Origin of the sequence: Streptomyces sp. NPDC048521 (assembly GCF_043199855.1) — a bacterium.
Lineage (GTDB): Bacteria > Actinomycetota > Actinomycetes > Streptomycetales > Streptomycetaceae > Streptomyces.
On record NZ_JBICWR010000005.1, the window covers coordinates 1 to 50294 of the forward strand.

At 71.8% G+C, this 50294-nt stretch carries 40 protein-coding genes, 1 tRNA gene, 1 pseudogene and 1 riboswitch; of the genes and pseudogenes, 13 read left to right on the forward strand and 29 right to left on the reverse strand.

The window, feature by feature from the left end:
* Positions 1 to 91: 91 nt before the first annotated feature.
* Positions 92 to 1648, reverse strand: a complete 1557-nt coding sequence (gene dacB, locus ACGFRF_RS13650; protein WP_393740128.1) for a D-alanyl-D-alanine carboxypeptidase/D-alanyl-D-alanine-endopeptidase — start codon at positions 1646 to 1648, stop codon at positions 92 to 94.
* Between the two features lie 124 nt (positions 1649 to 1772).
* On the opposite strand from dacB, the gene ACGFRF_RS13655 reads away from it, so the two are divergent.
* Together ACGFRF_RS13655 and ACGFRF_RS13660 are read left to right on the forward strand one after the other, a co-directional pair.
* Positions 1773 to 2264 carry an inorganic diphosphatase gene (locus ACGFRF_RS13655; RefSeq protein ID WP_029381130.1) on the forward strand — a complete coding sequence of 164 codons (492 nt, stop codon included), beginning with the start codon at positions 1773 to 1775 and terminating at the stop codon, positions 2262 to 2264.
* A 114-nt stretch (positions 2265 to 2378) separates the two neighbouring features.
* Positions 2379 to 4034, forward strand: a complete 1656-nt coding sequence (locus ACGFRF_RS13660) for a threonine/serine exporter ThrE family protein (RefSeq protein ID WP_393739388.1) — start codon at positions 2379 to 2381, stop codon at positions 4032 to 4034.
* A gap of 103 nt (positions 4035 to 4137) precedes the next feature.
* Here ACGFRF_RS13660 and ACGFRF_RS13665 read toward each other — a convergent pair whose 3' ends face one another.
* The gene (locus ACGFRF_RS13665) at positions 4138 to 5076 is read right to left on the reverse strand and encodes a DedA family protein (protein ID WP_393739390.1); all 939 of its coding nucleotides are present in this window, start codon (positions 5074 to 5076) and stop codon (positions 4138 to 4140) included.
* Between the two features lie 297 nt (positions 5077 to 5373).
* Positions 5374 to 6135 (reverse strand): MerR family transcriptional regulator, encoded by a 762-nt coding sequence (locus tag ACGFRF_RS13670; RefSeq protein WP_393739392.1) that lies wholly within the window; start codon positions 6133 to 6135, stop codon positions 5374 to 5376.
* Between the two features lie 112 nt (positions 6136 to 6247).
* Here ACGFRF_RS13670 and ACGFRF_RS13675 point away from each other — a divergent pair, with 112 nt between their 5' ends.
* Positions 6248 to 7534, forward strand: a complete 1287-nt coding sequence (locus ACGFRF_RS13675; RefSeq protein WP_393739394.1) for an ion channel protein — start codon at positions 6248 to 6250, stop codon at positions 7532 to 7534.
* 42 nt (positions 7535 to 7576) lie between these two features.
* Positions 7577 to 8983, forward strand: a complete 1407-nt coding sequence (locus ACGFRF_RS13680) for a glutamate decarboxylase (RefSeq protein ID WP_393739396.1) — start codon at positions 7577 to 7579, stop codon at positions 8981 to 8983.
* A 62-nt stretch (positions 8984 to 9045) separates the two neighbouring features.
* Here ACGFRF_RS13680 and ACGFRF_RS13685 read toward each other — a convergent pair whose 3' ends face one another.
* The 6 genes from ACGFRF_RS13685 to ACGFRF_RS13710 form a co-directional block, all read right to left on the reverse strand.
* Positions 9046 to 9807: an ABC transporter permease gene (locus ACGFRF_RS13685; protein WP_393739398.1), complete on the reverse strand. Its 762-nt coding sequence runs from the start codon at positions 9805 to 9807 to the stop codon at positions 9046 to 9048.
* Positions 9804 to 10754 (reverse strand): ATP-binding cassette domain-containing protein, encoded by a 951-nt coding sequence (locus tag ACGFRF_RS13690; RefSeq protein ID WP_393739400.1) that lies wholly within the window; start codon positions 10752 to 10754, stop codon positions 9804 to 9806. The genes ACGFRF_RS13685 and ACGFRF_RS13690 overlap by 4 nt, the downstream gene beginning before the upstream one ends.
* Positions 10755 to 10825: 71 nt before the next feature.
* Positions 10826 to 11467, reverse strand: a complete 642-nt coding sequence (locus ACGFRF_RS13695) for a PadR family transcriptional regulator (protein WP_393739402.1) — start codon at positions 11465 to 11467, stop codon at positions 10826 to 10828.
* Between the two features lie 50 nt (positions 11468 to 11517).
* On the reverse strand, positions 11518 to 12057 hold the full coding sequence (locus ACGFRF_RS13700) for a DinB family protein (protein ID WP_393739403.1): 540 nt from the start codon (positions 12055 to 12057) through the stop codon (positions 11518 to 11520).
* Positions 12058 to 12158: 101 nt separating this feature from the next.
* A complete protein-coding gene (locus tag ACGFRF_RS13705; protein WP_393739405.1) occupies positions 12159 to 13619 on the reverse strand; it encodes an aldehyde dehydrogenase family protein in 1461 nt (486 codons plus the stop codon).
* A 92-nt stretch (positions 13620 to 13711) separates the two neighbouring features.
* A complete protein-coding gene (locus tag ACGFRF_RS13710) occupies positions 13712 to 14536 on the reverse strand; it encodes a helix-turn-helix domain-containing protein (protein WP_393740130.1) in 825 nt (274 codons plus the stop codon).
* 344 nt (positions 14537 to 14880) lie between these two features.
* Between ACGFRF_RS13710 and ACGFRF_RS13715 the strand changes: the two genes are divergently transcribed.
* Positions 14881 to 15378: an ATP-binding protein gene (locus tag ACGFRF_RS13715; RefSeq protein ID WP_393739407.1), complete on the forward strand. Its 498-nt coding sequence runs from the start codon at positions 14881 to 14883 to the stop codon at positions 15376 to 15378.
* Positions 15379 to 15481: 103 nt separating this feature from the next.
* Here the strand turns inward: ACGFRF_RS13715 and ACGFRF_RS13720 are convergent, their stop codons facing one another.
* The 5 genes and pseudogenes from ACGFRF_RS13720 to rpsR form a co-directional block, all read right to left on the reverse strand.
* Complete coding sequence (locus tag ACGFRF_RS13720; RefSeq protein ID WP_014674096.1) at positions 15482 to 15751, reverse strand: DUF397 domain-containing protein; 270 nt, start codon at positions 15749 to 15751, stop codon at positions 15482 to 15484.
* Between the two features lie 146 nt (positions 15752 to 15897).
* Entirely contained in the window at positions 15898 to 16374 is a 477-nt protein-coding gene (locus tag ACGFRF_RS13725) for an SRPBCC domain-containing protein (protein WP_393739409.1), read from the reverse strand.
* Positions 16371 to 16727, reverse strand: coding sequence for an ArsR/SmtB family transcription factor (locus ACGFRF_RS13730; protein WP_393740132.1), 357 nt, complete (start codon positions 16725 to 16727; stop codon positions 16371 to 16373). The genes ACGFRF_RS13725 and ACGFRF_RS13730 overlap by 4 nt, the downstream gene beginning before the upstream one ends.
* Positions 16728 to 16738: 11 nt before the next feature.
* Entirely contained in the window at positions 16739 to 17110 is a 372-nt protein-coding gene (locus tag ACGFRF_RS13735) for a VOC family protein (protein WP_393739411.1), read from the reverse strand.
* A gap of 79 nt (positions 17111 to 17189) precedes the next feature.
* A pseudogene (rpsR, locus tag ACGFRF_RS13740) lies at positions 17190 to 17420 on the reverse strand (30S ribosomal protein S18); the annotation flags it as partial.
* A gap of 15 nt (positions 17421 to 17435) precedes the next feature.
* Between rpsR and rpsN the strand changes: the two are divergent.
* The 3 genes from rpsN (at position 17436) to ACGFRF_RS13755 (ending at position 19030) form a co-directional block, all read left to right on the forward strand.
* Positions 17436 to 17720 carry a 30S ribosomal protein S14 gene (gene rpsN / locus ACGFRF_RS13745; RefSeq protein WP_393739413.1) on the forward strand — a complete coding sequence of 95 codons (285 nt, stop codon included), beginning with the start codon at positions 17436 to 17438 and terminating at the stop codon, positions 17718 to 17720.
* 67 nt (positions 17721 to 17787) lie between these two features.
* On the forward strand, positions 17788 to 18273 hold the full coding sequence (locus ACGFRF_RS13750) for a hypothetical protein (RefSeq protein ID WP_393739415.1): 486 nt from the start codon (positions 17788 to 17790) through the stop codon (positions 18271 to 18273).
* Positions 18274 to 18514: 241 nt separating this feature from the next.
* The gene (locus ACGFRF_RS13755) at positions 18515 to 19030 is read left to right on the forward strand and encodes a DUF4232 domain-containing protein (RefSeq protein ID WP_393739417.1); all 516 of its coding nucleotides are present in this window, start codon (positions 18515 to 18517) and stop codon (positions 19028 to 19030) included.
* A gap of 13 nt (positions 19031 to 19043) precedes the next feature.
* On the opposite strand, the gene ACGFRF_RS13760 is transcribed toward ACGFRF_RS13755, so the two are convergent.
* On the reverse strand, positions 19044 to 20153 hold the full coding sequence (locus ACGFRF_RS13760) for a DUF2786 domain-containing protein (RefSeq protein WP_393739419.1): 1110 nt from the start codon (positions 20151 to 20153) through the stop codon (positions 19044 to 19046).
* Positions 20154 to 20540: 387 nt separating this feature from the next.
* Between ACGFRF_RS13760 and ACGFRF_RS13765 the strand changes: the two genes are divergently transcribed.
* Together ACGFRF_RS13765 and ACGFRF_RS13770 are read left to right on the forward strand one after the other, a co-directional pair.
* Positions 20541 to 21320: a Clp protease N-terminal domain-containing protein gene (locus tag ACGFRF_RS13765; protein WP_393739421.1), complete on the forward strand. Its 780-nt coding sequence runs from the start codon at positions 20541 to 20543 to the stop codon at positions 21318 to 21320.
* Positions 21321 to 21405: 85 nt separating this feature from the next.
* Entirely contained in the window at positions 21406 to 23103 is a 1698-nt protein-coding gene (locus ACGFRF_RS13770; protein ID WP_393739423.1) for a bifunctional 3'-5' exonuclease/DNA polymerase, read from the forward strand.
* Positions 23104 to 23122: 19 nt separating this feature from the next.
* Here the strand turns inward: ACGFRF_RS13770 and ACGFRF_RS13775 are convergent, their stop codons facing one another.
* The 3 genes from ACGFRF_RS13775 to ACGFRF_RS13785 all read right to left on the reverse strand — a co-directional run bounded on the left by ACGFRF_RS13775 (position 23123) and on the right by ACGFRF_RS13785 (position 29202).
* Positions 23123 to 26518 (reverse strand): BTAD domain-containing putative transcriptional regulator, encoded by a 3396-nt coding sequence (locus ACGFRF_RS13775; RefSeq protein ID WP_393739425.1) that lies wholly within the window; start codon positions 26516 to 26518, stop codon positions 23123 to 23125.
* Positions 26519 to 26973: 455 nt separating this feature from the next.
* Positions 26974 to 27867, reverse strand: coding sequence for a glycosyltransferase family 2 protein (locus ACGFRF_RS13780; protein WP_393739427.1), 894 nt, complete (start codon positions 27865 to 27867; stop codon positions 26974 to 26976).
* 225 nt (positions 27868 to 28092) lie between these two features.
* On the reverse strand, positions 28093 to 29202 hold the full coding sequence (locus tag ACGFRF_RS13785; protein ID WP_393739429.1) for a HoxN/HupN/NixA family nickel/cobalt transporter: 1110 nt from the start codon (positions 29200 to 29202) through the stop codon (positions 28093 to 28095).
* A 26-nt stretch (positions 29203 to 29228) separates the two neighbouring features.
* A riboswitch (cobalamin riboswitch) is annotated at positions 29229 to 29417 on the reverse strand.
* Between the two features lie 79 nt (positions 29418 to 29496).
* On the opposite strand from ACGFRF_RS13785, the gene ACGFRF_RS13790 reads away from it, so the two are divergent.
* Complete coding sequence (locus ACGFRF_RS13790; RefSeq protein WP_393739431.1) at positions 29497 to 29853, forward strand: ArsR/SmtB family transcription factor; 357 nt, start codon at positions 29497 to 29499, stop codon at positions 29851 to 29853.
* Between the two features lie 198 nt (positions 29854 to 30051).
* Positions 30052 to 30189, forward strand: coding sequence for a hypothetical protein (locus ACGFRF_RS13795; RefSeq protein WP_393739433.1), 138 nt, complete (start codon positions 30052 to 30054; stop codon positions 30187 to 30189).
* A 545-nt stretch (positions 30190 to 30734) separates the two neighbouring features.
* Here the strand turns inward: ACGFRF_RS13795 and ACGFRF_RS13800 are convergent.
* From ACGFRF_RS13800 to bldG, 11 genes are all read right to left on the reverse strand, one after another.
* Positions 30735 to 30811 (reverse strand) — tRNA-Thr (locus ACGFRF_RS13800).
* A gap of 108 nt (positions 30812 to 30919) precedes the next feature.
* A complete protein-coding gene (locus ACGFRF_RS13805; RefSeq protein WP_393739435.1) occupies positions 30920 to 32521 on the reverse strand; it encodes an alpha/beta fold hydrolase in 1602 nt (533 codons plus the stop codon).
* 182 nt (positions 32522 to 32703) lie between these two features.
* The gene (locus tag ACGFRF_RS13810; RefSeq protein ID WP_393739437.1) at positions 32704 to 33909 is read right to left on the reverse strand and encodes a DNA polymerase III subunit delta'; all 1206 of its coding nucleotides are present in this window, start codon (positions 33907 to 33909) and stop codon (positions 32704 to 32706) included.
* Between the two features lie 253 nt (positions 33910 to 34162).
* Positions 34163 to 37525 (reverse strand): dTMP kinase, encoded by a 3363-nt coding sequence (gene tmk, locus ACGFRF_RS13815; protein WP_393739439.1) that lies wholly within the window; start codon positions 37523 to 37525, stop codon positions 34163 to 34165.
* A 129-nt stretch (positions 37526 to 37654) separates the two neighbouring features.
* The gene (topA, locus tag ACGFRF_RS13820) at positions 37655 to 40486 is read right to left on the reverse strand and encodes a type I DNA topoisomerase (protein ID WP_393739441.1); all 2832 of its coding nucleotides are present in this window, start codon (positions 40484 to 40486) and stop codon (positions 37655 to 37657) included.
* 269 nt (positions 40487 to 40755) lie between these two features.
* A complete protein-coding gene (locus tag ACGFRF_RS13825) occupies positions 40756 to 40953 on the reverse strand; it encodes a hypothetical protein (RefSeq protein WP_393739443.1) in 198 nt (65 codons plus the stop codon).
* Positions 40954 to 41270: 317 nt separating this feature from the next.
* Complete coding sequence (locus ACGFRF_RS13830) at positions 41271 to 42791, reverse strand: methyltransferase (RefSeq protein WP_393739445.1); 1521 nt, start codon at positions 42789 to 42791, stop codon at positions 41271 to 41273.
* A 61-nt stretch (positions 42792 to 42852) separates the two neighbouring features.
* A complete protein-coding gene (locus ACGFRF_RS13835) occupies positions 42853 to 43458 on the reverse strand; it encodes a small secreted protein (RefSeq protein ID WP_393739447.1) in 606 nt (201 codons plus the stop codon).
* A 390-nt stretch (positions 43459 to 43848) separates the two neighbouring features.
* Positions 43849 to 46254 (reverse strand): sodium-translocating pyrophosphatase, encoded by a 2406-nt coding sequence (locus ACGFRF_RS13840; protein WP_393739449.1) that lies wholly within the window; start codon positions 46252 to 46254, stop codon positions 43849 to 43851.
* 304 nt (positions 46255 to 46558) lie between these two features.
* On the reverse strand, positions 46559 to 46990 hold the full coding sequence (locus ACGFRF_RS13845) for an ATP-binding protein (RefSeq protein ID WP_393739451.1): 432 nt from the start codon (positions 46988 to 46990) through the stop codon (positions 46559 to 46561).
* Between the two features lie 166 nt (positions 46991 to 47156).
* Positions 47157 to 47498, reverse strand: coding sequence for an anti-sigma factor antagonist BldG (gene bldG, locus ACGFRF_RS13850; protein ID WP_010986038.1), 342 nt, complete (start codon positions 47496 to 47498; stop codon positions 47157 to 47159).
* Between the two features lie 81 nt (positions 47499 to 47579).
* Here bldG and ACGFRF_RS13855 point away from each other — a divergent pair, with 81 nt between their 5' ends.
* On the forward strand, positions 47580 to 50066 hold the full coding sequence (locus ACGFRF_RS13855; RefSeq protein WP_393739453.1) for a DEAD/DEAH box helicase: 2487 nt from the start codon (positions 47580 to 47582) through the stop codon (positions 50064 to 50066).
* Positions 50067 to 50294 lie beyond the last annotated feature (228 nt).

A 50294-nucleotide genomic window follows, 5' to 3' on the forward strand; every position in this document is an offset into this window, starting at 1 on the left:
ACGAACCGACAAACTCGCCATCGCCTACCAGGCCGCACTCCACCTCGCCGGCATCCTCATCTGGACCCGACGCTGACCTAAGAGACAGAACCTAGTGGCAGCCGCAGGCGGCCAGTGCCGTGGCTGTCCTGTCGAGGGCCGTCTGGGCCTGCTGGGGGTCGGTCGTGTCGGACGCGAGGAAGGCGAAGGCGAGCAGGTGGCCGTCCGTGTCGACCACCGTGCCCGCCAGGGTGTTCACGCCGGTGAGCGTGCCCGTCTTCGCCCGGACGAGTCCGGCCGCGCCGTCGGTGTAGCGGTCGGCCAGGGTGCCGGTGAAGCCCGCGACGGGGAGGCCGGTGAGGACGGGGCGCAGGCCGGGGCGGGCGGGGTCGCCGGCCTTGGCGAGGAGGGCGGTGAGGAGGTTCGCCGTCAGCTTGTCCTCGCGGTCCAGGCCGCTGCCGTCGTGGAAGGAGGCGCCGGCCAGCGGCAGGCCGAGCTTGCGCAGCTGCGTGGCGATCGCCCTGGCGCCGCCCTCGAAGCTCGCGGGTTCGCCGCTCGCGAGAGCGGTCTGCCGGGCCAGGGCCTCGGCGATGTCGTTGTCGCTGTTGGTCAGCATGCGCTCGACGAGGACGGACAGCGGGGGCGAGGAGACACTGGCGAGGGTCTCGGCGCGGGCGGTCGCCTTGGAGGGACCGGGGGACGTCGTCCTGACGCCGGCGTCCGCCAGGTAGGCCGCGAACTTGGCGGCCGCGTCCGCCGCCGGGTCGGCCACCCGGGGCACCGGGCCGCTGGTGGAGCCGTCGGTGCGGCCCTCGTCGGCGGTCAGGGCGCTGACGGCGGCGAGGTTGTCGTTGACGCCGATGGGGTGCAGGGCGGGGCCGGTGAACAGTGTCGTGTCGTACGAGAGCGTGACCTTGTCGATGCCGCGCTCGCGGAGTGCCTGCGCGGTGCCGTCGGCGAGGGCGCGCAGGCCGGCCCAGCCGTCGGTCTTCTCGCGGGCGGTGAGGGTGGGGTCGCCGCCGCCGACGAGGACGAGTTCGCCGGTGTCGGGTTCGAGGGCGGCGCGGGTGGTGAGGCGGTGGTCGGCGCCGAGGGCGGACAGGGCGGCGACGGCGGTGGCGATCTTGGTGGTGGATGCGGGGGTGAGGGGGGTGTCGGCCTCAGTGCCGTAGAGGCGTTCGCCGGTCGTCACGTCGACGACGGCGGCGGCGTGGCTGCCGCCCGGCGCGAAGGCGTCCAGGAGGGGCCCCAGGACGTCCGAGAGGTCCTTTCCGCCGGGGGCGGCCTTCTTGGTGCCGACGGCGGCCTTGACGCCGCCGAGGCCCGTGAGGACCGGTGGGGCGCTCGGCGCGGGCCGCGGCGCCCCCGCCGTCGTGCCCGAGCGGCCGTGATCTGCGCCACCTGACCGCTCCAGGGCGGCGGCGCGGACCCGCTCGGCCGTACGCTGACCGTTGGCGTCCCAGGGGCCTGCCACGGTCACCGCACCGGCGGCCAGTGCCAGGCCCGCGGTGACGGCGCCCGCGGTGTACCGCCAGGTCCTGACGGTCTGCGGACGGGGGAGGTGCGCAGGCCCGAGCCGCACGGCGTTCGCCAACCGCGCGATCCGCGGTCGCGCGGCCGTCGTGGCCCGTGCCAGACGCGGTCGTACGGCGTTCGCGATCCGCACCACCTGCGGTCTCGCGGCTCGCCAAGGCCTCAGCTCTGGCACGACCACCAGCCCCTTTCGCGATCACACACCTGCGTGAGGGACACTTAACCACCAGAACTATGTGTTGATCATGGAGGAGCCACCGGTGGAGTTCGACGTCACGATCGAGATCCCGAAGGGTTCGCGCAACAAGTACGAGGTGGACCACGAGACCGGTCGGATCCGCCTGGACCGTCGCCTCTTCACCTCGACCGCCTACCCGACCGACTACGGCTTCGTCGAGAACACCCTCGGCGAGGACGGCGACCCGCTGGACGCGCTGGTCATCCTGGACGAGCCGACCTTCCCGGGCTGCCTGATCCGCTGCCGCGCCATCGGCATGTTCCGTATGACGGACGAGGCGGGCGGCGACGACAAGCTGCTGTGCGTTCCGGCCACCGACCCGCGGGTGGAGCACCTGCGCGACATCCACCACGTGTCGGAGTTCGACCGCCTGGAGATCCAGCACTTCTTCGAGGTGTACAAGGACCTGGAGCCCGGCAAGTCGGTCGAGGGCGCCAACTGGGTGGGCCGCACGGACGCCGAGGCGGAGATCGAGCGGTCGTACAAGCGCTTCAAGGAGCAGGGCGGCCACTGACCGGCCGGTTTGTCGTCCGCGGGCCGCGGCACCCTGCAGGGGTGGCGCGGCCCGTTTGCGTACCCATGCGCATACTGAGGCCTACGGAAGGTGTCGTTCAGGAAGCGGTGCGAGGTGACGGAGGCGGAGGACCGCAAGCCCCGGTCGGACGAGGCGCGGTACGACCCGGAGATCACGTCCGAGTTCGCCATTCCCGAGGGCCTCGACGTCCCCAGGGTGGGTGGCGAGTCGGAGACGACCTCCGAGTTCGCCGTTCCGAAGGGGCTGGAGGCGCCGCAGCCGCCGAGTCCGGAGCAGGAGGGCTCGGCGTTCAGCACGCCGCACACCTACGGCGCCAGGACCGCGCCGGGCGCGTTCACGCCGGCCACCGGGGTGCCGCTGGTCAGCCTGGTCAAGGACGCGCCGTGGCAGGACCGGATGCGCACGATGCTGCGGATGCCGGTGACCGAGCGGCCCGCGCCGGAGCCGGTGCAGCGCGTGGAGGAGGGCGGTCCGGCCGTCCCGCGGGTGCTCGACCTGACCCTGCGTATCGGGGAGCTGCTGCTGGCGGGCGGTGAGGGCGCCGAGGACGTGGAGGCCGCGATGTTCGCGGTGTGCCGGTCCTACGGCCTGGACCGCTGCGAGCCGAACGTCACCTTCACCCTGCTGTCGATCTCGCACCAGCCGTCGCTGGTGGAGGACCCGGTGACGGCGTCCCGGACGGTACGGCGGCGGGGCACCGACTACACGCGGCTCGCGGCAGTGTTCCGGCTGGTGGACGACCTGACCGACCCGGAGACCCATGTCTCCCTGGAGGAGGCCTACCGGCGCCTCGCGGAGATCCGCCGCAACCGGCACCCCTACCCCGGCTGGGCGCTGACCCTGGCGAGCGGGCTGCTGGCCGGCGCGGCCTCCGTGCTGGTCGGCGGTGACCTGATCGTGTTCGTCGCCGCCGCGGTGGGCGCGATGCTCGGCGACCGGCTGGCGTGGTTGTGCGCGGGGCGCGGGCTGCCGGAGTTCTACCAGTTCACGGTGGCGGCGATGCCGCCCGCGGCGATCGGTGTGGCGTTCGCGCTGGCGCACGTCGACGTGAAGGCGTCCGCCGTGGTCACCGGTGGGCTGTTCGCGCTGCTGCCCGGGCGGGCGCTGGTCGCGGGCGTGCAGGACGGACTGACGGGCTTTTACATCACCGCCTCGGCACGCCTGTTGGAGGTCATGTACTTCTTCGTCGGCATCGTGGCCGGGGTGCTGGTCGTCCTGTACTTCGGCGTGAAGGTCGGCGGCAAGCTGAACCCGGACGCGGCGCTGGCCGGCTCCGAACGGCCGCTGCTGCAGATCGCGGCCTCCATGGTGCTGTCGCTGACCTTCGCGGTGCTGCTCCAGCAGGAACGGTCCACCGTGCTGTGGGTGACCCTCAACGGAGGCGTCGCGTGGTCGGTGTACGGCGCGATGCACTACGCCGGCGACATCTCTCCGGTCGCTTCCACGGCCGTGGCGGCGGGGCTCGTGGGCCTGTTCGGGCAGCTGCTGTCGCGGTACCGGTTCGCGTCCGCGCTGCCGTACACGACGGCGGCGATCGGGCCGCTGCTGCCCGGTTCGGCGACCTACTTCGGGCTGCTGTCCATGGCGCAGAACGAGGTGGACAAGGGGCTGGTGTCCCTGGCCAAGGCCGCGTCGCTGGCCATGGCTATCGCCATCGGGGTCAACCTGGGGTCGGAGATCTCCCGGCTGTTCCTGCGGGTCGGCTCGGCCGGTAAGCGCAGGGCCGCGAAGCGGACGAGGGGGTTCTAGGCGCCTGCCGGCTCCGGGCGCCTCGGCCGTCGGCGACTACGGGTCCGTTGCGGCTCTCGCGCCCACGCGGCGCAGCCGCACCGCGCTTCAGCCCCGCGCCCCTTCAGTGGTTGCGGTGGTCGTACGGGTACTGGTTCCGGTCGTACTCGCTCTGGTCGTAATGCTGCTGCCCGTACTGCTGCTGGGGGTACTGCCGCTGGTCGTAGTACTGGTGGTCGTAGCCGCCCTGGTCCCAGTACTGCTGCTCCTGCTGCTGGTACGGCTGCTCGTACTGCTGCTCGTGGGGCTTGTCGTAGGGCTGCTCGTACGGCTGCTCGGGCTCGATGCGGCGCAGGCGGGTCGTGGCGTCGTCCATGACCGGGGGCTGCTGGTACGGGGCCGCCTGGGGCGGCCGCGGGGTCTGAGACCCGGTCTGTGCGGCCTTCTTGTTCTTGCTGCGCGCGCGGAGGAACTCGATCGCGATCGGGATCACCGAGATCAGGACGATCAGGATGAGGATCGCCTCGATGTTGGTCTTGACGAACTCGATGTTGCCGAGCCAGGAGCCGAGCAGGGTGACGCCCGCGCCCCACAGGACGCCGCCGATGACGTTGAAGGTCAAAAACGAGCGGTACTTCATGCCACTGACGCCCGCGATGATCGGCGTGAACGTGCGCACGATCGGCACGAAGCGGGCCAGGACCAGGGACTTCGGGCCGTACTTCTCGAAGAACTCGTGCGCTTTGGTGACGTTCTCCTGCTTGAACAGGCGTGAGTCGGGGCGGTTGAACAGGGACGGGCCGACCTTCTTGCCGAACATGTAGCCCGCCTGGTCGCCGAGGATCGCGGCGAGGCAGATCAGGGCGATCGCGGCCCACAGCGGGAAGTCGAGCTGGCCGGAGGTGATGAGCAGACCGCAGGTGAACAGCAGCGAGTCACCCGGCAGGAAGAAGCCGATGAGCAGGCCGGACTCGGCGAAGACGATGAGCAGCAGGCCCCAGATGCTGTAGGTGCTGAGCAGGTAGTTGGGATCCAGCCAGCTCGGGCCGAGGGCGAGTGTCATAACGGGTCCGGGCTCCTGAGGGGGATGAGGCGGCTTCGGCGGCTGACCGTCGACGGGGGCCGTACAAAGCTACCAACGCAAGGTCACCGCCCCAGGTTCCACCAGGGCCTCCAGGATGCACTGTGGGACGACTGGGCGAAAGCTGTGCCCCATGGGACTCGACGACCACGCCGGCGGCCAGGGGCAGCCGGTTCGGCGCCGGATCCAAGTCGACACCGGGGTGTGCGCGTCCGGCGCGCTGGTGGTCCTGGCCCGGAGTGACCCCCGTGCACAGCCGGGCCAGGACGGGTCGGGACGTCAGCCGGTGTGCCGGTCGGCGTTGGCCGTGATCGCGTCGCGCAGGTGCACGGCCAGGCCCGGCCGCAGGGAGTCGTAGTACGCCTTGAAGCGCTCGTCCGACACGTACATCTCACCGAAGCACCGGTGCATCTCGTACGGGCACTCGAAGAACCACCTGCTGATGTGCCGCCGGTGTTCCTCGGCCAGGTCCATGGCCGCCTCGCCGGTCGGCTGCTCCTGGGCGGCCACCAGGGCGGCGTACCGCTCGCTCCAGTCGTCGACCTCGGCTCGCAGCCGCTTCCAGTCCTCCTTGGAGTAAGTGGCGGCGCGGCGCTGCGACTCGGCGTACGCGTCCGTGTCGCCCCAGCGCTGCTCGGTCTCCTCTCGGTACTGCTCGGGGTCCTTGTCCCCGAAGACCTCGAACCGCTCCTCCGGCGTGAGGTTGATGCCCATCGTGCGTGCCTCCATGGCGTGCTCCACGGCCTCGGCCATCTTCTGCAGCTTCTCGATCCGGGCGGTCAGCAGTGCGTGCTGGCGGCGCAGGTGTTCGCGCGGGTCGGCGTCCGGGTCGTCGAGCAGGGCCGCGACCTCGTCGAGCGGGAAGCCGAGTTCCCGGTAGAACAGGATCTGCTGGAGCCGGTCGAGGTCGGTGTCGGTGTAGCGCCGGTGGCCGGCGTAGGTGCGCTCGCTGGGCACGAGCAGGCCGATCTCGTCGTAGTGGTGCAGGGTGCGCACCGTGACCCCGGCGAACCCCGCGACCTGTCCCACGGAGTAGCTCACTTTCCGCTCCTTGTCGTCGGTACGCGCTCCACGCTGAGGCCTCACGTCACGTGAGGTGCAAGCGGATCTCGTTCGGGATGTTGCGTGAGTTTTGTCCGCTTATGGTGAGCCAGTGGCCCAGGACACCGCGCAGCAGACGCCGCCGAGCGCTCCGACGGCCCCCGCGCGGGCTCTGCTGCCGTTCATCCTGCCCGCCGTCGTGGTGGGGGTGGCCGCGAGCCTGATCTACCTCGGGGTGAGCACCGCGGCGGAGAAGCTCCAGCACGTGCTGTGGGGGGCCCTGCCGGACGCGCTCGGGGTGGGCCGCTACTCGGTGTTGTGGATGTTCGCGGTGCTCGTGGCGTCCGGGATCGCCGTCGGGCTGGTGGTCTGGAAGGTCCCGGGGCATGCCGGGCCGGACCCGGCCACGATCGGCCTGGACGCCCCGGTCCTGCCGCCGGCCGTGCTGCCGGGCCTGGTGCTGGCGACCGCGCTGATGCTGGCGGGCGGCCCGAGCCTGGGCCCGGAGAACCCGATCATCGCCGTGAACGTGGGCCTCGCGGCCTGGCTCGGCGGGCGCCTTCTGCGCCGGGCGCCGGGCGCCCTGTGGCCGGTGCTGGCGGAGGCGGCGACGATCGGCGCGCTGTTCGGGACGCCGGTGGCGGCGGCGCTCGTCATCTCCGAGGCGCTGGCGGGGCGGCAGATGCGGGGCCGGCTGTGGGACAACCTGTTCGCGCCGCTGACCGCCGGCGCGTGCGGGGCCATGACGACCACCCTCGTGGCCCATCCGACCTTCGACCTGGGCCTGCCGCCCATGGGCCACCCGCGGGCGAGGGATCTTCTGGCGGCCCTCGTGATCGCCTCGGTGTCCGCGCTGCTCGGCATGTGCGCCGTCCGCGCCCTCCCGTACGTCCACGCGGCCTTCGGGCGGCTGCGGCACCCGATGCTGATGCTTCCGGCGGGCGGGCTCGTGCTGGGCGCCCTGGCGGCCCTGGGCGGCCATCTGACGCTGTTCAAGGGGCTGTCGGAGACGGCGGAGCTGGCCCGCGACCCGGCGGGCTGGTCGGCGGGGCAGTTCGCCGCGATGGCGGTGATCAAGCTGGCCGCGCTGCTGGTCGCCGCGTCCTGCGGTTTCCGGGGCGGGCGGATCTTCCCCGCGGTCTTCGCCGGCACCGCCCTGGGCCTGTGCGCCCACGCGCTCGTTCCGGCTGTGCATACCTCGCTGGGCGTGGCCACGGGCGTCCTGGGCATGCTCCTGGCGATCACCCGACAGGGCTGGGTGAGCCTGTTCACCGCGGCCGTCCTGGTCTCCTCGCCCAGCATCCTCGCCCTGCTGTGCATCTCCTCGCTGCCGGCCTGGCTGCTGGTGACGGGGCGCCCGCAGATGCAGCTGCGCGAGGACGGCAGCCCGGTCCGCTGACCCTTGCCCCCGTGTCTGCCTCATCTTCCTGGAGGAATGTCCATGGCTCTGCACAAAGGTCCCGAGAAGCAGGAGCGGCGGACGATGTCGGTCAACCCGTTCTTCGGGGAGGCCAACCCCGTCGGCGGCATGACCGAGGCCCCGCCCACGCACCGGCTGCCGGACGCCCCGCTGCCCCCGTCGACGGCGTACCAGCTGGTGCACGACGAGCTGATGCTCGACGGCAACTCCCGGCTCAACCTGGCCACCTTCGTCACCACCTGGATGGAGCCGCAGGCCGGGGTGCTGATGGGGGAGTGCCGGGACAAGAACATGATCGACAAGGACGAGTACCCGCGCACGGCCGAGCTGGAGCGCCGCTGCGTGGCGATGCTCGCCGATCTCTGGAACGCCCCGGACCCGTCGGCGGCGGTGGGCTGTTCGACGACCGGGTCGAGCGAGGCGTGCATGCTCGCCGGGATGGCGCTCAAGCGGCGCTGGACGAAGCGCAACGCCGACCGGTACCCGGGCGCGCGGCCGAATCTGGTCATGGGGATCAATGTCCAGGTGTGCTGGGACAAGTTCTGCAACTTCTGGGAGGTGGAGCCCCGGCTGGTCCCCATGGAGGGCGACCGCTTCCACCTGGACCCGCAGGCGGCCGTGGAGCTGTGCGACGAGAACACCATCGGGGTGGTCGGCATCCTCGGCTCCACCTTCGACGGGTCCTACGAGCCGATCGCTGAGCTGTGCGCGGCCCTGGACGGCCTTCAGGAGCGCACGGGGCTGGACATCCCGGTCCACGTGGACGGGGCCTCCGGCGGGATGGTGGCGCCCTTCCTGGACGAGGACCTGGTGTGGGACTTCCGCCTGCCGCGCGTGGCCTCGATCAACTGCTCCGGGCACAAGTACGGGCTGGTCTACCCGGGCGTCGGCTGGGCCCTGTGGCGGGACCAGGAGGCGCTCCCCGAGGAGCTGGTCTTCCGGGTCAACTACCTGGGCGGGGACATGCCGACCTTCGCGCTGAACTTCTCCCGGCCCGGCGCCCAGGTGGTGGCGCAGTACTACACGTTCCTGCGGCTGGGCCGCGAGGGCTACCGGGCGGTGCAGCAGTCCACGCGCGACGTCGCGACCTCGCTCGCCGGGCGGATCGAGGCGCTCGGCGACTTCCGGCTCCTCACGCGCGGGGACGAGCTGCCGGTGTTCGCGCTCACCACGACCGACGGCGTCACGGCGTACGACGTCTTCGACGTCTCCCGGCGGCTGCGCGAGGCCGGCTGGCTGGTGCCCGCGTACACCTTCCCGGCGAACCGGGAGGACCTGTCCGTGCTGCGGATCGTGTGCCGCAACGGCTTCTCGCACGATCTGGCCGACCTGTTCATGGACGACCTGGCCCGCCTGCTGCCGGAACTGCGCCGGCAGCCGCACCCGCTGTCCCGGGACAAGGGGGCGGCCACCGGCTTCCACCACTAGGGCCTGTCTGACCATTCCCGTCTGCCGCGCTTCGGGCAACGACGCGAATGGTCAGACAGGCCCTAGCGTCCCAGTCGCGCGAACTTCCGTACCGCCAGCGGGAAGAACACCGCCAGCAGTCCCAGCGGCCAGGCGACGGCCGCCCAGACGTGCCCCGGCTCGCCGCCCTGGCCGCCCAGCAGGTCCCGTACGGCCGTCGCCGTCCGGGACAGCGGGTTCCACCGCACGGCCGTACCCAGCCAGTCCGGCATGGAGTCCGGCACGGCGAAGGCGTTGGAGAGGAAGCCGACCGGCCAGACGAGGATCTGCACGGCCTGCACCATCTCGGGCCGCCCGGCGACCAGGGCGAGGTGGATGCCGACCCACAGCATCGCGAAGCGGAGCAGCAGGAGCAGGCCGACGGCGGCCAGGAACGCCCCGGTGCCGCCGTGCGCCCGCCAGCCCAGCGCGTACGACACCCCGGTCAGCAGGGCCAGGCCGGCCGCCGACTGGAGCATGTCGGCCGCCGAACGGCCCACCAGCACGGCTCCGTCGGCCATGGGCAGGGAACGGAAGCGGTCCATCACCCCCTTGTCGAGGTCCTGGGTGACGTTGAGCATCGTGCCCTCCAGACCGAAGGCCATGGTGAGCGCGAGCATGCCGGGCACCAGATAGTCGACGTAGTCGCCCGCCACGCCCCGGCCGCCGCCCACCAGGTAGCCGAACATCAGCAGCAGCATCACCGGGAAGACCAGCGCGACCAGCGCCTGCCCGGGCTGCCGGGCCCAGTGGGCGAGTTCGCGCCTGGTCATGGTCCAGCAGTCGGTCAGTACATAGGCGGTCACGCGGCCTCCTGCACTCGGTTCCGGTCGCCGGTGAGGTGCAGGAACACCTCGTCCAGGGTGGGGCGGCGCAGGGCGATGTCCGCGGCCTCGATGCCGGCGGCCTCCAGTGCCCGTACGACCCCGGAGAGGGCGGCCATGCGGTCGGTGACCGGGGCGCTGAGCAGCCGGCGGTCGGCGTCCACGGTCGCCCCGGAGACGGGCAGCAGGGCCACCGCGTCGGCGAGCCGGTCCGCGTCGCGCACGACGACGTCGATGCGGTCGCCGCCGGTGAGGGTCTTGAGTTCGTCGGGGGTGCCGTCGGTGACGACCCGGCCCTGGTCCACGAAGGCGACACGGTGGGCGAGCTGGTCGGCCTCCTCCAGGTACTGCGTGGTGAGCAGGATGGTCGTACCGGCGCCGACCAGGGAGCGGACCGAGGTCCAGACTTCGGCCCGGCCGCGCGGGTCGAGGCCGGTGGTGGGCTCGTCCAGGAACAGCACCTCGGGGTCGGTGATCAGGGAGACGGCCAGGTCGAGGCGGCGGCGCATGCCGCCGCTGTAGCGGGCGACGGGGGTGCGGCCGGTGCCGGTGAGGTCGAAGCGTTCCAGGAGTTCGGCGGCCCGTACGCGCGCGTGGCGGGCGCCGAGGTGGTGCAGGCGGGCGAACATCTCCAGGTTCTGCCGGCCGTCGAGCTGCTCGTCCAGGGCCGCGTGCTGGCCCAGCAGGCCGATGCGCCGGCGCACCGCGCGGGCGTCGGTCAGCACGTCGTGCCCGGCGACCACGACGCGGCCGCCGTCGGGCCTGAGCAGCGTGGACAGGATCCGCACCAGGGTGGTCTTTCCCGCGCCGTTCGGGCCGAGCACCGCGTGCACGGTGCCACGGGTGACGTGCAGGTCGAGCCCGTTCAGGGCCTGTCTGGTGCCGTAGGCCTTGCGTGCGCCCTCGACGGTGATCACCGTGTCGGCCATGCCACTCCCCTCGCTAGTCAATTTTGACTACCGGTGAAGGTAACGCCGTGGGCAGCATTCGTCAAACTTGATTAGCGGTCGTCCTCCGGATGCCGCTCCGCCGTGGCGTACGGGTTCTCCTCGTCGTCGGCGAGGACGCCGACGAACGGATCCCCCTCGTCGGCGAAGGTGTAGGCGCCGTCCTCGATCCGCTCGACGAGGCCACGGGTCCACTCGGCCTCGGAATCGGCCGTGTGGACCCACATGTTCATGATCTCGCCGATGTGGCCGTACTGTCCGGGGCCCTCCGCCGGCACGTAGTGCTCGATGACCGAGGCCCGCCACTCCTCGATCCTCCGGGTCCGCTCCTGCAGCAGCGCCACCGCCTCGGCCCTCGGCAGGTCGACCATGAAGCCGATGGCCGCCGTCTTCATGTCGCCCCTCTGGTCGTAGGTGACCAGCGCCTCGCGCAGCAGGGCGAAGTACTCCTCGGCGCCCTTGTCGGTGAGTTCGTACTCGGTGCGCGGCGGCCCGCCGGCCGTGGACGGCGCGATCTCGTGCGCGTGCAGCAGTCCCTGTTTGGCCATCTGCTTCAGGGCGTGGTAGATCGACCCCGGCTTGGCGTTGGACCACTCGTGCGCGCCCCAGTACTCCAGGTCGTTGCGGACCTGGTAGCCGTGGGCCCGCCCGTGCTGGCGGACCGCGCCCAGCACGAGAAGACGGATCGCTGACATGCGGTCCAGGTTATTGCCGTAGGGCTGCCCGCCCGCTCCCGGGCCACCGGCTATCCGGCTTGCTCCAGGGCCACCAGCTCGAACGCGGTCTTCCCGTCCAGGGACTCCCGGACGATGTCGGCGTGGCCGGCGTGCCGGGCCGTCTCCCGGATCAGGTGCAGGCACAGCCAGCGCACCGAGACACGGTCGTCCGGCGGGAACCAGGGGTCGTTCGGCAGCGGGAAGGTGTCGTCGAGGCTGGGCACGGACCGGACGAATTCCTCGGTCTCGGCCGCGACCCGCTCCCAGTACGCCAACTGCCCGGCCAGGGTCTCGCCCTCGGCCAGGGTGAAGCACTCGTGCCAGTTGGACTCGTCGCGCTTGACCGCCGGCGACTCGCCCTTGGCGCGGGCGACCCAGCCCTGCTCGACCTCGGCGACATGCTTGACCAGCCCGGCCAGCGACAGCTCGCTCGCGCTGGGGCGGGCCGAGGCCTGCTCGTCCGTCAGCCCCAGGACCGCCCGGCGGATGCCGCCGCGCTGTTCGGCGAGGAAGGAGAGCAGCGCCCCGCGCTCGTCCCCCTGGGCCTCCGCGCGCACGTGAGTGACCATGACCGGCCGCCTTTCATCGGGTCCGTTTCCCTGACACCGATGACGCTACGGGCCCTTGCGGTCAGCTTCTGTCCGCAAGGGCCCCGGCACTCCGGAGGAGCCTAGAAGGGGAAGCCGCTGCGGCCGTGCTGCACCGAGATCCACTTGATGGTGGTGAAGGCCTCCAGCGTCGTCTCGCCGTTCAGACGGCCGATGCCGGAGTGCTTCTCGCCGCCGAAGGGTACGAGCGGCTCGTCGTGGACGGTGCCGTCGTTCACGTGGAACATGCCGGTGTCGATCCGCTTGGCGAAGGCGACACCCCGCTCGATGTCACCCGTGTGGACGGCACCGCTGAGGCCGTACGGGGTGTCGTTGACGATCCGGACCGCCTCCTCCTCGCCGTCGAACGGGATGAGGAAGACCACCGGGCCGAAGACCTCCTGCCGCAGCAGCGCGGAGTCGGCGGGGACATCGGTGAGCACGCTGGGCTCGACCAGGTTGTTGGTCGTGGTGCCCCGCACGAGGGCCGTGGCGCCCTCGGCGATCGCCTGCTCGACGGTGCCCGAAAGGGCGTTCGCCTGCGCGGAGTTGATCACCGGGCCGATGACGGTCTGCGGGTCGCGCGGGTCGCCGACCTTGAGGGTCCTGACCTTGGCGACGAACTTCTCGGTGAACTCGTCGGCGACGGCCCGGTCCACGAGGACCCGGTTGGCGGCCATGCAGACCTGGCCCTGGTGCACGAACCGGCTGAAGACCGCCGCGTCCACCGCGTAGTCGAGGTCGGCGTCGTCCAGCACCACCAGGGCGCTGTTGCCGCCCAGTTCGAGCACCGAGCGCTTGAAGTGCTTGGCGCAGACGGTGGCCACGTGCCGGCCGACCTTGTCGGAACCCGTGAAGGAGATGACCTTCGGGATCGGGTGCTCGAGGAACGCGTCGCCGATCTCGGCGATGTCGGTGACGACCACGTTGAGCAGGCCGCCGGGCAGCCCGGCGTCCTCGAGGATCTTGGCGATCAGGGTGCCGCCGGCGATCGGGGTGTTCTGGTGCGGCTTGAGGACCACGCCGTTGCCGAGCGCGAGGGCCGGGGCGACCGACTTCAGCGACAGCAGGAAGGGGAAGTTGAAGGGGCTGATCACCCCCACGACCCCGACCGGCACCCGGTAGACGCGGTTCTCCTTGCCGTCGGCCGGGGAGGGCAGGATCTTGCCCTCGGGGCGCAGCGCGAGGTGGATCGACTCGCGCAGGAACTCCTTGGCGAGGTGCAGTTCGAAGCCGGCCTTCACGCGCGTGCCGCCCAGTTCCGCGATGATCAGGTCGGCTATCTCCTGCTCGCGGTCCTCTATCAGCCGCAGCGCCCGCTCGAAGACCGCGCGCCGGGTGTAGGGGCTGGTCTGCGCCCACTGCTTCTGGGCGCGGGCCGCGGCCTGATAGGCCTGGTCCACCTCGTCGACCGTGGCCACCGTGATCGAGGCCAGCTTCTCGTCGTCGTAGGGATTGAAGTCGATAACGTCCCAGGAGCCGGTGCCCGGACGCCACTCGCCGTCGATGTACTGCTGGGCCAAGTCGGTGAAGTAGGACGACATGTGATCCCTCAATCGCTAGCGGACACCAGAGCTACGCCATGCCTGATCGCATGTCATCGTACTTGTGTCGTAAGAGAGTTGAGGGGGAGCTCTCAAGACAGCTGGAGCAGACCTCGCAGCAGATCCCGGCTCTCGTCGGGGCCCGGGCTGTCCTGCTGCAGTTCCTTCAGGGCCTGCTCGTACTGGGCGACGTCCTCGCGCTTGTCCAGATAGAGGGCGCTGGTCAACTGCTCCAGGTAGACCACGTCGGACAGATCGGCGTCGGGGAAGCTGAGGATGGTGAAGGCGCCGCTCTCGCCGGAGTGCCCGCCGAAGCTGAACGGCATGATCTGCAGCCGTACGTTGGGCCGCTGGGAGATGTCGATCAGGTGCTGGAGCTGGCCGCGCATCACCTCGCGGTCGCCGTAGGGGCGGCGCAGGGCGGCCTCGTCCAGGACGATGTGGAACTCGGGGGCGTTGTCGGAGAACAGGTACCGCTGCCGCTCCAGGCGCAGCGCGACCCGCCGTTCGACGTCGGCGGTGCTCGCGCCCTTCATGCCGCGCCGGACCACCGCGCGGGCGTACTCCTCGGTCTGGAGCAGACCGTGCACGAACTGCACCTCGTAGACGCGGATCAGGGCGGCGGCGCCCTCCAGACCCACATAGGTGGGGAACCAGCTGGGCAGGACGTCGGTGTAACTGTGCCACCAGCCGGCCACGTTGGCCTCGCGTGCGAGGGAGAGCAGCGACTCGCGCTCGGCCCCGTCGGTGATGCCGTACAGCGTCAGCAGGTCTTCGACGTCCCTGGTCTTGAAGCTCACCCGGCCCAGCTCCATCCGGCTGATCTTCGATTCGGAGGCGCGGATCGAGTACCCCGCCGCCTCACGCGTGATCCCCCGTGCTTCACGCAGTCGCCTGAGTTGCGAGCCGAGCAGCATCCGCCGCACCACCGATCCGGGCTCTCCCGCGCTCACCTTCGCCAGCCTCCCCAAACCGTCTTCAGGGCCCGCAGTCTGCCACTAAAACACTTCGAGCAGTACTCGCACGGTTACGGAAACGGAAAGAGGTCGGCCGTTTCCGCCCGCTCGCGACCGGGAACAGGTCGCGACCACTGACGAAACCGTGGTGAAGATGGCAGAAAAAATGGCCAAGAAGCGGTACGGGCATGCCCATTTCGGTCACGTGCACGTGCATCTGCCCTTGCATCTGCTCTTCGCTTCCGAAACCATGGTGCCGCGCCACCGCTGCATCGCAACGACCGCGAATCCCGGGAGTGCCTCGCATGGGGACGAATGGATCGACCATGCTCAAGCCGTTACGGCAGGGCCTTCCGCCGCTGGACCCCGCAGCCGTGTCCGATGCCGCCTCCTGTGCCCTGCCCGCCCGCTACGAGGCGGTGCGCGAGGCCCGGCGCTTCACCCGCGACACGCTCGACCAGTGGGACGTCGGCGACCGCTTCGACGACATATGTCTCGTCGTCTCCGAACTGGTCACCAACGCCCTGCGTCATGCGCTGCCGACCGACCAGGGCCGCATGGACGAGCGCGGCACGTCCGTGCGGCTGCACCTGATGCGCTGGACCGAGCGGCTGGTGTGCGCGGTGCGCGACCCGAGCCACGAGACCCCGGTCCCGCGGGACTCGGACGACTTCTCTGCCGAGTCGGGCCGCGGCCTGTTCCTCGTCGACTCCTTCGCCGACAGCTGGGGCTGGCACCCGCTCGCAGGCACCCTCGACGGCAAGGTCGTCTGGGCGATGTTCCGGCTCCGGTCGGCCGGCTGACACTCCACGGCACCGACGGACGCCGCTTTTCTACGCGCGTCACCGCAGGCTCGCCGACGGCATGGACATCGTTGCCACCGGAGGCATGCCGGGGCCAGGGCGGTCAGCCGGCTATCAGGTGGTCGAACTCGCCGTCCTTGACACCGAGGAGCATGGCCTCGATCTCCGCCCGCGTGTAGACGAGCGCGGGCCCGTCCGGGAAACGCGAGTTGCGTACGGCGACCTCGCCCCCCGGCAGCCGCGCGAACTCCACACAGGAGCCCTGCGAGTTGCTGTGCCTGCTCTTCTGCCAGGCCACCCCGTCCAGCTGCGTGGCAGCCATGCCGTTGTACACGTCATACCCCCCGTAAACGCCGTCAACGTCGCGGTCCACAGGTCGCTCCCCGGTGGTGCACTGGCTGATGTGGCCATAGATGCGGTGGTCAACTGATCCGGATCATAACCCCGTTCACGTGCAGATGCTTGAGCAGATGCACGTGCACGGGCGGTGGTCCCGCGGTTACAGCTTTGACGTGCGCTTTACCCGATCTGGTCCAGCGTCTGCCCCAGAGCGGGCAGGACATGCACCTTCCAGCCTCCGCCCATGATCGTCCGCGCCATCATCTGGGCCGGGTCGTCCGGATCGAATCCCTCGTGCACTAGGAAGAGACGCGTACCGCGCCCTTCCTGTTCCAGCATCCAGGTGATGGTCCAGTCCGCGGGGTTGGCCGGATCGGCGTCCGCCCACCGCAGGGACAGCATCCGCTCGGTGTCGTAGGCGAGCACACGCACCTCCACGACTCCGGAGAAGCGGGAGTTGGGACGCGGGACGGAGGTCATCCGGTACCGGTGGCCGACCTGGAGCCGGAAGTCCTCGGCGCCCGGCATCTGCCAGCGTGCGAGCAGCTCGGGGTCGGTCAGGGCGCGCCAGACCTTGGCGGGCGGATGGGGGAAGAACTGGTCGACGCGGATCGTGGTGAGGTCGTCGTCCGCGCCGCTCTCAGGTGCTGTGCTCATGACTGGTCATCGTCGGGCATACGGTCGAGCAGGTCGCCGAGGTCCTTCAGTCGCTCGCGCCAGAACCGCTCGTACGGATGGAGCCAGTCCTGCACCTCGGCGAGCGGGGCCGCCTCGAGGCGGTAGATGCGCTGCCGTCCGGAGCGCTGTTCGCGGACGAGGCCGGCCTCCCGGAGCACCTTGAGGTGTTCCGAGAGGCTCGGGCGGCGCATGTCGAAGTGATCGGCCAGGGCCTGCACGGGCTGCGGTCCGCGCTCGCGCAGCAGGCGCAGCACCTCGCGGCGGGTGGCGTTGGCGAGCGCGGCGAAGACACGGTCCTCGGCGGCGGCCTCTCGGGCCCCGGCTGCGGGCATGGCCGGCCTTTCTACTGGTGAGCCTCCGTGAGCAGCATCAGACCGTTGCCGTCCGGGTCCCGCAAGGAGGCCATCCGCCCCCACGGGTGCTCGTCCGGGCCCTGCACCTCGGTGCCGGCCTCGGCGAGCCGCGCGCAGTCGGCGTCGACATCGGTCGTCACCAACATGATCCCCCGGGCCGAGCCGGGCTCGAAATCCCCCATCCCCGGCCCGGCCAGCGTGAAGACGGTCTGCGCGCCCTGGGGCGCGACCTGGAGCCACCGCCCCGGCGGCATCCGCACGTCGGCGGTGACCTCGAAGCCGAGGACGTCCCGATAGAAGCGCAGGGCACGGTCCTGGTCGGTGACGGGGATGGTGACGAAGGAGGCGTGGGTGATGGTCATGCGCACCACGATAGGTAGGAAATTCCCTACGAGTCAAACGTAGGGAATCTCCTACCTGTATGCCGGCCGACACTCGCCGGCGGGACGCGTAGGGCAGCAGCGCCCTCTCACGCGCGTTCTTGACGGCCCGGGCCGGCAGCCGCTGCTGCTGGACGGTGACCCGGGTGACCCGGCGGCTGCGGATCTTGCCGCGGGCGGAGAGGAACTTCCGCAGCAGGTCGGTGTCCTGGTAGTCGCCGTAGGTCACGCCGGCCCGGTCCAGCGGGTCGGGCCGGCTCCTGGCGGGCTTGCGGTCGCTCGTGCGAGGCATCAGACCTTCAGCAGGGTGTCGAAGGCGGGCGGCAGGTTCTGCCGGGCGTCGCGCCCGGCGGCGTACTCGGCGGTGAAGGAGATCATCCGCCACCCCTCCTCGACCGAGGCCGAACGGCTCGCCGCGCAGCGGGAGTTGCGCAAGCAGCCGCGGGACGCCGGCGCCACGCGCGTGCGCAACCGCGACCAGGTGGACGGCCGTCCGCGCGGCTATGTGCGCGCCTTCGCACTCTCCCGGGTGGACCTGCGCGAGCAGGCTCACAAGGGATTGCTGCCCGGCGTCCGGAAGTCCTCCTGGTAACTGCTGGTAGCTTGCTGCGGGCCGTCCGGCCGAGGGCGGCCGGACGCTACAGCTTGGGAGCTTTCCGGTGACTTCTGCGACGGCGAGAGTGCGGAGCGCGGCCCTGGCCGCGGGAGTGGCAGGCGCCCTGGCGCTGACGGGGTGCAGCGGCGGCGACTCGAAGGACGGCTCCTCGTCCTCGCCCAGCGCCACCACGGCCCCGACGTCCAGCACGGGAACCCCGGGCGTGACCGGCGCCTCGGCCGAGCTCCAGGGCAGCTGGATCACCACCGCCGGCGGCAAGATCGTGGCCCTGGTGATCGACGGGAAGAAGGCCGGGGTCTTCGCGACCGGCGGGACCGTGTGCAGCGGGACCGCCGGCACCGAGGCCGGCATGCGGATGATCCATCTGACCTGCACCGACGGCAGCAAGGACCGGGTCACCGGGATGGTCGACTCGGTGGACGACAAGGCCATGAAGGTGACCTGGTCGGGCAAGCTCGGCCAGGAGACGTACACCAGGGCCGAGGGCGGCAAGCTGCCGTCGGGACTGCCGACCCAGCTGAAGCAGTGACGCGGCGCGGAACAGACCCGGTTCGACGCGGTGATCCGGAAGGTGAGCCAGACGTGGTGATCCGGAAGGTGACCGGACCCGGTGATCCGGAAGGGCGCCCGACGTCGTGATCTGCGAGGTCACCCGATGCGGTGGTTCGGAAAGGCGCCCGAAGCGGTGATTCGAGAGGGGTGCGCGAACGGGGCCGGTACGCAGGCGCCATGATGCAGGGGCACCGACACGACTCGATGGGGATCTGCTCATGCGCGCCTTTCCGCTCACCGTCACCGCCCTCGCCGCCACCCTGCTGCTCACCGCCTGCGACGACGGCGGGGACAAGAGCGGCGACAAGAACAGCTCGGCCTGCAAGATCGGCGGGGTGTCGGTCCAGATCGGATCGGCGAGCGTGGCGCCGGCCGCCGGTGACACCGGCGAGGTGCCGGTCAGCATCACCAACCAGAGCGCTCCCTGCACCCTGGACGGCTTCCCGAGCGCCGTGCTGAACGCCGGCGACGCCGAGCACAAGGTGCCCGTCCTCGAAGGCGCCAAGGCGCAGAAGCTGAAGCTCGCCAAGGGGGATTCGGCGTCCTTCACCATCAGCTATGTGCGTGGCGAGGGGAGCGACAAGAACAGCCTGGCGGCGAAGACGGTGACGGTCGGCCTGCCCGGCTCCACCGCCACCCGGAGCTTCCCGTGGTCGTACGGCCCCGTCGCCGCCAAGGGCACCGCCGCCGCCCCGAACGCCGCCGTCAGCGCCTTCCAGCAGGTCGGGGACTGAGCCGGACCGAGGCTCAGGGCAGCCGGTGCCGGCCCTTGACCTGGGCCCGGTCGGCCGCCGCCGTGCCCTCCGTCCAGCCCGCCGCGTCGCTCACGCCGCGCAGCCGGGTCGTGGTGGTCTCGGGGAACATGCGCTCCAGGCGGCCGGTGACGGCTATCGCGCGCGTGGCCAGCACCGGCAGCAGGTCCTGGCTGACCTGCGTCTCGGCGGCGGCCGCGAGCCGGTCACCGACGCGGTGGGCGTAGGCGGCGAGGAACGACTGCCGGAAGGTCTTGGTCCGTTTCCGCCCGCCGGCTCTCTGGGCCGCTTCCGCCTTGGTCATCGCGTGCGTGGCCTGCACCAGCAGCGAGGTGTAGAGCAGCTCGACCGCCTCCAGGTCCGCCTCGAAGCCGACGACCGTGGAGAAGCCGAGCGGTTCGTTCCACACCGCACGGCAGTGGTTGGCAGTGGCCACGGCGTCCAGCAGGATCGCCTTGGCCTGTTCGTACGGCGGTTCGACCCCGATCCGGCAGGCCCCGGGCGTGTCCGGCGCGGGCGCCTCGGCGGCGAGCAGCGCCTCGTCGACGCTGTACCGGGCCATCAGCTCCTGCGCCTTGGCGCTGAGCGCCTCGGCCTCCTCCGGATAGCCGGTCGCCTCGGCCTTGGCGAGCAGCGCGCGAATGCGGGTGAGCATGCGGGAGGCGGCCGGGCCGGGAGCGGGGCGGGACTCGTCCTCCAGCGGCTCCAGGGCGGGCAGGCGCAGCAGCAGGCGGTACAGCTCCAGGACGGCCGTGGCGTGCGAGAAGCGGTCGGCTCCGGGTGCGGGGCCCTCCGGCAGCGCTTCCAGCTGGGCGGCCCAGCGGTGCCCGCGCGGGCGGTCCCACCCGGCCTGCGCGCGGATCAGCGCGGCGGCCAGGCGTACATGCGCCTCGTCCAGCTCGCGGCGTACGAGCCGTACGACGTCGGCGGGCTGCCAGCCGCGCCGCCAAGCAGCCCCCACGAACTCCTCGCCCCTCCGCGCGAGTTCGCCGTCCGCGCCGGGTTCGGCGGCGAGCACGGAGGCACCCGTGTCGAGGCCGGTGTCGGTGTCGTCGTAGAGGGCGGCCCGGAAGGCCCGCTCGACGGTACTGGCAGTGCTGGTCACGCCGTCGATCGTGCCACGACCCACTGACAGCGGACGGAAGTCGTCCACAGGCTGTGGACAACATTTGGCGACGTCCGACGCGGGCGGCCGGGTCCCAGGGACGTCGAGGGCGGCCGGCCGGGTCCACCAGGGTCCGGAGTGCGGTCGAGGGGCGGAGGAGAGGCGTGGCCAATGGGCCGGGCGAACGGCTCGGTCGGGCTGTTCTCCGGGGAACTCGCCTCGCTGCTGCGCCGCGGCCGCCGGGTGGCCCGTGATCCGGGCTGATTCGGCGGGACGGCGTCCACGGCGCTCCGGGTACGGCTGGCGGTCATCCCGAAGTAGCGGGCAGGAGAACGGGACTGTCAACCATCGGTTGACATACAGCGGGGCGCAACCTACGGTTGACACATGGCGACCAACGGCAACATCACGGCATCCGTGCGCCTCGACGACCTCATCGAGGCCATCAAGAAGGTGCACACCGAACCCCTCGACCAGCTCCAGGACGCGGTGATCGCGGCCGATCACCTCGGAGACGTGGCCGACCATCTGATCGGCCACTTCGTGGACCAGGCCCGCCGCTCGGGCGCGTCCTGGACCGACATCGGCAAGAGCATGGGCGTGACCCGGCAGGCGGCGCAGAAGCGGTTCGTGCCCAAGGAGTCCGCCGACCTCGACCTCAGCCAGGGCTTCAGCCGCTACACCCCCCGCGCGCGGAACGTGGTCATGGCCGCGCACAGCGAGGCGGTGGCCGCCCGCACCCCCGAGGGCCGGCCCGAGCACCTGGTCCTCGGGCTGCTGGCCGAGCCGGAGGGCGTGGCCGCGAAGGCGATCATCGCGCAGGGCTCCACCCTGGACGCCGTACGGCAGGCCGCGACCGCCGCGCTCCCGCCCGCCGCGGACGACATCCCCGACCTGATCCCCTACGGCCCCGAGGCCAAGAAGGTCCTGGAACTGACCTTCCGCGAGGCCCTGAGGCTCGGCCACAACTACATCGGCACCGAGCACATCCTGCTGGCCCTCCTGGAGCACGAGAACGGGCAGGGCGTCCTCAGCGGCCTCGGTATCACCAAGCCGGCGACCGAGGAGTACATCGGCAAGGTGCTGGCGTTGCTGCTGGACCAGAAGAAGGAGGCGGCAGCGGCGGCCGAGTCGGCGACCGGCACCGCGAAGCCCTCCGAGGACTGAACCCCCGACGGGCCGCGCAGTACCCTCTGAGGAATGAATCCGCAGGTCAAGGCCATTGTCAGACCCGCCTGCCACACTCGCTTCCATGACCGACCGGTGGGCACTCGCACCGGCCGAGGACGGTGGCGTGGACGTCGCCCCCCTCGGCCCGGACGGGCTGCCCGCCGGGCCGGTGCGGCGGGAGAGCGATCTCGCCGGGGCGGTGCGGAGCCGCCCGGAGGTGACGCGCTGGGTGTGGCGGTCGACCCCCGATGTCTATCCGCGTCTGCTCGCCACGGGGGTGCGAGTGGAGCGGTGCTACGACATCGAGGACGCCGAGACACTCCTGCTGGGCCATGAAGGACGGTACGGCGAGCCGCGCTCGGCCGCCGCCGCCCTGGCCCGCCTCCGCGGCGGCCCCGTACCACCCGACCCGCCGCAGCGCCCGGCCGAACCGGGCGCCCAGTCCCCCCTGTTCGAGCCGGCCGGCACCCACCTGCCTCTCGAAGACCTGCTCGCGGTCTACGCCGATCAGCAGCGGCGGCACCAGCGGGCGGCCCACCCCGACCGGATGCGGCTGCTGACGGCCGCCGAGTCGGCCGGGATGCTGGTGGCCGCCGAGATGAACCGCGCGGGCCTGCCCTGGAGCGCCGAGGTCCACCGCGAGCTGCTGCACGAGCTGCTCGGCGAGCGGTACGCGGGCGGGGGCGAGCCGCGCCGCCTCGCCGAGCTGGCCGACCAGGTGTCCGCCGCCTTCGGCCGCCGCGTGCGGCCCGATCTGCCCGCCGACGTCATCAAGGCCTTCGCACAGGCCGGCATCAAGGTGAAGTCCACCCGCCGCTGGGAGATCCGGTCCGTAGACCACCCGGCCGTAGAGCCACTGCTGGAGTACAAGAAGCTGTACCGGATCTGGGTGGCGCACGGCTGGTCCTGGCTCCAGGACTGGGTGCGCGAGGGCCGTTTCCGCCCCGAGTTCCTCGCCGGCGGCACGGTCACCGGGCGCTGGGTGACCAACGGCGGAGGTGCCCTGCAGATCCCCAAGGTGATCCGGCGGGCCGTGGTCGCCGACCCCGGCTGGCGGCTGGTGGTGGCCGACGCCGACCAAATGGAACCGCGGGTCCTGGCCGCCATCTCCCGCGACCCCGGCCTGATGGAGGTGGCCGGGCGCGAGAGCGACCTGTACCAGTCCGTCTCCGACCGCGCCTTCTCCGGCGACCGGAACCAGGCCAAGCTCGCCGTGCTCGGCGCGGTCTACGGCCAGACCTCCGGCGACGGCCTGAAGAACCTCGCCGCGCTCCGCCGCCGCTTCCCCAAGGCCGTCGCCTACGTCGACGAGGCGGCACGCGCGGGCGAGGAGGGCCGGCTGGTGCGCACCTGGCTCGGCCGGACCTGCCCACCTGCCGCCGGCTCCGGCGAGGACCCGACGGAGGAGGCCGGCATCCCCGTCGGCGAGGACGACACCGAGGCGCAGACCGACGGCCAGGGCTGGGTGCCCGGCTACGCCTCCACCAACTCCCGCGCGCGGGGCCGCTTCGCACGGAACTTCGTCGTTCAGGGCAGCGCCGCCGACTGGGCGCTGCTGCTGCTCGCCGCACTGCGCCGGGCCTGCGCGGACCTCAAGGCCGAACTGGTCTTCTTCCAGCACGACGAGGTGATCGTGCACTGCCCCGCCGAGGAGGCAGACACCGTCGTCCAGGCCATCCGCGAGTCCGCCGCCCTCGCCGGGCGGCTGACCTTCGGCGAGACACCGGTGCGGTTCCCGTTCAGCACGGCGGTGGTGGAGTGCTATGCCGACGCCAAGTAAGCCGGTCGCCACGGCCCGTTCAGTCCGCGAGCAGCTCCCGCAGCTCCGCCAGCACCGCCTGCTCGTCCGTTCCCTCCAGCGCCACGAGCGCCGCGCGCCAGGCGTCGAACGCCTCCGCCCGCCGTCCCCGCTCGCGCAGCAGCAGCCCGTGCTGGTGCCGGGCCAGGCCGCCCATGTAGCGGTCGGCGCGGGCGTCGGCCCGCTGCAGCAGCTCGGCGCACTCACCGCCCGCCCGCTCGCTCTCCCCCAGCTCCCGCAGTGCGCGGACCAGGCCGAGCCGGGTCTGGGACTCGCCGTGCCAGTCGCCGTGACCGCCGAGGATGCGCAGGCTCTCCTCGAAGTGCCGGGCCGCGGCCGCCGGTTCGCCGAGGGCGAGGTGCGCGTAGCCGATGTTGCAGTGCGCCGAGTGCTGCACGATGACCGCGCCGATCACGTCCCCGATCGCCAGCGAACGCCGGTGCTGCTCGATGGCGGCGCGCGGGTCGGTGTGCTCGTAGAGGTTCCCGAGATGGCTGTGGGTGACGGCCTCGCCGTAGGAGTCGTTCAACTGCCGCGAATACGCGAGGCTCTGCCGCAGCGCCTCCTCTGACTCCTGGAACCGGCCCAGCCCCTCCAGCAGCAGCCCGCGGTTGTTCAGACAACGCCGGATCCTGGACGTCGTGCCGAGGCGTCGCCAGATCTCCAGGGCCCGGTCGGTGAGGGCGAGGGCGTCGTTCTGCCGGCCGGTCAGGAAGTGCAGGCCCGCCAGGTCGCCCAGCGCGTAGGCCTCGGCCGCGGCGTCACCGAGCCGCCGCGCCGCCTGGAGCCCGGCCCGCCCCAGCACCTCCATCTCGGCGACCCGCCCGCTGCGCTGCACGTACGGGAAGAGCAGCCGCACGAGCGTCGAGAGGTGGGCGGCCCGGCGTACGTCGGCCGTGCCCGCGTTGCGTGCCACCAGGGTGACGATGTTCTCCAACTCCACCTCGCCCCAGGCGAACGCCACCTCCGCGGACTCGAAGAACGCCAGCGCGGCGACATCTTCCGCATGCCCGGGCGGCTGCGCGGAGGTCGGCCGACGCCGGTCGTCCTGATCGATCCCCGGCTCCACGATCGCCATCAGCAGCCGCTCGGCGACAGCCGCGTACCAGCGGAGGGCGACCAGATCGGGGGCGGCGGCTTCCGTGTCCGGGGCGGAGGCGCCGGGGTCGGGAGCAGGAGTGGCCGTGTCCGGAGTGGCTGTGCCGGGCCCGGAATTCGTGGTGGAGTCAGGGGCCGGGCCCTGGGCCGGGGCAGAGGCTCGGGCAGGGGGCGTACCGGTCGGCGTACCGGGGGTCGGGGAAGGGGCCGGGAAAGTGTCCAGGGGGTCGGCGGTGCCGGGCGCTGCCGTGTCCGCCAGTTCGCGGGCGAAATCGCGGACCAGGTCGTGCGGTGCGTAACGGCCGTACGCCGTCTCCTCCAGCAGGGCGACGTCGACCAGGCGGTCCAGGGCGGCCTCGGCGCGGCGCGCGTCGGTGCCGGTGAGCTGTGCGATCAGCGGAGCGCTGTAGGCCGGCAGGTCGAGCACGCCGATGTGACGCAGCGCGAGGGCCGCGTCCTGGTCGGCCTCACGTTCGGCGGCGGCGAGCGCGTCATGGGCGACGGCCAGGGAACGCCGGACGCTCAGATCGTCGTACTCGAGGTGGTTCAGCCGTCCACCCGTTGCCGCGAGTTGGCTCGCCAGCACCTCCGCGGTGAGCGCGCGGCGGGCGGCGAGCCGGGCGGCGACGACACGCAGCGCGAGCGGCAGCCGACCGGTCAGCTCGACCAGCGCGTGATCGGCGTCCAGCCCCTCGCGCCCGCTCACCGCGCGCAGCAGGGCCGCACTGTCCTCGCCGGTCAGGGGGCCGAGCGGAAAGCGCCGGGCGCCGTCGAGGGCGGTCAGCGGCGAACGGCTGGTGACGATCACCGCGCATTCGGGCCCGGCCGGCAGCAGGGGTCGCACCTGGGCCGCGGTGGCCGCGTCGTCCAGCACCAGCAGGATGCGGGCGGGTGCCAGCAACGAGCGGAGCAACGCGGCGGCTGCGTCCGGGTGTTCGGGGATGTGGCGGGGCTCGGCTCCGAGGTCGCGCAGCAGGGCCGCGAGCGCCTGCGCGGCGGTGAGCGGGGTCATACCGGGCGTGGCGCCGTGCAGGTTGACGTAGAGCTGACCGTCGGTGAAACGTTCCCGCAGTTCATGTGCCACATGCAGGGCCAACGCGCTCTTGCCGACGCCCGCCATCCCGCTGATCACCGCGACGGCGGGGGCCGGTGCGGGCGGCTCGGTCAGCGCCTGACGCAGCTCCCGGCGTACGTCGGCACGCCCGGTGAAGTGGGCCGGAGGAGCCGGCAACTGGGCCGGGCGCGGGGTCTGCCGCGTGGCCGAGTCGCCTTCGCCCGGGTATGCGGGGGGTGTTGCGGCGCCGGTCGTGCCCAAGCGGCCGGCCGGGTCCTGCTGCCGGGTGTTCTCGGTGACGCGCCGCCGGTCACCGTGGTCCTCGTGCTGCCGCCGGGTCTCGCCGCTTCCCCGCAGCACCTCGACGTGCGCCTCGCGGACCGCCGGGCCGGGCTCGATGCCGAGTTCCTCGACCAGGTGGGCCCGCAGGTCACGGTGGACGGCCAGGGCCTCTGCCTGGCGGCCGGTGCGGTGCAGGGCGAGCATCAGCTGACGGTGGAACGCCTCGCGCAGCGGATACTCGGCGACGAGAGCCGCCAACTCGGGGACCAGCGCGGCCAACCGTGAACCGCCCAGCGCGAGTTCGGCGTCGTAGCGCCACTCGAGCAGGAGCAGCCGTGCCTCCTCCAGGCGCTGCACCAGGGCGTAGCCGCCGAGGTCGGCGGGGAGTCCGCTGAGCGGGGCGCCGCGCCAGAGCGTGAACGCGGCCGCGCAGGCCCGCACGACGCCCGGCCAGTCCCGCCGGGCGTGCGCGGCGCGCGCCTCACTCACCCACACCTCGAACACGTGCACGTCCAATTCGCCGTGGTCGACACGCAGCAGATATCCCGGCGGTACGGCCTTGAGCCGGTCGGGGTCGTCCAGCAGCCGACGCAGCCGGGTGACGTGGTTGTGCAGGGAGGCCTGCGCGGAGACCGGCGGCGCCCCACCCCACAGGGCGTCCTTCAGCGACTCGACCGACACGACCCGGCCGGCCTCCAGCAGCAGGGCGGCGAGCAGGGCGCGCACTTTGGGACTGCCGATGGCACGGACGCCGTCGTCAGAGGCGTCGTCGGCGACGTTGGCGACGTTGGCGGCCTTGGCGGCCCTCGCGGTCTTGGCGGTCTTGGCGGCCCTCGCAGTCTTGGCGGTCTTGGCGGCCTTGGCAGAAGCGCTGCCGGGGGTCTCGTACGAAATCTCGTACGGCGGCCGGTCGTAGAGGACGGGCGGTCCCAGCAGTCCGAACCGCAGCTCGTACCGCCGCATCACGCCGCCCACTGCCTTCCCGCGCGGTCGGGACCGACCATGCTCCGCGACGGGTGCCCACCCGCCGTTCCCTGGCGGATTCCCGCCCTGTCCGCAACGGTTTCCCGCCACCTTCTGTTCGCCGCGCCCGGCTCCGGATCCGCCTGTCCCAGGGGCCTGTTCCGCTGTCGCCGGGCGGGTTCCGGCCACTCGGTCCGCGTCCCGCCGTCGAACCGTTGGCCACATGTTAGCGATCCGTTGGCGCATCCTGATGTGATCATTCCATCGGATCTGGCCCGACGGCGCGCGCGTAAGTCGCGTAACTCGGGGGAGTGTCGCCGCAGGCTGGATCCGGGGACGCAAAGGGGCCCCGGCCGTCGGAGGTGAACGACCGGGGCTCCGTCCCGTTCCCTCTGCGCAGCCGCTGGACTCCCTTTACCCGCCCTTGCGTCCGGAGCCTGGTCCCCGCGCACGGCTCAGATCACCGGCGGACGTCCGAGCCGGGTGAGCCGCCCCACCGTCCGCCAGCGCATCGGCCGCCGCCCGCCGGCCGGCTCCCGAACCCCCTCGAGGAATCCGCCGAACCATGCCTTCAGCCCCGCCGGGGAGCGGGTGCGGGCGAGGGTGAGCAGCGTCCACACCCCCAGGTGCACCGGGACGAGCGGCAGGGGCAGCCGGCGCCGGACGAGCCAGACGCGGTTGCGGGCGTTGACCCGGTAGTAGATGGCGTGCCGGGCCGGTGACGTCTTGGGGTGCTGGAGCAGCAACTCGGGGGCGTACAGGATCTTCCAGCCGGCGTCGGCGGCCCGCCAGGCGAGGTCGGTCTCCTCGTGCGCGAAGAAGAACTCGGCGGGCCAGTCCCCGGTCTCGGCCAGCATCGCCATGCGCAGGGCGTGCCCGCCGCCGAGGAACCCGGTGACGTATCCCCCGCGCATCGGGTCCGACTTCCCCACCCGGGGGACGTGCCGCTGCTGGGTCTCGCCGTGCTCGTCGGCGATACGGAAGCCGACGATGCCGAGGCGGGGGTCGGCGGCGTACAGGTCCCGTACGCGCCGCAGCACGTCGGCGTCGACGAGCAGCCCGTCGTCGTCGAGTTCCACGACGACATCGACGTCCCCGTACTCCCGCAGCCGCGCGAGGGCGACGTTCCGGCCACCCGGGCAGCCGAGGTTCTCCTCCACGTCGATGGTGGTGACCTCGCCGGGCAGGGAGAGCCGGCGGGCGAACTCGGGCAGCCGGCAGCCGTTGCCGACGACGACGATGCGGGCCGGGGCGAGGTCCTGCTTGGCCACGGACTGCAGCAGCGCGTCGACCTCGGCGGGCCGGTTGCCCATGGTCACCACGGCGACGGCGATCCTCGGCTCCACCACGTCCCTCACCCCATCCGGCCGACGGCGGCACCGCGTCTCGACCGCGCGGCGCCCGCCGTTCACCAAGATGTTGCCTCACGTCCGAGCGTTCACCTGACGCCGATTCACCGTGCGGCGCGTTTGCGCCGGTTCTGTCCCCCATGAGGGAGTGGCTCCGCCGATCGACCGACCGCCTTCCCCTTCAGCCGGTGCCGGAGGCTCACACGGCCCGGCACTCCCACCGTCTCAGCCCGAGTCTGCGGCGCGGACGGCCCAGCGTTCCTCGACCTTGGCGAAGCGCCAGTACGCGATGGCCACGGCCCAGACGACCACGAACAGGCCGACGATGACATAGCCGACGTTGTCCAGGTCCAGGGCCGCTATCCAGCCGGTGACGTCATCCTGCAGACCGAGCTTGTCGTGCAGGACGCCGACCAGCTCGATCGTGCCGACGAAGAAGGCCACGGCGATGGACAGGCCGGTGATGGTGAGGTTGTAGAACACCTTCCGCACCGGGTTGGAGAAAGCCCACTGGTAGGCGAAGTTCATGAACGTGCCGTCCAGCGTGTCGAACAGGCTCATGCCGGCCGCGAACAGCAGCGGCAGGCACAGCACCGCGTACCACGGGAGACCGGCGGCGGCACCGTTGCCGGCCAGCGCGAGGAGCAGGACCTCCGTCGTGGTGTCGAAGCCGATGCCGAAGAGGAAGCCGAGCGGGAACATCTGGCCCGGGCGGCGGATGGACTTGGTGAGCCGGCCGAGGACACGGTTCATGAAGCCACGGGAGTCGAGGTGGGCCTCCAGCTCCGCCTCGTCGTAACGTCCGGCGCGCATCGCCCTGAAGACGCGCAGGATGCCGAAGAGCGCGACCAGGTTGAGGGCGGCGATGAGGTACAGGAAGCTGCCGGAGACCGTGGTGCCCACGGTGCCGAGGACCTGGTGGGTCCGGGAGCCGTCGTTCATCAGGGTGCCGGCGAGCTTCGCGCCGCCGGCGACCAGCGCGGCCATGACGACCACCACGCTGGAGTGGCCCAGCGCGAACCAGAAGCCCACCGACACCGGACGCTTGCCGTCGGCCATGAGCTTGCGGGTGGTGTTGTCGATCGCCGCGATGTGGTCCGCGTCGAAGGCGTGCCGCATGCCGAGCGTGTACGCCGTGATGCCGAGGCCCAGGCCGAACGCCTTGGTACCCACCTCGTAGTGACGGGGAATCACCAGCAGGAACAGGATCCCGAACGCGACCACGTGCAGGGCGACGATCACGGCCAGGAGCCCCGCGGTCCGGACGGTGTCCTCGCGACGCCAGCGGAAGGACGGGGTGGCGGCGGTTTCGGGCACGCCTTCGGACACGGTCATACGGTCACGCTCCAGCACCTCGTGGATCAGCTTCGTGATGCCGTGGCCGGTCTCCTGGCTGACGGGTCGACGCGCCCGCCCCTGCCTTCCCGGCTGTGCGGCCAGTGGCGTGTAGGGGGCGGGAACTTCCCGATCACAGTGGCGAGGGCCGCTCCGGACTGAGCCCCTGAGGGCTGTCACCGGTCTTCCCGAACACCACGGCCCGCTCACACTAGGCGGCGGCGGGTAGCGGCTGCAAGGCTGCACAACTGAACAGGTATGGAGCGCCCGGCCGATGGCTGCGATGATGGGGCCATGCATCTCGTCCCCGCGGAACGTGCCGGGCAGCGCACCATCGACGGCCACCGGGTCTGCGACGCCATCGCCGCCGTCGGTGAGCCGGAGCGGGTACGCGCCTGGGCCGACCGCTTCTCGCTGCTCTCCGATCCCGGACGCCTGTCCCTGCTGCTCGCGCTCCACGAGGCCGGCCCGATCGCCGTCTCCGACCTCGCCGTCGCCACCGGGATGAGGGACACCGCCGTCTCCCAGTCCCTGCGCCTGCTGCGGACCGCGGGCATCGTCGAGGGCCAGAAGGACGGCCGCGTCGTGCGCTACCGGCTCGTGGACGGATCGATCTCCGAACTGCTGAAGCACTGCGTCTCACGCGACTGAGGGGATCGACGCGGTTGAGGTGATCGACGCGGCTGACGTCTTCGACGCGACTGACGGGCCCGGGGCCGGCGGCGGCCCTGGCCCACGTGCGGGCGCGCCTCGGCGCAGAGCAGAGCACAGCCAGGTGCGGGGCCCCGCCCCCATCGTGGCGTAAAGACCTGTCTATAAGGTGATCATGACTGATCGTCACGACTGCTGGTGCACCAAGGCAGCGCGACGGCACTGGCCGACGGCCTGCGAATCGAGGCGGAACTCAGCAACGGCCGCATCGCCTCCACCAGGGGCCACGACGCCCGCTACATGAAGATCGTCCCCGGCTGCGGGGGTGCATCGTGACCAGCACGTACCGGGAGTGCTCGCCCTGGCACGACGTCCGCGCCTGAGCCGCGAGACGCGGGCAGCTTCGCCCTCGCGCAGGCAGGCGGATCCACGGGGACAACGACACCCGGAGACATTGCCGCGTTCGGTTCGACAGGACGCTGCGCCGGCTTCCGGGTGATCGCGAAGGTCAGCCGGCAGAAACCGGTGGGCGCAACCGGCGGACCTGGTGGGGCTCAGCCGGCGGACCGGTGGGGCTCAGCCGGCGAACCCGGTAGGGGTCGCGTCGCGGTCTCGGCCGCCCGGCAGGCCGGGCAGATGACCTGGGCGTCGCGGCCGTAGCGCCGGGTGAGCCCTTGGCAGCGCGGACAGTATCCGACCTCGTCGGGCAGGCAGCCGAGCAGACGCGCGGCGACGGTCCTGTCCGTCGAGGGGTCGATACGCTCCGGCATACCGTCCACGTGCCGAATCTACGTCCGGCCCCCCGTCCGGGCATCTCGGAGAACGGGCATCTCGGCAACGAGAAGACCCCAGGTCAGACGGTGTCCGACCTGGGGTCCCCATGGAGCCGCTTTCGGGATTCGAACCCGAGACCTACGCATTACGAGTGCGTTGCTCTGGCCATCTGAGCTAAAGCGGCGCGCTGCCCGCACTATGGTGCGACCGGCAACGTCGGTAAGTCTACACAGTTTCCGGGGGTGCTTCGTACCCACCCCGGAGCGGCCGGCTCCGAGGTGGGTGGCATGGGCTATGAGCAGCGCTTTCCGGCACTCGGCGGGGTGCCGCGGAGCAGGTAGGTGTTGATCGCCCCGTCGATGCAGGTGCTGCCGCGGCCGTAGGCGGTGTGGCCGTCGCCGACGTAGGTCAGGAGGCGGGCCGAGGAGAGCTGGCGGGCGAGGGACTGCGCCCAGCGGTAGGGGGTCGCCGGGTCGCGGGTGGTGCCGACCACCACGATCGGCGCCGAGCCCTTCGCCTCGATGCGGTGCGGTTCGCCCATCGCCTTCACCGGCCAGTACGTGCAGTTCAGCGCGGCCCAGGCCAGGCCTTCGCCGAAGACCGGGGACGTCTTCTCGAACTCCGGCAGCGCCTTCTCCGCCTGCTCGGGTCCGGTGAAGGCCGGCGGCAGGTCCAGGCAGTTCACGGCGGCGTTGGCCATCATCAGGTTGCTGTAGCGACCGCTCGCGTCACGCTCGTAATAGCTGTCGGCGAGCGCGAGCAGCCCCGCGCCGTCGTTCTCGTGCATCGCCGAGGCCAGCGCCTGACGCAGCCGCTGCCACGCCCCCTCGTCGTACATCGCCGCGATCACCCCGGTGGTGGCGAGCGCCTCACCGAGCTTGCGGCCGTCCGCGTCGCCCGTCGGGATGGGGTGGGCGTCCAGCTTGCGGAAGAACGCCTTGAGGTGGTCGCCGACCTGCGCGGGTGTCGTGCCCTTGCCGCCGAGGGGACAGTCGGAGCGCTGTACGCAGTCCTTCGCGAACGCCTGGAACGCCGTCTCGAAGCCCGCCGTCTGATCCAGGTTCAGCTCGCGCGCGTCGAGGGCGGGGTCCAGCGCGCCGTCCAGAACCATCCGTCCGACCCGCTCCGGGAACAGACCGGCGTACGTCGCCCCGAGGAACGTGCCGTACGACGCCCCGACGTAGTTCAGCTTCCGGTCCCCCAGCACCGCCCGCACGATGTCCATGTCCCGTGCCGCCTCGACGGTGGAGACGTGCCGCAGCAGCCGTGCCGAGTGTGTCCCGCAGCTCTCCGCGAACTTCTTGTCGGCCGCCACCAGTGCGTTCTGCTCCCGCTGGTCGTCGGGTGTCACGTCCGTCTGCGTGTACGCGTCCATCTGACGTCCGTCGAGGCATTCGACGGGCTCGCTGCGGGCGACGCCCCGCGGGTCCACCGCGGCCATGTCGTAGCGGGCACGGACGTCCGCCGGGTAACCGACGCCCGCGTACTGCTGGAGGAAATCGATCGCGGAGCCGCCCGGACCACCCGGGTTGACCAGCAGCGAACCGAGCGGCTTGGCCTTGCCGGTGGCCTTCTTGCGGGCGACGGCGAGCCGGACGTCTCCCGAGCCGGGCTTCGCGTAATCCAGCGGGGCCTTGATCGTCGCGCACTGGAAGCCGGGAGCACCGCAGCTGCGCCAGCGCGGCCGCTGCGAGTAGTACGGCGTCAGCGCCGACGGCGTCGATCGCGGCAGCGCGGCCAGCGCCGCGTCCACCGTCCCGCCCGCCGACGTGGCCGGGCTACCGGAGCAGGCGGACACGAGCAGGGTGGCGGACGCGAGCAGAGTGGCCGTGAGGCGGGCCGTGGTCCGGGGGCGGATGCCTCGGGTCGGGCGGGGGGATGGCCTGGTGTGCATCAGGCGAGCGTAACGCTGTGCGACGACCTGGGCGCGCTGCGTGTGGATGATGGGCTCGTACGAGGGACAGGCACGCCCATGAAGCCACGCCGACCAGGTCAGCCCTGCGGGGCCGTTCCGACGAGTCATTCATAAGGCCATTCCTGCGAGGCCATCCTAGGGGCGGGGCGTCGGTGGCGTCCTCACCCCGCCCGCAGGGCCATCGTCATCGCCTCCACCGCGAGCAGGGGGGCCACGTTGCGGTCCAGGGCCTCACGGCAGGCGGCGATCGCCTCGAGGCGACGGAGCGTGGATTCCGGGGTGCTGCCGCGGGCCAGCCGCTCCAGGGCGTCCTCGGCATCGGCGTTGGCGATCGCCACGCGGGAGCCGAGCTGGAGGGCGAGGACGTCGCGGTAGAAGGCGGTGAGGTCGCCGAGGGCGACGTCGAGGCTGTCGCGCTGCGTGCGGGTTCTGCGCCGCTTCTGCATGTCCTCGAGGTCCTTCATCACGCCCGCCGTACCGCGCGGCAACCGGCCCCCCTGCACCGCGCCCAGCGCCGCCTTCAGCTCCTCGGTCTCCTTGCCGTCCACCTCCTCGGCGAGCTGCTTGGCGTCCTCGGCGGCCGCGTCGACCAGTTCCTGGGCCGCCTTGAGGCAGGCGCCGACCTCGTCCAGGCGCAGCGGCAGCTTGAGCACGGCGGCGCGGCGCTCGCGGGCGGCCGGGTCGGTGGCCAGACGCCGGGCCCGGTCGACGTGGCCCTGGGTGGCGCGGGCGGCCGCCGCCGCGACCTCCGGTTCGATGCCGTCACGGCGTACGAGCATGTCGGCGACCGCGTCGACGGAGGGCGTGCGCAGGTTCAGGTGGCGGCAGCGGGAGCGGATGGTCGGCAGGACGTCCTCGATGGAGGGGGCGCACAGGAGCCAGACCGTGCGCGGGGCGGGCTCCTCGACGGCCTTGAGGACCGCGTTGGCCGACTTCTCGTTCAGCCGCTCGGCATCCTCGACCAGGATGATCTGCCAGCGGCCGTTCGCCGGCGACGTGAACGACTTGCGGACCGTGTCCCGCATGTCCCTCACCAGGATCTCGGCGCCCACCGCGGCGACCGTGGTGACGTCCGCGTGCGTGCCCAGCAGCGCGGTGTGGCAGCCGTCGCAGAAGCCGCATCCGGGGGAGCCGCCGAGGGCGCGGTCGGGGCTCACGCACTGCAGCGCCGCGGCGAAGGCCCTGGCCGTCTGGTTCCGCCCCGCTCCGGGCGGGCCCGTGAACAGCCATGCGTGCGTCATCTTCGACGCCTCCGGCAGCGGCTCGTCGGCCGCGGCGGCGGTGACGAGGGCGTCGGCGTCCCGCGCGGCGGCGTCGAGCACCGCGCTCACCTTCTCCTGCCCGACGAGGTCGTCCCACACGGTCATGGGTCACGCCGCCCTTCCGTCACACTCCACGTTCCGGAGTCCATTGTGCGGGTGAGCACTGACAACGCGGGGCAGCGGCCGTCACCGCCGGTCACGGGCCGGGCGCGCCCGTCACACCGTGACACGCCGAGCCGCGCCCGTCACACCGTGACAAGCCGAGCGGCGCCCGTCGCGTTTGCGACAGACGCCGCCCTGTACTGCCTGCACACGGCGGGCGCGCGCCCGCCGTGCCTGCCCCTGGCGGGAGCTGCACTCAGCCGCGCCGACCCCGACCACGGCCCCTGCGGCCCTGTTCCTCGTCGTGGTCGCCGTGGCCCTGCTCGTCGTACGACCCCAGCAGTTCGTCCGCCAGCGTCGGCAGGTCGTCCAGCGGGGTCTCCTCGGCCCAGTCGGGACGCGGTCGGCGGCGGGGCGTGCCGTCGGCGTCGATCTGGGGCATCTCGCGCGTACGGTCCTCGGTGCCGTCGGGACCGGCGGCGGGCCGCTCGTCCCGGAAGAAGCCGGGCGGCACCCGGTCCGCGGGGTCGGCTCCCCGTACGGGCGGCAGTACGGCCGTCTCGTCCGACGCGCCTGCCGGAGCCACCGGCGGAAGCACCGCCGTCTCATCCGACGCGCCTGCCGGAGCCACCGGCGGAAGCACCGCCGTCTCATCCGCCGCCCCGGAGAGGAGCGGTGGCTGCGGCAGCTCGGCGGTCACCTCGGAGTCGGGGTAGGCGCCCTGCGCGTCCTCAGCGGGGCGGCCGCGGTCCTCGCGCACCGGACGCAGCACCGTCGTCTCGTCCGTGCCCGCCTCCGGCCTGGTCCCCGCGCGCGTGCCCGCCTCGGGTGCGACCGGTGAGACCACCGGCGTCGGGACCGTCTCCTCGGCACCGCGGGCGCCCGGTGACACCACCGGCGTCGCAACCGTCGCCGCGTCCGGAGCCACGCCCGGCGCGGTCGGCAGGGGGGTACTGGGCCTGCGGGCCGCCGCGTCGGCCGCCGCCGCGGCCTCGGCCGCCTGCCGGCGGGCCTCCTCGGCACGCAGCAGCGCCTCCTCGGCCTTGCGCTGCTTCTCCAGGCGCCGCGCCTCCTCCTCGGCGCGCAGCCGGGCCTGCCGGGCCTCTTCCTCGGCGCGCAGGCGCGCCTCCTCCTCGGCCTGCCGGCGCCGCCGCTCCTCCTCGGCCCTGCGGCGGGCCTCCTCCTCGGCACGGGCCTTCTCCTCGGCGAGCAGCCGCTGGCGCTCCTCCTCCGCGCGCCGGGCCGCTTCCTCGGCCCGCTGCCGGGCCTCCTCCGCCTGCCGTTCGGCCTCGCGGCGCTGCGCCTCCTCCAGCTCGCGGCGCTTGCGCTCCTCCTCCTCGGCGCGCAGCTTGGCGAGCTGCTCCTGGCGCTCGCGCTCCAGGCGCTCCTCCTCGGCCTTGCGGGCGGCCTCTTCCTCGGCCTTGCGGCGGGCCTCTTCCTCGGCCTTCTTGCGTGCCTCCTCCTGGGCCTTGGTCTCGGCCTCGGACAACGGCAGCACGGTGTCCAGCCGGTGCCGGATCACGGTGGTGACGGCCTCGGGCTCCTGCCCCGCGTCCACGACGAGGTAGCGGCCGGGGTCGGAGGCGGCCAGCGTGAGGAAACCGGACCGCACGCGCGCGTGGAATTCCGCGGGCTCGGACTCCAGCCGGTCCGGGGCCTCGGTGAACCGCTCGCGCGCGGTCTCCGGGGAGACGTCCAGCAGGACGGTGAGGTGCGGGACGAGCCCGTGGGTCGCCCAGCGGTTGATGCGGGCGATCTCGGTCGGGGACAGGTCGCGGCCGGCTCCCTGGTAGGCCACGGAGGAGTCGATGTAGCGGTCGGAGATGACGACCGCGCCGCGCTCCAGGGCGGGGCGTACGACGGTGTCGACGTGTTCGGCGCGGTCGGCGGCGTACAGCAGCGCCTCCGCGCGGTGGGACAGGCCCGCCGAGGACACGTCGAGCAGGATCGAGCGCAGCCGCTTGCCGACCGGGGTGGCCCCCGGCTCACGGGTGAGCACGACCTCGTGCCCCTTGGCGCGGATCCACTCGGCGAGGGCCTCGGCCTGGGTGGACTTGCCGGCGCCGTCGCCGCCCTCCAGGGCGATGAAGAAACCGCTGGCCGCCGGGGCCGTGACCGGGTCGTCGCCGCCGAGCAGCGCGTCCTTGAGGTCCTGGCGCAGCGGCACGCCGGAGCGGTCGTCGACCTTGGCCAGCACCAGCGCGGCCACCGGTAGGAGCAGCGCCCCGACCAGCATCAGCGTGAAGGCCGCGCCGCCGTGCGCGAAGACGAACTTGCCGTTCTCCAGGCGGTGCGGGCCGATCAGCGCCGCGACCAGGGGCGCGATGAGGGCGCCGAGCGCTATGAAGACCCGGACGACCGCGTGCAGGTGCTCGGTGGTGCGCGCCCGGCGGTATTCCTCGGTCTCCTGATCGAGCAGGGCGTGCCCCGTGTTGGCGGCGACGCCGGCGGCGACACCGGCCAGCGTGACGATCAGCAGCACCGTGGTGACGTCCGGGACGAGTCCCGCGGCCAGCAGGGCGATGCCGGTGAAGGCGATCGCGAGGGCCAGCAGCCGGCGGCGCGAGAGCGAGGGCAGCAGGGCGGGTGCCGTACGGATGCCGAGGCCGACACCGCCGGTCAGCCCCAGCACGAGCAGGCCGTAGAGCACCGGGCCGCCGCCCAGGTCCTTGGCGTGCAGCACGCACACCGCGACGGCGGCGGCGATGGCTCCGGCCACGGCGGCGCAGGCCGGGACGAGCAGCGGGACGGCGCCCGTACGGCCCTTGTCGACACCGGCGCCGGTGCGCGGGCGCCGCAGACCCTCCAGCGGGGACCGCGGGCGCGGGGTGCGCGTGTCGGGCAGTTCGAGGAAGGTCAGCACGGACAGGGAGGCGGCGAAGAGGCCCGCCGCCACGTACGACCCGAGGGCCACCTGGTGCTGGTCGAACCAGGCCACGCCGGTGCCCAGCAGGTTGTTGAGCAGGGCGGCGACGACCAGGGCGGCGGCGGCCAGCGGGACCGCCAGGAAGCTGGTGCGCAGCGCGAGGCGGCGCAGGGCGTCCAGGTGGTCCGGCAGCGGCCGTACGGTGGCGCCCTCCGGGGGCGGGGCGGGCAGCAGGGCGGGGGCCGCGCTCTCCCGGCACACGGTCCACAGCCGCTCGGCGACTCCGGTGACGAAGGCGGTGACCAGCAGGACGGCGAGCGCGTTGTCCGGCGTCCAGTCGATCCACAGGGGGGCGACGATCAGCAGCGCGGCGCGCAGGCCGTCGGCACCGACCATGGTCCAGCGGCGGTCGAGCGGGCCCTCCTGGGAGGTGAGCGCGGTGAGCGGGCCGAGGAGGACCGCGCCGAAGAGCAACACGGCGAGGATGCGCGCGGCGAAGACCGTCGCCACTGCGAACGCCACGCCCCGGTAGCCGCCGCCGAACGTGCCCTCGGCGATCGCCGCCTGGAGAGCGAGGACGACCAGGACGAGGAGGGCGAGGGTGTCGCCGACACCGCTCACCAGCTGCGCGCTCCACAGGCGCCGCAGTTGCGGTCGGCGCAGCAGGGAACGGACGGCGCGCTCTCGGGAGTCGGCGACCAGGGCATCGTCCGGTGCTGTGGTGGTGGCCGTGGGCTGCTCGGCTCGCGTCATGCGTTCAGCCTATCCGCAGCCACCGACACCACACCTCGCCTGTCCTGGCATGCGCACGCCCCGACACCAAAGTGATGCCGGGGCGTGCGTTTCGCGAAGCCGGGGAGGAGGTCCGCACCCGACGGTGTGTCAGTCCTCCGTGCGGGAAGCCGTCGCCTTCGAAGCCGTCGCCTTCTTCGCGGTGGTCTTCTTGGCGGTCGTCTTCTTCGCGGCGGACGTCGTCTTCTTCGCCGCCGTCTTCTTGGCCGCGGTCTTCTTCGCCGGGGCGGTCTTCTTGGCCGCCGCCTTCTTCGCGGTCTTCTTCGCGGGCCCCTTGGCCCGCTTCTCGGCGAGCAGTTCGAAGCCGCGCTCCGGGGTGACCGTCTCCACGCTGTCACCGGAACGCAGGGTCGCGTTGGTCTCGCCGTCGGTGACGTACGGTCCGAAACGGCCGTCCTTGACCACGACCGGCTTGCCGGAGACCGGGTCCTCGCCCAGCTCCTTCAGCGGCGGCTTGGCGGCCGCGCGACCGCGCTGCTTCGGCTGGGCGTAGATCGCCTGCGCCTCCTCCAGCGTGATCGTGAAGAGCTGATCCTCGGACTGCAGCGAGCGCGAGTCCGTGCCCTTCTTCAGGTACGGGCCGTAGCGGCCGTTCTGCGCGGTGATCTCCACGCCGTCGGCGTCGGTGCCGACGACACGCGGCAGCGACATCAGCTTCAGCGCGTCGTCCAGGGTCACCGTGTCCAGCGACATGGACTTGAAGAGCGAGGCCGTGCGCGGCTTGACCGCGTTCTTGCCGGTCTTCGGGGTGCCCTCGGGGAGGATCTCCGTGACGTAGGGACCGTAGCGGCCGTCCTTGGCGACGATCTGGTGGCCGGTGGCCGGGTCGGTGCCCAGCTCGAAGTCGCCGCTCGGCTTGGCCAGCAGTTCCTCGGCCAGCTCGACGCTCAGCTCGTCCGGCGCCAGGTCGTCGGGGATGTCGGCGCGCTGGTGCTGCTCGGTGTCCTTCTCGCCGCGCTCGATGTACGGGCCGTAGCGGCCGACGCGGAGCACGATGTCGTTGCCCACCGGGAACGACGACACCTCGCGCGCGTCGATCGCGCCCAGGTCGGTCACCAGCTCCTTGAGGCCGCCGAGGTGGTCCCCGTCGCCGTTGCCGGCGTCGGCCGCGGCGCCGGTGACCGTGCCCTCACCGAAGTAGAAGCGCTTCAGCCACGGCACGGCCTTGGCCTCGCCGCGGGCGATGCGGTCGAGGTCGTCCTCCATCTTGGCGGTGAAGTCGTAGTCCACGAGCCGCCCGAAGTGCTTCTCCAGGAGGTTGACCACGGCGAAGGACAGGAAGGACGGCACCAGGGCCGTGCCCTTCTTGAACACGTAGCCGCGGTCGAGGATCGTGCCGATGATCGACGCGTACGTCGACGGGCGGCCGATCTCGCGCTCTTCCAGCTCCTTGACCAAGGAGGCCTCGGTGTAGCGGGCCGGGGGCTTGGTGGCGTGGCCGTCGACCGTGATCTCCTCGGCGGACAGCGGGTCGCCCTCGGTGACCTGCGGCAGCCGGCGCTCGCGGTCGTCCAGCTCGGCGTTCGGGTCGTCGGCGCCCTCGACATAGGCCTTCAGGAAGCCGTGGAAGGTGATCGTCTTGCCGGAGGCGCTGAACTCCACGTCCCGGCCGTCGGCGGCGGTGCCACCGATCTTCACGGTCACGCTGTTGCCGGTCGCGTCCTTCATCTGGGAGGCGACGGTCCGCTTCCAGATCAGCTCGTAGAGCTTGAACTGGTCGCCGGTCAGGCCCGTCTCGGCAGGAGTGCGGAAACGATCACCCGAAGGACGGATCGCCTCGTGGGCCTCCTGCGCGTTCTTGACCTTCGCGGCGTAGGTGCGCGGCTGCGGGGGCAGGTAGTCGGCGCCGTACAGCTGCGTGACCTGGGCGCGGGCGGCCGCGACGGCGGTGTCGCTCAGCGTCGTGGAGTCCGTACGCATGTACGTGATGTAGCCGTTCTCGTACAGCTTCTGCGCGATCTGCATGGTCGCCTTCGCGCCGAAGCCGAGCTTGCGGCTCGCCTCCTGCTGCAGCGTCGTCGTACGGAACGGGGCGTACGGCGAGCGGCGGTACGGCTTGGACTCGACGGACCGCACGGAGAAGCGGGTGTTCTCCAGGGCAGCGGCGAGGGCGCGGGCGTTCGCCTCGTCGAGGTGGAGGGTGCTCTCGCTCTTGAGTTGTCCGAGGGAGTCGAAGTCGCGGCCCTGCGCGACCCGCCGGCCGTCGACGGTCTGCAGGCGGGCGACCAGCGACGACGGGTCCGACGAATCCCCCGCGCGGCCGGTGGCGAAGGTGCCCGTCAGGTCCCAGTACTCAGCAGAACGAAAAGCGATGCGCTCGCGTTCCCGCTCGACGACGAGCCGGGTCGCGACGGACTGGACGCGGCCGGCCGACAGGCGCGGCATGACCTTCTTCCACAGGACCGGCGAGACCTCGTAGCCGTAGAGGCGGTCGAGGATGCGGCGGGTCTCCTGGGCGTCGACCAGCTTCTGGTTGAGCTGGCGAGGGTTGGCGACGGCCTCGCGGATCGCGTCCTTGGTGATCTCGTGGAAGACCATCCGCTTGACGGGGATCTTCGGCTTGAGGACCTCCTGGAGGTGCCAGGCGATCGCCTCGCCCTCCCGGTCCTCATCGGTGGCGAGGAACAGCTCGTCGGAGTCCTTCAGCAGGTCCTTGAGCTTCTTGACCTGCGCCTTCTTATCGGCGTTGATCACATAGATCGGCTGGAAGTCGTGTTCGACGTCCACACCGAGGCGGCGGACCTCGCCGGTGTACTTCTCGGGCACCTCGGCGGCGCCGTTGGGAAGGTCACGGATGTGCCCGACGCTCGCTTCGACTACGTAGCCGGGGCCGAGGTAGCCCTTGATCGTCTTCGCCTTGGCAGGCGACTCGACGATGACGAGTCGGCGGCCGCCCTGTGCGGTCTCGCTGGTCGGGGACAACTTGGCTCTTCTCTCCGGTCGACGCTGGGGCCTCCCCAGGGCCTTCGTCCCGGGGTCGCGGCGTACTTCTGGCTCGTGTGACGCTGCGGAGTGTGACGGTACATCCCGCCCCCGTGTCAAACGGGAAAAGCCCACAACGGCCACTCGAACGGTAACCCGACTACCGCCATTCCTGCCGCCCGGAGTACCCGGCGACCTCCCGGCCCATGTCCGGAGCGTGACGCTCTTTGCACTTCCGGCGCGCCTTCGAGGCCGCGCGCCCGCCGATGTCAGAGGCGGGTCAGGCAGTACGCGGCCAGCGCCAGCGCGACCGTTCCGGCCCCGGTCGCGAGGGTGACCGATGCGATGCGGCTCACACCCTCGGCCACCGGTTCGCCACGCCGGAGACGGAGCCCGGTCCACGCCAGCAGAGCGCACCCGAACAGGGCGAACACCACTCCCGCGAAGATCGCCGGCGCGCTCTCCATCCCCCGCCCACCCCTTCCGTCCCGTCCGGCTCTGCCCCAGCGCCGGGAGGGTGGCACGCGCGAGAGACCGGCGGGCGACATCGGGATGAACGGAAGGTCGGCGCGGTACCGGGCGTACGTCGGAGCAGCATCGGCTCAGGTCTGAGGCCCGTACTTTTCCGGCCTTTTTCCCGTCACCGGCCGGTTCCCGCCCGTGCCACCGGCATACGACGATGATCCGGGCGCGGCCACCGGACGATCCGATCGCGTCTACGACGGCACGGCTACCCGGGGGTACGGCACCTGCCCGGCGCCTTCCCCCGACCCGGATCACCGGCTCAGACCACCGGGTCCAGGAAGCCCTGCTCCACCAGCAGGCGGATCTGTGCGGGCGTCTGGTCGCGGAGCAGCACCGGGTCCTCGCCCATGAGCTGGGCGATGGCGTCCAGGATCCGGCCCGCGCTCAGCGTGCCGTCGCACACACCCGCGAAGCCGGCGCCGACCGTGTCCACCTTGGTGGCCCGGCGCATCCCGCGGTGCTGGCGCAGGACCACGTGCTCCGGGTCCTCGGCGCCGGGCAGCCCGACCTGCTCCTGGACCACTTCGGCGGCGAGCTTGAAGTGGCTGCCCAGCAGCGCCGCGTCGTCGTGCGTGCGGAGATAGTCGAGCCGCTCGAAGTGCGCCCGGATCGTCTCCCCCAGGGGCTGCTCGACCGGGTGCGGCCACTCCTCCACGGTGACGGTGGGTTCGGCGGACCCGGTCTTGCGCAGGGTGATCCAGCCGAAGCCGACCGCCTTGACCTTGCGCGCCTCGAACTCGTCGAGCCAGGCGTCGTAGCGCGCCTGGTACTCCGCCGGGTCCGCGCGGTGGTCACCGGCGTCCCTCAGCCACAGCTCGGCGTACTGCGTGACGTCCTGTACCTCGCGCTGCACGATCCAGGCATCGCACCCGCGCGGCACCCACGACCTGAGTCTGTCCTGCCAGTCCTCCCCTGCCACGTGCTGCCAGTTGGCGAGGAACTGCGCGAACCCGCCCTCGTTCAGCCGTTCCCCCGCCTGCTGAACGAGCGAGCGGCACAGATCGTCCCCGCCCATGCCACCGTCCCGGTAGGTCAGCCGGGCGCCCGGGGAGATCACGAAGGGCGGGTTGGAGACGATGAGGTCGAATGTCTCGTCGTCGGCGACCGGCTCGAACAGGGAGCCCTCGCGCAGGTCCGCCGCGGGCGCGCCGGAGAGCGCGAGCGTGAGCGCGGTGATGTGCAGCGCGCGCGGGTTGAGGTCGGTGGCCGTCACGCGCGTGGCGTGCCGGGAGGCGTGCAGCGCCTGGATGCCGGAGCCGGTGCCGAGGTCCAGGGCGGAGTCGACGGGCGTACGGACGGTGATGCCGGCGAGGGTCGTGGAGGCGCCGCCGACGCCCAGGACGACACCTTCGTCGCGCTGTCCGATGCCGCCCGCGCCGCCGACCGCGCACCCGAGGTCGGAGACGATGAACCAGTCCTCGCCATCGGGTCCGCCGTAGGGCCGTACGTCCACGGTCGCGGCCACCTCGTCGCCGCCCACGCGTGCGAGCCAGCCCGCCTCCAGGGCCTCCTCCACCGGCAGCACGGACGCCACGCGCGCGTGGAACACGGGTTGCTGCAGCAGGAACAGCCGCACGAGCGTCTCCAGCGGCGTGTCTCCGCGGGTCGCCCGCAGGGCGGGCACGGTCTCGCTGCGCGCCAGCGCCGCGTACGCGGGGGCACCGAGCAGGTCGAGCAGCCCGTCGGCGGTGAAGGAGGCGGCCAGCAGCGCGTCCCGCAGGCGCGCCGCGGTCTCGGGCCGGTCGGAAGCGGGCAGGGGGGCGGGTCCGGAGTCAGTCACGCCCCCATTGTGGCCCGCGGCGGCTTCCCGGGTCCGACTCCGCGCGGACCGTCCGCCGACGTCAGCCGGCCGTCGGCTGCGCCGACGCGGACGCCCCGCGGATCTTGCAGCTGGGCTGCTCGGCCATCGCTGCCTTGACGTCGCCCTGCTCCAGCCGCTTCAGCGCTTCCGTGCCGCTGCTGCTCTGCTTGCCGACGTCTTGCGCCTGGGTGGCGGCGATGTCCTTGAGGCCCTTGGCGAACTTGCCCTGGTTCTTGGTGTCGAGCCCGTCGACCTTCTTCTTCAGGTCGACGTAGGACGCGGAGAGGCCGGCGAGGTTCTTGGCGGCGTCCTGCTGCCGCTTGGCGCCGTCGTCGATCCCGGGGGGCGCTCCGGCGTCACCGAGAGCGTCGGCGAGCCCCTTGTAGCCGTCGGCCAGGTCCTGGAAGGCCTGCGCGTAGGTCTTCTGCGCGCTCTTCGGAGGGAGGTTGCTGTTGGTGGCGATGGCCGCGATCGACGCGTTGGCCGACCTGATCTTCGCGTCCTGCGCGGGTACGGCGTCGCACACCTTCTTGGCCCAGGCGACCAGCTTGGGGTCGGGCCCCTTGTCGCCGCTGCTGGTGCATCCCGACAGCGCCACCACCAGTACCGCACCGCCGGACAGCGCGGCCGCGAGCTTCTTGTTCACCGGATTGGTCCCTTCCATGGCTCTCGGCCCCCGGAATCTACACGGCGGACGGCATCCCTCCACCTACCGGATGGCTCATAAGTCATCTTTTGTGACTCTTCGCACCATGGGAGAGAAGGCTCACGAAGGCCCACGACGTGCGCGAGCCCGCACAAGGAAGCGGGGGGGGGGGGGGGGGGGGGGGGGGGGGGGGCCCCCCCCCCCCCGGGGGCGCGGGGGGGGCCCCCGCCGCGCCCCCGCCCCCCCCCGGGGGGCGCCCCCGGGGGGGGGGCCCCCCCCCCCCCCCCCCCCCGCCCCCCCCCGCCCCCCCCCCCGCCCGGGGGGGGGGGGGGGGCCCCCCCCCCCCCCCCCCCCCCCCCCCGCCGGTTGAGCAGGCCTTCCCGCTGTGGCCTACGAAACCACCGCCGTATCCGGCGAGTTGGCGACCCGCTCGGCGCTCTCGTCGTCGCCGACGGCGATCCCGCGCCGCTTGGAGATGTACACGGCGACGACGATCACCAGGAGCGCGAGGATCGCGACCCCGATCCGTACACCGAGGTTCTTGTCGTCGCCGTAGGAGAACTTGATCACGGCGGGTGCGATGAGCAGCGAGACCAGGTTCATGACCTTCAGCAGCGGGTTGATCGCCGGGCCGGCGGTGTCCTTGAAGGGGTCGCCGACCGTGTCGCCGATCACCGTGGCCGCGTGGGCCTCGCTGCCCTTGCCGCCGTGGTGGCCGTCCTCCACCAGCTTCTTGGCGTTGTCCCAGGCGCCACCGGAGTTGGCGAGGAAGACCGCCATCAGCGTGCCCGCGCCGATCGCGCCGGCGAGGTAGGAACCGAGCGCGCCGACGCCGAGCGTGAACCCGATGAAGATCGGCGCCAGGACGGCGAGCAGACCGGGCGTGGCCAGCTCGCGCAGGGCGTCCTTGGTGCAGATGTCGACCACCCGCCCGTACTCGGGCTTCTCGGTGTAGTCCATGATCCCGGGGTGCTCGCGGAACTGCCGCCGCACCTCGAACACCACCGAACCGGCCGACCGCGACACCGCGTTGATGGCGAGTCCGGAGAAGAGGAAGACGACCGCGGCGCCCGCGATGAGGCCGACGAGGTTGTTGGGCTGCGAGATGTCCATCATCAGGCTCATCGGCGCGCCCGCTCCGGAGAGCTTCTCGCCGACGTCCTGCGCGCCGGTGGTGATGGCGTCCCGGTACGAACCGAAGAGCGCCGACGCCGCGAGGACCGCGGTGGCGATGGCGATGCCCTTGGTGATGGCCTTGGTGGTGTTGCCGACCGCGTCCAGGTTGGTGAGCACCTGCGCGCCAGCGCCCTCGACGTCACCGGACATCTCGGCGATGCCCTGCGCGTTGTCGGAGACCGGCCCGAAGGTGTCCATCGCGACGATCACGCCGACCGTGGTGAGCAGGCCGGTGCCGGCCAGGGCCACCGCGAACAGCGCCAGCATGATCGACGTACCGCCGAGCAGGAACGCGCCGTACACGCCGAGCCCGATGAGCAGCGCGGTGTAGACGGCCGACTCCAGGCCCACCGAGATGCCGGAGAGGATCACGGTGGCCGGACCCGTGAGGGAGGTCTTGCCGATGTCCCGGACCGGGCGGCGGTTGGTCTCGGTGAAGTAGCCGGTCAGCTGCTGGATGACCGCGGCGAGCAGGATGCCGATGGCCACCGCGACCAGTGCGAGGATCCGCGGGTCGCCGTCCTTGCCCCGGATCGCCGCGTCGGTGACGCCGTCCAGGTCGGAGTACTTCGCCGGCAGATAGACGAAGACCGCGATCGCGACCAGCGCGAGGGAGATCACCGCGGAGATGAAGAAGCCGCGGTTGATCGCCGTCATACCGCTGCGGTCCGCGCGCCGCGGGGCGACCGCGAAGATGCCGATCATCGCCGTGATCACACCGATGGCGGGCACGAGCAGCGGGAAGGCCAGTCCGGAGTCGCCGAAGGCCGCCTTGCCGAGGATCAACGCGGCCACCAGGGTGACGGCGTACGACTCGAACAGGTCGGCCGCCATGCCCGCGCAGTCGCCGACGTTGTCGCCCACGTTGTCGGCGATGGTCGCGGCATTGCGCGGGTCGTCCTCCGGAATGCCCTTCTCGACCTTGCCGACCAGGTCGGCGCCGACGTCGGCGGCCTTGGTGAAGATGCCGCCGCCCACACGCATGAACATCGCGATCAAGGCGGCGCCGAGGCCGAAGCCCTCCAGCACCTTCGGCGCGTCGGCCGCGTACACCAGCACCACACAGGAGGCGCCCAGCAGGCCGAGCCCCACCGTGAACATGCCGACGACGCCGCCCGTGCGAAATGCGATCTTCATAGCGGTGTGCGAGACGGTGGTGAGATCCTTTTCGGGTTCGCCGGCCGCCGGAGTGGCTTCCCGGGCCGCGGCGGCGACACGCACATTGCTGCGCACGGCGAGCCACATACCGATATAGCCGGTGGCCGCCGAGAACACGGCTCCGATCAGGAAGAACACCGAGCGCCCGGCACGCTGATTCCAGTCGTCCGCGGGCAGCAGCATGAGCAGGAAGAAGACGACGACGGCGAATACGCCGAGCGTGCGCAACTGCCGGGCGAGATACGCCTTGGCACCTTCCTGGACCGCCTCGGCGATCCGTTTCATGCTGTCGGTGCCCTCGCCCGCTGCCAGCACCTGGCGCACCAGGATTCCCGCGACCACCAGAGCGGCCAGGGCGACCGCCGCGATGACGGCCACGATGATCCGGTTGTCGTCGGTCAGGACCGCGGCTGCGAGGGTTGTGGGATGACCCGACTGATGAGGGGTAGAAAGCCCCGCCATTCGTCCTCCTTGACGCTTGGGCTGAGCTCAAGATGTGGACGGATTCTAGGTACCCGCGAGTGATCTAAACAGAGGACGGTAAACGGAATTGGCCTTCTTGTGCCCTTCAGTAAACGATCGAGGTCACGCCACGGAACCCGAAAGAGGTAATGCCCCAAAGGCATTGACGGCCGCATTGACGCTTGATCAAATTATCGGGCTATTGATCGTGAATTCCTTCACGAATTCCGCAGGGCGCCGGAAAACGCGGCAAGGGCCCTGCTCAGCAGGGCCCTGGTGAGGTTGCGTGACGGCTCGGGGAGCCTCAGAGAACCGCCGCGGTCGGCGGTGTGGTCGGCCAGGTCATGCGGATCAGGCCGCCGTCCTGCCCAGTGGTGACCTCCACGTCGTCGACGAGGCCGCTGATGACCGCGAGGCCCATTTCGTCCTCCTCGATCTCCGCCTCGCCGTCCTCGGCGCCGGGCGTGTCGCCGCCCGAGGTGGCGTGCGGAGCCTCGTCGCCGACCTCGATGGAGAACTGTTTCTCCTCTTCGATCAGCGCGACCTTGACCGGCGACGTGATGCCGCTGTTCTGATGGAGGCCGACGGCACGGGAGCAGGCCTCGCCCACGGCGAGCCGGACCTCGTCGAGGACGGCCTCGTCCACCCCGGCCCTGCGTGCCACCGCTGCCGCCACCAGCCGGGCGGTCCGGACGTGCTCGGGCAGCGCGCTGAAGCGGAGTTCGACGGTGGCCATGCATCCCCCTCGCGACTACGGGCGTGCGGTCGGGGGCGGGGCCGCCGAGAGCCCGCACCCCCCGCTGTGCTTGTGTGCCCCGGGCCGCTTCGTCTTCATCGGCCCAGGACGGGACCGGCCGGCGTCCGGGCTCCGGCAGGAGCCCGACGCCGGCGACAGGCCCAGGTCAGTCGGTGGCCGCCACCGCTTCCTCGACCGAGGTGTGAATCGGGAACACCTTGGTGAGGCCGGTGATACGGAAGATCTTGAGAATGCGCTCCTGGTTGCAGACCAGGCGCAGCGAGCCCTCATGGGCGCGTACTCGCTTCAGGCCGCCGACCAGCACGCCGAGTCCGGTGGAGTCGAGGAAGTCCACGCCCTCCATGTCGACGACGAGGTGGAAATTGCCGTCGTTCACCAGCTCGACCAGCTGCTCGCGCAGCTTGGGCGCGGTGTATACATCGATTTCGCCACCGACCTCGACGACCGTACGATCGCCGACGGTACGGGTCGACAGGGACAGGTCCACGGATCCTCCAGCACCTTGCTATCGAGCGGTCGCCCCTCGGGCACCTCGCCTTGCGGCCCCCGGGACGCAACGCCAGCCGCGATGGCATTCAATCACTTACCGGCAGGCGTGCACGACGCCTTGGCTCCATTGTCCGTCACGCCGGTGACACACTCGGTGCCGATGGCCAAGAATCACCGATCCGATCGATCCCCGACCGACCCGGCATCCCGCCCGTCTCCGGGCGCGATCCTGCACCGACTCGCCTCCGGGCCGAGCCGGTCTGCGCGCATCACTCATACGGAGCACTTGCCCCCACGCGCGGGTCGGCATGCCGTCTGGCCTGACCGGATTCGCTCAGAGGTGATCGCGGCCGTACAGGCGTGCGGCATCGAGCACCCCTGGGCCCACCAGGCGCTGGCCGCTGAGCACGCCCTGGACGGCGACTCGGTGGTCGTCGCCACCGGCACCGCCTCCGGCAAGTCCCTCGCCTACCTGGTACCGGTCCTGTCCACCCTTCTGGACGGCGCCGAGGCGCCGAACGGACGCGGCGCCACCGCCCTGTACCTGGCCCCCACCAAGGCCCTCGCGGCGGACCAGTGCCGATCGGTGAAGGAACTTTCACAATCTTTGGGCATCGCCGTACGCCCAGCCGTGTACGACGGAGACACCCCGGTCGAGGAACGCGAGTGGATCCGCCAGTACGCCAACTACGTCCTCACCAACCCCGACATGCTCCACCGCGGGATACTCCCGTCCCACCCCCGCTGGTCCTCCTTCCTGAAATCCCTCAGGTACGTCGTCATCGACGAGTGCCACACCTACCGCGGCGTCTTCGGCTCGCACGTCGCCCAGGTGCTGCGCCGGCTACGCCGTCTGTGCGCGCGCTACGGCTCCTCACCCGTCTTCCTGCTGGCCTCGGCGACCGCCGCGGAACCCGCCGTCGCCGCCCGCCGGCTGACCGGCCTGCCGGTGGTCGAGGTCGCCGACGACGCCTCCCCGCGCGGCGAACTGGTCTTCGCCCTCTGGGAGCCCCCGCTCACCGAGCTGCACGGCGAGAGGGGCGCACCGGTACGGCGTACCGCCACCGCGGAGACCGCCGACCTGCTGACCGACCTCACCGTGCAGGGCGTGCGCTCGGTGGCCTTCGTACGGTCCCGGCGCGGCGCCGAGCTGATCTCGGTGATCACCCAGGAGAAACTGGCCGAGGTCGACCGCTCCCTGGCCCGGCGTGTCGCGGCCTACCGCGGCGGCTACCTCCCCGAGGAGCGCCGTGCCCTGGAACGCGCCCTGCACTCCGGTGAACTCCTCGGCCTCGCCGCCACGACCGCCCTGGAGCTGGGCGTGGACGTCTCCGGCCTGGACGCGGTGGTGATCGCCGGATACCCGGGCACGCGCGCGTCCCTGTGGCAGCAGGCGGGCCGCGCGGGCCGCTCCGGGCAGGGCGCCCTGGCGGTGCTCGTCGCCCGGGACGACCCGCTGGACACCTTCCTCGTCCACCATCCCGGGGCCCTGTTCGACCAACCGGTGGAATCGACGGTCCTCGACCCCGACAACCCGTACGTCCTCGCCCCGCACCTGTGTGCCGCCGCCGCGGAGCTGCCGCTGACCGAGGAGGACCTGGACCTCTTCGGCCCCGCCTGCGCGGACGTGCTCCCCCAGCTGGAGGCCGCGAAGCTGCTGCGCCGACGGACGAAGGCCTGGCACTGGACCCGCCGGGAACGGGCTGCCGACCTCACCGACATCCGCGGCGCGGGCGGCCGTCCGGTGCAGGTCGTCGAGGCCGCCACCGGCCGCCTGCTCGGCACGGTCGACGCGGGCGCCGCGCACTCCACGGTCCACGAGGGCGCGGTCCATCTTCACCAGGGCCGCACCTACCTGGTGCGCTCCCTGGACCTGGAGGACTCGGTCGCCCTGGTCGAACAGGCCGACCCGCCGTACTCGACGGTCGCCCGCGACACCACCTCGATCTCCATCCTGGAGACGGACACCGAGATCCCGTGGGGCGCCGGCCGCCTGTGCTACGGCTCCGTCGAGGTCACCAACCAGGTGGTCTCCTACCTCCGCAGACGCCTGATCACGGGCGAAGTGCTGGGCGAGACGAAACTCGACCTCCCTCCTCGTACGCTGCGCACACGCGCGGTGTGGTGGACGGTCACCGAGGACCAGCTGGACGAGGCCCGGATCATCCCGGAGATCCTCGGCGGCTCCCTGCACGCCGCCGAGCACGCCTCGATCGGCATGCTGCCCCTCTTCGCGACCTGCGACCGCTGGGACATCGGCGGAGTCTCGGTCCCCCTGCACCCCGACACCCTCCTCCCGACGGTCTTCGTCTACGACGGCCACCCCGGCGGCGCGGGCTTCGCCGAACGTGCCTTCCACACCGCCCGGGCCTGGCTCGCCGCCACCCGCGAGGCCATCGCCTCCTGCGAGTGCGAGGCCGGCTGCCCGTCCTGCATCCAGTCCCCCAAGTGCGGCAACGGCAACGACCCACTGCACAAGAGGGGCGCGGTACGCCTCCTCACAGTGCTGCTGCGAGGGGCGCCGGAGGAGACGGGAAAACCAGCGGAGGAACAGGCGGAGCAGTAGGCGGAGGAGGCGCGGGCGGCCGGATGGGAGGGGCCTTCGAATGGCTAGCGCGGCTGGGGCGAGGCGCCGACGTAGGGCCCGGGAGGTCGGCTGGGTGAAGGGCCGACAGAGGGCGGGACAAGACGGCGGCCGACTCGGGGCGAGGAGCCGAGGGGGGACGGGCAGACGGCGGCCGGCTCGGGGCGAGGAGCCGAGGGGGGACGGGCAGACGGCGGCCGGCTCGGGGCG

Bases quoted from the DNA above. Each gene is read 5' to 3' on its own strand.
- ACGFRF_RS13710 (WP_393740130.1), bottom strand. From the start codon at position 14,536: ATGCTGCTCGGCTCGCAACTCAGGCGACTGCGTGAAGCACGGGGGATC.
- ACGFRF_RS13690 (WP_393739400.1), bottom strand. From the start codon at position 10,754: ATGGCCGACACGGTGATCACCGTCGAGGGCGCACGCAAGGCCTACGGC.
- ACGFRF_RS13665 (WP_393739390.1), bottom strand. From the start codon at position 5,076: ATGACACTCGCCCTCGGCCCGAGCTGGCTGGATCCCAACTACCTGCTC.
- ACGFRF_RS13725 (WP_393739409.1), bottom strand. From the start codon at position 16,374: ATGAGCACAGCACCTGAGAGCGGCGCGGACGACGACCTCACCACGATC.
- ACGFRF_RS13790 (WP_393739431.1), top strand. From the start codon at position 29,497: ATGCATCTCGTCCCCGCGGAACGTGCCGGGCAGCGCACCATCGACGGC.
- ACGFRF_RS13705 (WP_393739405.1), bottom strand. From the start codon at position 13,619: ATGTCGTCCTACTTCACCGACTTGGCCCAGCAGTACATCGACGGCGAG.
- ACGFRF_RS13825 (WP_393739443.1), bottom strand. From the start codon at position 40,953: ATGGAGAGCGCGCCGGCGATCTTCGCGGGAGTGGTGTTCGCCCTGTTC.
- ACGFRF_RS13765 (WP_393739421.1), top strand. From the start codon at position 20,541: ATGGCGACCAACGGCAACATCACGGCATCCGTGCGCCTCGACGACCTC.
- ACGFRF_RS13680 (WP_393739396.1), top strand. From the start codon at position 7,577: ATGGCTCTGCACAAAGGTCCCGAGAAGCAGGAGCGGCGGACGATGTCG.
- ACGFRF_RS13735 (WP_393739411.1), bottom strand. From the start codon at position 17,110: ATGACCATCACCCACGCCTCCTTCGTCACCATCCCCGTCACCGACCAG.
- ACGFRF_RS13810 (WP_393739437.1), bottom strand. From the start codon at position 33,909: ATGACCGTGTGGGACGACCTCGTCGGGCAGGAGAAGGTGAGCGCGGTG.
- ACGFRF_RS13775 (WP_393739425.1), bottom strand. From the start codon at position 26,518: ATGCGGCGGTACGAGCTGCGGTTCGGACTGCTGGGACCGCCCGTCCTC.
- ACGFRF_RS13755 (WP_393739417.1), top strand. From the start codon at position 18,515: ATGCGCGCCTTTCCGCTCACCGTCACCGCCCTCGCCGCCACCCTGCTG.
- tmk (WP_393739439.1), bottom strand. From the start codon at position 37,525: ATGACGCGAGCCGAGCAGCCCACGGCCACCACCACAGCACCGGACGAT.
- ACGFRF_RS13855 (WP_393739453.1), top strand. From the start codon at position 47,580: ATGGCATTCAATCACTTACCGGCAGGCGTGCACGACGCCTTGGCTCCA.
- ACGFRF_RS13785 (WP_393739429.1), bottom strand. From the start codon at position 29,202: ATGACCGTGTCCGAAGGCGTGCCCGAAACCGCCGCCACCCCGTCCTTC.
- ACGFRF_RS13805 (WP_393739435.1), bottom strand. From the start codon at position 32,521: ATGCACACCAGGCCATCCCCCCGCCCGACCCGAGGCATCCGCCCCCGG.
- ACGFRF_RS13840 (WP_393739449.1), bottom strand. From the start codon at position 46,254: ATGGCGGGGCTTTCTACCCCTCATCAGTCGGGTCATCCCACAACCCTC.
- ACGFRF_RS13770 (WP_393739423.1), top strand. From the start codon at position 21,406: ATGACCGACCGGTGGGCACTCGCACCGGCCGAGGACGGTGGCGTGGAC.
- ACGFRF_RS13695 (WP_393739402.1), bottom strand. From the start codon at position 11,467: ATGTCAGCGATCCGTCTTCTCGTGCTGGGCGCGGTCCGCCAGCACGGG.
- ACGFRF_RS13715 (WP_393739407.1), top strand. From the start codon at position 14,881: ATGGGGACGAATGGATCGACCATGCTCAAGCCGTTACGGCAGGGCCTT.
- ACGFRF_RS13845 (WP_393739451.1), bottom strand. From the start codon at position 46,990: ATGGCCACCGTCGAACTCCGCTTCAGCGCGCTGCCCGAGCACGTCCGG.
- ACGFRF_RS13730 (WP_393740132.1), bottom strand. From the start codon at position 16,727: ATGCCCGCAGCCGGGGCCCGAGAGGCCGCCGCCGAGGACCGTGTCTTC.
- ACGFRF_RS13700 (WP_393739403.1), bottom strand. From the start codon at position 12,057: ATGGTCACTCACGTGCGCGCGGAGGCCCAGGGGGACGAGCGCGGGGCG.